The following is a 41391-nucleotide window of genomic DNA, read 5'->3' as shown; positions in this document are numbered from 1 at the left end:
CCGGGAGCAATTTTAGAAAATACAGATTTCTAAAATCACTCCCGGCTTCCTCTTGGAGAATATGATAGGATAAGGTAGTTGTGTTACAAATTGAAAATACAACCATAGGTATGCATTGAGTATGCCCACCGATACAACTGTCTTTTCCGTACGCTTGCCAGTGGATGCGCTGGAGCGTCTGGAGGCGGCCGTTGATGTACTCGGAGCCAAGAGCCGCAATCAGATCATCCAGCGCCTCGTCTATCGTCTGATCGGTTATCTCGATCCTGACCCCGCTGTTGTGGATCTCTGGCAGAGGCACTTGCGGCAGGTTCAGGGTGGATACACCAACCTCAATCAGCTTGCGAAATCGGCCAAGCGCGGCACGGTGATCTGGACGGATGATGACCGGCGCGATGTTGAAAACCTCCATCGCGCGATCATCCAGCACCGACAAGACATGAAGGCGATGATCACAGCGGCCCGCCGAAACCGTGAGCCTGAATCCGCCATTCGCCGAATCTTGCGCGACGACGATTTGACACCTGAAGAATGAATGCCGCTGCCCGTGATCTGACAGCAGGAGACTTCCTGGAGCTTGCCTTCCGCGAGGCTCAGAAAGGTGTCGATCGTTCCAAGCAGATCACTCAGCAACTGCAGACCGCCAAGCGCATGAAGTTCATGATCTCGCGGGCGTCGTCCATCAAGGCTCGGCTAGGTGCTGTGGTTGGAAAGCCTGAGGCGGTTGTGAAACACGTCCGCAAAGGTGGGGTGAAAAACGCACATGAGCTGCGCCGCCAGATCAATTATCTGACCGTCCGAGCAGAGGGTGTATTGGACATCCGAGACAATGGCGTGACCCCGCTCGATGCAGATCAGGTCAGTGATTTGATCGAGACTTGGGCCGAGGATTTCAACGGGAAAACCAACTACGGTTACACCCGTCACATGATCGTTTCTTTTCCCGAAGGCACCTATCCGGACGCCGCTCATGAGGCCGGTTTGGAGTTCGCTGACCGCCTATTTGGCAGCGGTGATTTTGGGGATACCTGGGACTACCTGACAGTGTTCCATAACGACACTGACAACCCCCACGTCCACATCGTTGTGAACAATCGAGGCGTTGAACACGGGCAGTGGTTGGCTATGGGTATGAGCAGCGAAATGAACATCGACGTTCAGCGCTCCATCCAGGTTGAGGTTGCTGAGGAATACGGAATTGAGCTGACCGCGACGACCCGCCTTGAGCGCGGATTGCGGCAGGAAGTCGAAACCGATATGTGGAAAGTTCAGGCCGGAATGTCGGTTGTTGAAACCACTCCGGAAGTCGAAGTTACGGCCCGCGACATGGCCGCCGACGTGATGACTCTCTCCATCGCAAGAATGTCGGATCTGTTTGATGAGCGCGCCAACGCCGTCAAAGACCGGATCGAAGAGTTTGCCATCCAACTCGTTGAAGGAGAGGAACCTATGGTATCGAGAATGGAACATCTGTTGGATCAAGCCCATCATTTTGATGATTATGGTGAGCCGGGAGACCCGTCTTATGTGTCCCCCGAAGTCATGAGCAACTTGCGGCGACACATCGAATTAGGCGGTTCTGAGGAAACAATAGCACCCGAGCTGAAGGCTCAGGTTGTTGCCCATATCAGCGACGTTCGGGACAACGAACAGAGCCATCCGTATCTGTCTGCCCTTGCTGATATTGTCGATGACAAGGCGTTCCAGGCGTCCGCAGATTATGCCCCGGCAGCACGCCGCTACGAGGTCTATATGCAGGACACCTTGGGCGAGGGGGCCTATGAGGATTTCCAGTCTCAGACCAAAGAATTGCTGCAATCCATCGACAAGATGGAAGGGCTGGCCCGTGAGGTTGATGACCCTCATCTGCGTGTCGCTATGGACATTCAGATTGGCGAGCTGAAGGGCGACGTTGCGGATATGCGCACCAACGATCCGGACCTTCAAGCCTTCATCATCGAGGACCGGCGCTATTCAACGATGATGGGAATGGGCACCGCTGAAATGGATACCCTCGACTATCCGGAGGCCGAACAGTGGGCGGCGATCCGCAAGGAAGTCACCGAAACGGCCAGCAGCTATGGCCTCGATGGTGAGGCGTTTGTTGCGCGCTTTGGCGACCACCAGAACGTCACTTTGGGCACAACAATGGGATGGCGCAGCGACGACATATCGACCGCCGCGGCCCACTTCCAGGCTCAAGGATTGTCGGACAGCCACGACCGCGCTGAGGCCGTTGTTGACGAGCTGCACCAGCTTGCTTCTTCCAGGATCATCGCAATCTCAGAAGAACTCTCAGAGGTTCACGCACACGCAACACACCCGCTCTTGCAAGGGCGCGGTGACGATGACGGACACAGCCTTTAAGGAGTTCACCCTGTCTGCCTGATGAGCGCGCCAACGCCCCAGGCAGAACCATCACAGAGTTATCCATCAACTCGCAAAGGAAAAACTATGGTTTCGCGTACAGACTATCTTTTGAACGAAGTTGAACACTTCGCACCCTATTCCCAATTTGATCAATCCGCCCCGCGCGAGGATCGCGTTTCAGAGCAGATCGACATCATAAAGAAAGAACAGCGGGCGATGGGCTTTGATCGTGCAGCCATCGTTTCAAAGAGCTTCAACATCGAGGACCAGGCCAACCGCCGTGTTGACGAACATACGGTGCAACAAGATTTGGTCGAAGAACTGAAAATCGAATTAGAGGCTGCGGAGCGGTCAGGGGAACCGGTTGATCTGAACGATATGCAGGCTTTGGTTTCTCAGCACATGAACGATGCTCAGGAATACGACCTGTATCACCCCTACTATTCGTCCCTTGCTGATCTGTCCGGCGACAAAGGTTTTCAGGATTCCGACGACTACCAGTCGCCCGGTGATCGCTATGTTCAGTATATGCAATCCGCTCTGGGTCAGGCCGGTTTCGAGAACTACGAACAGCAGACCAAGGACATTGTGAACTCCATCGAGAACATGGAGGCTCTTGCACGTGAGGTCGAAGATCCGCATCTGCGTGCCGCAATGGACGTGCAGATCGGAGAGCTGAAGGGCGATGTTGCCGAGCTACGCCCATACGACACCGACCTGCAGGCGTACACTGTTGCTGACGACAGTTACACCACATCCATGAAGGCGGCCGAGTTGGACAACTTGGACCCGTCCGAGGCCGAAAAGTGGCTGGCTGTGCGTGATGACATTGTGGCGACCGCCAACAGCTTCGGTCTCGACGGAAACAAGTTCCTGGCCCGCTATAACGATCATGACAGCGTTTCAGTCGGCACCACGGCGACTTGGCGAGACGCGGACATTTCCACCGCTGCCGCCCATTTTAATAGCCAAGGCGTTCCGGACAGCTACGAGCGCGCCGAGGCCGTTGTCGGTGAGCTGCATCAAGTTTCATCCAGCAAGATTGCAGCCGTGGTCCAAGAGATTGCCCATACCCGCGAACAGGCCACCCACGTCCATGAGTATGATGGACACAGTCTGTAATTGCCGAGCAGAAGGTATTTATTGATGCAACAGGGCTAAATTCAGGCTCGGCGCAAAACAGGGCGGGATGGAATCTTCCGTACAGGATTTTTGGAAAACGACCCTTCGCTGCCGTTGACGTGTGCGACCGCAACGCGGGACTAATCCGCCTTATGCGCGCGCGGCTACTGCTGATGCAACATTCCTTTGCGAGTGCAGAAGACTTTACGCAGCGAAGCCCTGCGCTTCCCGTTTTGGGTCATTCAACATTGCTCGGGCGGTGAAGTTCAGAGCGACCTTTCGCTGCATCGCGGGCGGACGCGCAAGTGCGGGATACGGCGCGATTTATCCACGCAGAAACTTTGCGCTGCGAGAGGGAACTCAACGGTTCAACCATTTGCCCGAACTCTACTGTGCTGAATAGACGTTCATATGAGCGGCTGTGCCAAGACAGAGGAAAGGCCCAATATTCATCCCCGAGCATTCGCTGAACTGTCTATGGGCTGGTACGAGCCTCCGAACTCGTCAAAGACGCTAGCGGTATGCAGCCCAAGAGTCGGAGGTGGTGGCAGGCTGTCATTTACGTCGATGGATCGATGAATCGGCGGAGCTGCCATGGTAACTTCCGTGCCCATGGTGGTCGCAACGCGGACACGCTTCAGTCCAGCGTGATCGGCAAGCGCTGCTACAGAATTGACGGAGCCATATGCGATATCCGCGTTGGCCAGTCTTGTGGTGAATGATTCCCGCGAGAGCGCGCGCGAAACGCTGCCGATTATGTCATGCAACGCCTCAACATTTTCAACCCGCGCATTGTTGCTGATGAACCTTTCGTCGGTGGCCAAGCCCGGTCGCTCCAGTACCTTGTCGCAAAACCGTGCCCATTCGCGTTCGTTCTGGATGGCGATGATGACCTGGGATCCGTCGTTCACCTTGAAGGCTGCGTAGGGCTGGATCGTAGGGTGCATCAGGCCAACCCGCTTGGGGGCCTTGCCGCCGTATTCGTACTGCATCAGCGGCACGTTCATCCATTCCGACGCCACCCCGAAGAGCGATACGCTGACGCCATAGCCTTCGCCGGTGCGTTCGCGATAGAGGAGCGCCTCGACGATCGCCGCGTGCGCTGTCATCCCTGCCCCAATGTCGCAAATCGAAACGCCGATGCGGCCAAGGTCCTCCGGTGCACCTGACACATCCACCAGACCACTTTCGGCTTGAACAAGAAAGTCATAGGCCTTGAGCGCGCTGGCCGGACCATCGTCGCCATAACCGGAGATGTCGCAGGTGATGAGCCGCGGGTTTTTCTTGCGCATTTCCTCCGATCCGAACCCCGCGCGGGCCATCGCGCCCGGCGCGAGATTCTGGACAAAGACATCAGCCTTCGCCAGCAGGCAGTGCATCAGGTCGGCGTCCCTTTCTGATTTCAGGTCCAGAACCACCGACTCCTTCCCGTGGTTGGTCCAGACGAAATACGAACTGTCGCCGTGGACTGAGGCATCATAGCCCCGTGCGAAATCGCCTCCGGCGCGTTCGATCTTGATCACCCGCGCGCCCATATCGATGAGGCGCGATGTGCACAGAGGTGCCGCCAACGCCTGTTCGACAGACACCACCAGCAGGTCGGAAAACGGGTTTGCCATGCTACTCTCTCCGGGTCGACGTCAGGCCGCGCCAAGGCTCTTGGTGACCTCGCGAAGGTCTTCGGCGACCTCCAGAGCGAGGATGTCAGCAGTCACCCGGTCGGTTCGCTCAATACCAAGCGCCCCGGTCGCCAGCGTGCGGAACTTTGCCGCAATTTCCTCCGGGGTCATTCGGTTGTTCGGGTCGCCCTTGGCGTAAATCTGTTCCCCTGAGAAGACCCGACCATCGCGGGTTTTGACATCCACGAGGGCGGCAACAGTATTGGGGTATTTCTCTGCCAGTTCCATGCTGGCCTCGATCTTGATGCGGGGCATCAGATCGCTAATATCCGGGTCGGCAAGAGTTTCGTCCGAGAAGCGTTCGAGCGTGACTGCACCGTCCTTGAGACCCAGAGACACGGCGAAAGGCGTGCTGAGACGCGCTGCAAGGGGGCTCTTTGGCGCATAGTTCATGCCCTGTCCTGGCATGGTCTCGGACTGTACGATGCTGACCTCAGCGATGTCTTCCGTTTGCAGGTCGTTCTCGGCGACCAGGTCGAGCGTTTTTGTCACTGCCGTATGGCTGCATTGGATTGTCGGAAGCGATTTCAGACCGCCGATGCTGACCTCGTAGTATTCTCCCAACCGGTCGAGAAGAGGTTCGGGGTTTGGCTCTTCCGAGAAGGCGTTGAAGAAGCCAGACGGATATTCAAGGATTCCAAGCGGGCCGGTCGCACCGCCTTTGACCAGTTGGGCAAACAGCACAGCTTTCATCGCTGCCATGGCAGGATGCAGACTTTTTGAGAAATCGCCATTCTCGACGCCGTAGCGAAGCCCGCCAGCTGCATCAGCCGCGAGTCCCATGGTCATCTCGATGCCAACAGCATCCAACTTCAGCAGCTTCGCTGCGGCGGCGGCTGCGCCGATGCCCCCGAAGGTCGCGGTGGGATGCCAGAACTTGTAGTGGGTCGGCATAGTGCAACGCCCGATGCGCCCGGCCACATCGAAGCCCAGGACAAAGGCCTCGATGATCTCCTTGCCGCTCGATTGCAGTTCCTCGCCCAGGGCAAAGGTCGTGGCGACCAGAGACGATCCGAGGTGGGAAATCGACGGCATATGCGTGTCGTCGAAGTCAATCGTATGTGCCATGGCGCCATTGGTCAGCGCGGCTGTAACAGCGCTGGTTTTTCCCGCCTCGCCAAAGACGGTGGAATATCCACCCGCTTTTTGAGCCGCGGCGAACCCCGTCACCCAGGAAACCTCTTCCCTGGCCTGAACGCGACCGCCCAAAGCACAGCCAAGGGTATCGAGTATGAAGAGTTTCGCCTGTTCGACGACCTCGGTCGGCAAGTCATCGAAGCTTGTGCGAGCAACGAACTCTGCGAGCTGACGAGTCAGGTCCACCTTGTTTGTTGATTGTGCCATAAAATTCTCCGGTTCGCGCATATCTTGGTAGGGTGTCTGTTCAAACCAGAACTCGCATCTGCGTTGGCATTGAAAAACTAAAATGCATGGATAGGTGCTATATCAGGTTTTTATGATGCAGCTTGCTTGGTGCAGGTGTCTGGGTCGTTCTGGCCCCGCAACCATTCATCAAGGGAGGCAGGCTCCGCTGCCTCCACGGCATTCCAAAGATCGGATGCGGAGTCTTCGCCCAGCAAAGCCTGAGCTTTGGCCTTGATCTTCTGCTCGCGTAACGCGAGCCCTCCCATGCGATCAATGTCGTGGGTGATTTCAACGCTTCGGCCATCATTGGTCGTGATCCGGGCCGTTGCTTGCGTTTCCGCCAATCCGTCAACGCCTTTCACCACCACGCGGTCGCGCAGGGCAACGAGGTCTGGGGCGCGGCAGGCGGCGTCAGAATAGGTGGTCAAGGCAGCCGTGTCCTGGCCCACGAGAACCATCGCGGAACACTGGCGGTAGCTGAACTTCGCCTCAAGCCCCGTCTGGGGTTCAAGGATATTGCAGACCTTCAGATAACGCGGTGGCACTGAAAGCGTGACACTTGCAACCTCGTCCGGTTTTACGCCCAGACTGTCACGCGCTTCGATCAAGGCCTCAAGCGACGCGTGTGCACCGTGACAACAAGCATGGAACTTATGCAGCACCCCTTCGAACATCCAAGACTGGCCAAGGCCGTCCAGTATCTCGTCCGGAGCCCGCATTTCTGCGGCGTGCGTAATCGCGAAACCCTGGTCGGCCTCCAGTGTGTCGGGACGGGACTCAAATCCTGCCTGGGCGAGAAGCGCGGCCTCGACACCATTGGACGCGGCCATGCCGGCATGAAACGGTTTGCCCATTGTCCCGAATTGTGCCCGCAAACCCGAGGCGCGCGTTGCGACCAACCCGAGGGCGTTTCCTGCGCCCCGCACGTCCAGTCCAAGCAATCGGGCCGAGGCCAGTGCCGCGCCGAAGGCACCTGCGGTTGCGGTGGAATGTAACCCGACGAAATGGTGGTGGCGCCCGAGCCAGGCGCCGATGCGGGTTGCGGCCTCCATACCGACAAGCGATGCTTCCAGAAACGTCTTGCCACTCGCTCCGGTCTTTTGCGCCAAAGCAAAACTCGCAGGAAAGACGACGACGCTGGGATGCCCGAGATAGGCGAAATGGGTATCGTCATAGTCAAGTGCGTGACTGATCGTGCCATTGGCCATTGCGGCTGCCCGCGCTGGCAGCTTCTGCGCCGTTCCGACAACCGTAGCTTCAGCGACACCACCTTCGGTCGCGACATAGTCCCTGACGATCCGGCTGACCGGCTCGTCCTGCCCGGCGATCGAAACAGCCAGCCAGTCGAACAGTGATATGCGTGTCATGCGCAGCGCGGCCTCAGATCGGCCCTCATCTAGAGAACCCGTCGCAAACGCTGTGATGGCCTCAGTGATTGGAGCGGAGTTCAAGGTGTCAGATTTGCTCATCGGCGGTTCATTTCTGTAAATCTCGTGTGGCCTCTTGCAAAACCACATTTACTCTTTTCCATTGACGGAAATAAAAATATGCGAAAGTAAGTATATCCACGATAACGAAATTCGAAGGCGTCGACGTGGATATCAAGCAGCTCAAGACTTTCATTTGCGTTGCGGAAACCGGATCACTCAGCGCGGCCTCGGACCGATTGCGCCTGGCGCAACCGGCCCTGTCGCGTCACATTAAGCTGTTGGAGCATGAGATCGGCGTTCAGCTTTTCGCGCGCCATGTCAGGGGTATGACACTCACCGAACCGGGGGAAAAACTCCTTGGGCGTGTTTCCGGCCTGATCCGCCAGTTGGAGCAATCGGTCGACGACATCCGCTCGAATGATGAAGTGGTCAAAGGCAACGTTGCGATCGGTTTAATGCCCAGCGTGAACACCGTTTTCGCCGTGCGTCTCGTAGAACGAGTGCGGCGCGAGCTGCCCAAGGTCACACTCCGGATCGTCGAAGGTTATTCAGGCCACCTGATCGAATGGCTTCAGCGAGGCGATCTGGACATTTCGTTTCTTTACGGACCTGCGGCTGACCTGCACCTGCGCTGTAAGGAGTTGCTTTACGAGGATATCGCGCTGATCAGCCCTCCGGATTCGTTGCCCGACCTCGGCCCGCAGATCCGGATCGCCGAAGTGGAGCATCTGCCGCTTGTTTTGCCCAGCCGTCCCCATGCTATTCGGATGCTGGTTGACAATGCCGCTTCTAAGGCAGGCGTTTCTCTGAACATCGCGCTGCGCGGTGACGCGTTCTGGGTGTTGAAGTCACTCGTCGCTGACGGGTCTTATCATGCTTTCATCCCGCTGTCGGCGGTTTCCGAAGAGGTCAAATCGGGAGTGCTCGAAGCCCGGACTTTTGTTTCCCCTCCCATCCGCCGGCAACTCGTTCTGGCAATGCCGCCGGACAGGTCAAACACCAGAGCCACGGACGCGGTGATCAAGGTTCTTGCCAGCGAAATCGCCACGATGATTGAAGAGGGCGTATGGAAGGCTGATCCGGAATCGGATCTTGTCGAAGACATTTGACGTGCGGCCGCCCGCCATAGAATTTCTGCATGGCATCACTGCCAACATTTTAATTGTTTGATCGCATTGAGCCGCTGATCTTATCGAAAACGGCAATGGATCACCTCATGACAACTTCCTCATTTTCGACACTCGAGATAACAACGCCGCGTGACCACGTGCTGCAGGTCACACTGAACCGGCCGGCATCTGCGAACGCCTTCAATACGCAGATGGCTCGTGATCTGGTCCAGTTCTACGAGGACCTGGCGCTCGATCCCGGGGATACAAGGTGCGTGGTCATGACGGGCGCGGGCGAAAAGGCGTTCTGCGCGGGGGCCGACCTGAAGGAACGCGACGGGATGTCTGATCATGACTGGGGCCTTCAGCATCTGGTCTATGAACGCATGATCCGTGCCATTCTGGGCTGCCCGGTGCCGATCATCGCCGCCGTGAACGGTGCGGCCTATGCCGGAGGCTGCGAAATCGCGGCGGCTGCGGATTTCATCTATGCCGCCGACAACGCCCGCTTTGCCCAGACCGAAACCCGGATCGGTATCATCCCCGGTGCCGGCGGCACGCAGACCTTGGCACGGGCCATCGGCGAACGGCGTGCCAAGGAGGTGATCCTGTCGGCCCGCCCGTTCAGCGCCGCCGAGGCGCTGGACTGGGGCCTTGCCAATGCCGTCTTCCCGATCGGGGAACTGCTGGAGGCTGCGCTTGACACCGCCGAGGCGATGGCGCGCAACGCGCCGATCGCTGTCCGACAGGCCAAGCAGGCAATCTATCGCGGTGCGCAGATGTCACTGGCCGATGGGCTGGCCTTCGAGATCGAAACCTATAACCGCACGATCAACACCGAGGACCGGCGCGAGGGCGTGCGGGCGTTCAACGAAAAGCGCCAACCGCAGTTCAAAGGGCAATGAAACGCATGACTTTTCCTGACAAGGTGGACTTGCGCGAAGTTGGCCTTCGCGACGGGTTGCAGATGGTTGGCCGGATCCTTCCGACCCAAACCAAGCTCGACTGGTGCCGAGACCAGGTGGCTTGCGGGTTTTCGGAGATCGAGGTGACCTCTTTCGTTCCGCCATCCTCCATTCCCCAATTTGCGGATGCGGCCGAAGTTCTGAAGGGAGTAAAGGCCATCGGAGGTTTTACCGCGGCGGTGCTTGTGCCGAACCTCAAGGGTGGTATCCGCGCCCTTGGGCGCGGGGCGGACAAGATCACCTTCGTTCTGTCGGCCAGCGAAGCGCACAACATGTCCAATGTCCGGCGCCCGACCGATGCGTCGGTGACAGAGTTCGAGGACCTCGTGACGGAACGCGATGCGCGCGGGTTGAAGGGCAAGGTTGCCCTGTCGGCGGTTATCGCGACCGCATTTGGGTGCAGCATCCAAGGCGAGGTGCCAGAAGACCGCGTTCTGGCTTTGTCAGAAAGACTGGCCGCCGCCGGGGCGGACGAGTTGAACATCGCCGACACGGTCGGTTACGGCAATCCGCTCCAGGTGCGCAGGATGTTTTCCGCCATTTCGAACTTGGTCGGCCCGCTTCCACTAGCCGCCCACTTCCACGATACCAGGGGCATGGGGCTTACCAATGTCATGGCTGCCGCCGAGGTTGGCGTTCGGCGCTTCGATTCAGCGCTTGGGGGGCTCGGTGGATGCCCTTTCGCCCCCGGCGCGACGGGGAACATCGCGACAGAAGACTGCGCCTATCTGCTGGAAAGCATCGGCTTGAGCACTGGAATTGATTTCGTGCGGCTGTTGAAGCTGCGCGCGAGGCTTGAGGAATGGCTGCCGGATGAACGCATCGAAGGCCGGTTGAAACAGGCGGGCTTGGCTAAAACCTTTCTGTCAGCCGCCTAACACTGCGTTGCAAATTCGTTATAGCACCCATATTCGCGTTATAATTTTGTCACCCCCACAGCATTTGCAAAGCTGCCCTTGCAAAGGCGTCCTTCCGCGTTGGGGGCGCTCGAAACTTGGGAGGACAAAATGATCATCGCAAAACTGTCAAAATATGCTGCCGTATCAGCGCTCGTCTTGGGCCTTTCCAGCGTTGGCGCAATGGCCGAAACGCTGAAAATGGTCAGTTCCTGGGCATCGAACCAGGCGACCTATCGCGTCAATGTCGAAACCTTCGTAGCCAAGGTGGCCGAACATACCGGCGGTAATACCGACATCAATGTTGTCGGGCCCGAAGCGATCAGCCCACTGGAACTGGTCGAACCACTTCAGACCGGCATCATCGACATGATCTTCACACACCCGGCCTATCACGCGGGGACTACGAAGATCGGCATGGCCGCCGACGGGATCGCCGTCGATCCGGCGACCTGGCGTGAAAGCGGCATTTTCGACGCCTTTGACGCCTATTACCAGACCCTGGGCATCAAGGTGATCGGGATCATGCCGCTGGGCCAGCGTGGTTTCCGCTTCGTGACCAATCAGGACGTTGAAGGGCGCGAGAATTCCTTTGAAGGTATGAAGGTGCGGGCCAATGCCTCATACATCGCGATCATTGAGAAGCTGGGCGGCAGCCCTGTTCCTCTGGGTGGTGGCGAGATCTACTCTTCGCTTCAGAATGGCGTGATCGACGCTGCTCCCTGGAGCGCTACTGGGCTGGTCGATTTCAAGCTCTACGAGGTTGCCAGCCATGTTCTGCAGCCTGATTTCGGATCGCTGTCGAATTGGATGTTCATGAACCTCGACAAATGGAATTCGCTCGACGCCGACACGCAGGCGGCAATCACCCGCGCCGCGGCCGAGACGGAACTCTACGCGCTCGAAGAAATGACGCGCATCGCCGACATGGAGCTGGGCCAGCTTCAGGAAAAGGGCATGGCGATCACCAACATGAACGCCAGCGAGGCCGAAAATATCTCAGCCTGGATGTCGGAAGCCATGTGGGGCTTGGCGATGGACACCGATGCAGATGTGGCGGCAGGCATTCGTGAACTGGCGGTCAAAGCTGGGCTTTCCCAATAAATGCTGACGCTGAAGCGGATCGAAAAAGGAGTTGCGGGGGGGATGGCGTTCCTCTCAGCGCTTCTTCTTGCGGGGATCGTCGGTCTGTTCGTGATGGAGATTTTCATGCGCTACGCCATGAACGCTCCGACGAAATGGAGCAACGACGTCATCAGCTTCATCATGCCCGCGATGATCTTTCTCGCGCTGCCCGAAGTGACCCGCCGCAACCAGCATATCGCGATCACATTCCTTGTCGAAGCGGTGGGCGATGACGTGGCGGTAAAATGGGGCCGAGTTCTGGCTTTGGCTTCGGCAGTTGTCGCGGCGCTGGCGGCGTGGATCGTTGCCTCGTCGGCCTTGAAGCAGTTTTCGACGGGCATCCTGACCAACACGGTTATTCAAGTGCCCAAATGGGCCTTGCTGTCGCCGATAGCATTCAGTTTCGGCGTTGTTGCGCTGATCTTCCTAACAACTGCCCTGATCGGGAGGGATGAGGCATGAGCTGGGCCGAAACCCTTATGATCCTGCTGGGGCTTCTGCTCGGCTCCTTTGCGACGGGACTACCGGTATTCATTGCGTTCTTCGCGATTTGCATTGGCGCGGTCTTCATGCTGTTTGGCTCGAACGGGTTCGGGCTGGTCGCGAACTCGATCCTGACGGCAACGTCCATAGTGTCCCTCAGCACCGTGGCCATGTTCGTTCTGATGGGTGATCTGCTGTTTCGCTCCGGGTCGACGGAAGTGCTTTTCGACGCGGCGAACCGCATCTTTGGCAGGCTGCGGGGACGGCTTTATTTCCTCGTGATCGCGCTTTCCACGATCTTCGGCGCTTTGTCGGGCTCCATCGTCGCGGTGACAGCCATGCTCGGGCGTTCGGTTCTGCCTTCTATGAACCAGCGCGGCTACGACGAAGGCTTGTCGATCACCACGATCCTGTCAGGCGCAAGCCTCGCCCCCATCATTCCGCCATCCATCGTCGTCATCATCCTGGGATCCCTGGTGAATGTCTCGATTGCCGGGCTACTTGTCGCTGGGTTGCTGCCGGGGCTGCTGATTGCCGCCCTGACCGGTCTTTATGTCTGGGTGCGGATCAAGCGCAACCCAAGCCTCGCCCCGGAAGACGACGCCAACGGAGGCGAAGATGGCGACAGCCTGGGGTGGCTGCTTTTGAAATGCGTGCCGTTCCTCATGGTCATATTCTCCGTCATTGGGTTTATCCTGCTTGGTGTTGCCACGCCATCGGAAGCCGCGGCCAGCGGGGTCGTCGGTGCCCTGATCACAACCGCGCTTTATCGAAAGCTCAGCCTCAAGTTCCTGACCGACAGCCTTGTCGAGGCGGCGCTTCTGACCGGTTCGATCATGGCGATCTTTGCCGCCTCCAGCCTGTTTGCTCAGATACTGTCCTTTACCGGCGCATCGCAAGGCTTCCTGAAATTCTTCTTGGCGCAGGACCTCACTGGCCTGACGGCCTTCCTGGCGACCATGCTCATCACGCTCGTGGCCTGCATGTTCATCGACGTGATCGCCTATATGCTGGTCAGTGTGCCGATCTACGCGCCGATCGCCGACGCGTTTGGGTTCGACCCGATCTGGTTCTGGGCAATCTACCTAATAAACGTCACCCTTGGTTCGGTGACGCCCCCGTTTGGCTACGCGCTGTTTGCGCTCAAGGCTGCTTCCCCAGACCTCCCGATGGGCAAGACCTACCGCGCGGCGTGGAGCGTCGTAGCCATCTTCGCGATAGCGATCACGTTGCTCTATCTTGTTCCGGGCATCGTCACACTTATCCCATCCATGCTGTGAGAAACCTCATGACCGAATACACCAGCTATGATCTTATTGAATGGGGCCAGCCCTTCGAAAAACGCCGAAATGCATTGCCGGAGCCCAGCGGGGCCGAGGTTATGGTGCGCGTTACGGCGGCAGGTCTCTGTCACTCGGACCTGCATGTCCAGAAAGGCTATATGGACCTTGGCGAAGAGGGCAAGCTGACCTTTGCCGACCGCGGCGCGCAACTGCCGATGACATTTGGCCACGAGATCGCCGGCATTGTCGAAGCCGTGGGCCAAGAGGTGACGACGGTCACCCCGGGACAGCAGGTTCTCGTCTTTCCCTGGATCGGATGCGGCACATGCGAGGCCTGTCTGGACGACCGGGAGAGCGATTGCCCGAATATGCGGATCATCGGGCTGAAGCAAAAGGGCGGCTTTGCCACCCATTGCCTGGTGGAGAACGAGAAGTTCCTTGTCGATATCGAGGGCCTTGATGCGGCCGCTGTCGTGCCCCACGCGTGCTCGGGCATCACCGTCTACAACGCGCTGGAGAAGATGGGCGCGCTGCGGGAGGGTGAGTGGATGGCGATCCTGGGATGCGGGGGGCTTGGCATGAATGCCATCGCCATCGCGCGGGCCATGGGGATCGATAACATTATCGCCGTCGATATCGACGACGCCAAGCTCGATGCGGCGCTGGAGATAGGCGCAATGAAGATCATGAACAGCACGCGTGAAGATGGGGTTGCGGAGTTGCAGAGCCTAGCAGATGGCCGCCTGATGGGGGTGCTTGATACATTCGGCGGCCCCTCTACGGGCCAGCTCGCCGTGCGCGCTCTGGCCAAGGCGGGGCGCTATATTGTCGTCGGGCAGTGCGGCGGGGATTTCAAGATGCCTCAAGTCTGGCTGCCGCAAAAGGCCATGACCGTGCGCGGCAGCCATGTGGGCAATTCGCCGCAATTGCACACGCTGATCGAAATGGTCCGCGCAGGCAAGATCAAGCAGATGCCGATCGAGCGGCGTCCGCTTTCGCAAATTAACCAGGCAGTCGAGGATCTGGAACATGGCCGGGTCACAGGCCGCATCGTGTTCCAGCCCGACCAGGACGACGAGTGACATCATGAAAACCTATCAGCATTACATCAACGGCGCCTGGGTTGAACCAGCGAGCGGCGAATATTTTGACACTGACAACCCCTACACGGGCGAGGTCTGGGCGCAGATCGCCAAGGGAAACACCGAAGATGTGGCGCGCGCCGTTGCAGCTGCCAAGACCGCCTTCGAGACGGGGCCGTGGGCCGAGATGCGCCCGACGGCCCGGGGAAAGCTTCTGGTCAAGCTGGCGGAGACCATCGAGCGCGAGGCCGAGCGCCTTGGCGAACTGGAGGTGCGTGACAACGGCAAACTGATTGCCGAAATGGGCACCCAGACCCGCTATCTGGCCGAGTGGTACCGCTATTATGGCGGTCTGGCCGACAAGGTCGAAGGCGCGGTTCTGCCCTCGGACCGGCCGGGTATCTTCAACTACACGAAGCACGAGCCCTTGGGCGTGGTCGCGCTGATCACGCCCTGGAACTCGCCGCTCCTGCTGCTGGCCTGGAAGCTCGCTCCAGCACTGGCGGCTGGCAATACAGCCGTGGTCAAACCGTCCGAGTTCACCTCGGCTTCGACCCTCGAATTCATGGACCTGGTCAAGGAGGCTGGTTTCCCCGATGGCGTGGTGAACTGCGTGACCGGGTTCGGCCTCGATACCGGCGCGCCATTGGTGGAGCACCCGGACGTCGCCAAGGTTGCCTTCACCGGATCTGACCTCGCGGGACAGAAGATCTATGAGGCGGCGGCGAAAAAGATCATGCCGGTCACGCTGGAACTGGGCGGCAAATCGCCCAACATTGTTTTCGAGGATGCCGATTTCGAAGCCGCCGTGATGGGCGCGATCTCGGGCATCTTTGCCGCAACCGGTCAGACCTGCATTGCCGGGTCGAGGCTTCTGGTGCAACGCTCAATTCACGACAGGTTCGTCAAGCGTCTGGTCGAGGTGGCTGGTGAAGCCAAAATCGGCGACCCGATGTCAATGGACACTCATGTCGGCCCGGTGACCACGCCGCCGCAATACGAAAAGATTCTCCACTACATCAACGTCGCTCGAGAAGACGGGGCAACCTGCGTTCTGGGCGGCAAACCCTATACCGGCAATGGCGCGAAAGGGGACCGTTTTGTCGAGCCGACGATTTTCACCGGCGTCTCCAACGAAATGCGGATTGCACAGGAAGAGGTCTTCGGCCCAATCCTGTCGGTGATCCCCTTCGACACCGAGGAAGACGCGATCCGTATCGGCAACGATATCCTCTTCGGGTTGGCTGCCGGGGTTTGGACCTCGGACATCGGCAGGGCCTTCCGGATGTCGGACAAGCTCAAGGCAGGTACTGTCTGGGTAAATACATATCGCGCTGTCAGCTTCATGACGCCCTTCGGTGGCTTCAAACGCTCCGGTCAGGGGCGGGAAAGCGGGCAAGAGGCGATCAAGGAATTCATGCAGGTGAAATCTGTCTGGATTGCGCAACAGACCACGGCTGCGAACCCTTTCATCATGAGATGACAGCGAGCTTTGGCCGCTCTTCAAACCAACATTCAATACGGAATCCAGTAAATGCACGAAAGCATTCTGAGCAAACGCTACACCATCAAGGCAATCCCGAACGAGGACCGCCGTCCAATCGAGCTGAGTTCGACAATGAAGCCGCACCCCTTGTCCTACATGGAACTGCCCTTCGACCCGGAATACTCGCTCTACTGCAATCGCATGACCCCGGAACGGCTGAACCACGTTACCGATGACGAGCAGTATTGGGCTGTCCGACAGAAGGTCATTCTGCGCAATACCGGGGAATTCCCTGTGGAAATCTCGGGGCCGGATGCCGAGATATTCGCGAACCGGGTGTTTGCACGTGACGTGAGCCGGGTAAAGGTCGGCCGATGTTCTTACAATTTCGCCCTCTACCATCATGGTGGCATGATCACTGACGGTGTCATGCTGCGCCTTGCGGAAGACAGATTCTGGATGGCTCAGGCCGATGGCGAGCTTTACACTTGGTACATGGCCCACGCGCATGAGTTCGACGTGACGATTTCGGATCCGAGTGTCTGGGTCTCACAGGTACAAGGCCCCCGATCGATGGACGTGCTGCGTGACGCCATTGACGGTCATTTCCCCGATCCATGGCGCTATTTCGACATCGCGACCGTGTCGATTGCAGGGGAAGAGGTCATCATCACCCGCACCGGATTTTCCAATGAGCTTGGGTGGGAATTCTACCTACGGCCGGAAAACGATGCCGAGAAGGTCGGCAACCGCATTTGGGAGGCGGGTCAAAGGCACGGGATGATCCTGACCGGCACGCCAGTATTCCGTGCGCGCCGTATCGAAGCAGGGCTGATGAGCCAGGCGGAGTTCGACAGCACAACTACACCCTTTGACGCCGGTCTCGGACATTTTGTTCAGATGGACAAGCCGGATTTCAACGGCAAGGCAGCCTTGGAAAAGGCCGATAAACGATCGCGAACCTTCGGAATGCGGGTGTGCGGCGGAATCGCGGAACGCGGGCGGACTATCTCGGTTGGTGGCAAATCCGTCGGCACGGTATGTTCCTCGACATGGTCGCCTTACCAGGAATGCGGTGTCGCGCTGGTGCGGATGGATGACCCGAATATGGGACCGGGTACAGAAGTGGGGGTGATCGGCACGGACGGCGCCACGTACAGAGCGCAGTTGTGCAGCCTGCCGATGTATGATGCCGAGGGTGCAATCGTGCGAGGCAGAAACACAACGATACCCGAAGGCCCTGAACCATGGCGGGGTTGACCCTGCCACAACGAAAAACCGCGCTGTCCCGAAGGCCGTTCGACTTCAGTCGGCCTGGCGGGACAGACCTTCACTCATGGAATTGATGACGGATTTGTGTTTGCGACTTGGTTGCCGTCACACCCCCTGCGCCATTATCCAAGTCTTGAACACTTCCGTTGCAGGTGACGCGGTAGGCTTTGCTGGCAGAACGATGCAGTAGGCGAAGTTGGAAATGGCAATGTCTGACAGCCACACAAGCCGACCGCTTTCTATCTCTGGCTCCGCAAACTCGTCCTGCATCCCCAATCCATTTCCGGCGATGACCGCCTGAAGGCGGCTGTTGGCGTCCGGCAGCGAAAGTGCGTTCTTTCTCGGCGCGAATGTCAGTCCCGCGAGATCATGCCAGTCGCGCCAGGCGGCCATGCCGGATGCGTCCGGCAAAAGCGGGATTTCCTGAAAAGCGTTTTCAAGACCAAGTGCTTCGACACGGGCAGCAGTGTCCGGGCTAGCCAACGGCCGGGTGTTGGAGTTGAGCAGAACCTCAACTTCCATGTTTTCGACCGACGGGTCGCACCAGAAGATCGATAGATCGAGGGCGGGGTTTTGCAGATCGGCCTTGGTATTGATCGGCTCGATCTTTAGCGAAATATCAGGGTTGGCGCGGGTGAAGTCGGACAACCTAGGGCCGAGCCACCGCGCGATGAACCAGCTATGGGCGCCGACGCACAGCGGTTCTTCAACGGTTGATCTGATTTCGTATATCACGGCCTCGAGGCGGCCCAGGTGCCGTGTCGCTGCGTCTTTCAGGCGCGTGCCTTCCACTGTCAGGCGGATATGGGTGTGGCGGCGCTCGAACAGGCGCACGCCCAATTCATCCTCAAGCTTCGCGATCTGATAGCTCACCGCGCCCTTGGACATGTTCAAGGCTTCGCCCGCCGCTGTGAAGCTCATTAGCTCGGAAACGGTACGGAAGACGTTGAGGCTGTCAAAGGATCGAAATCGCATAGTTCTGTTTAATTGAGCTGAACACAGAGATCAAGAAATTGGGTTTGCCGCAGGATGGTTTGGGCATCTAGTCTCACTGCAGGGAGAGACATCATGACACCACGCGATCCGATAGCGCATTTGCCGACCCATGAGGTCATCAACATGCCCCCCCACATGGGCGATCAGAACCTGTGGGCAGATGACCGCGCACTGAGACACTGGGCTTCGCATATGGGCGGGGCGGGTCATACCGGGCATTTCACGCATGTCGGCCATCTGACCGGGCTGGACGAGACCTTCCAGAAAGCCAATCAGGCCAATCGTCATGGGCCCGAACTGCAGGCCTTTGACCGCTACGGCATGCGCATCAACGCAGTCGCGTTTCACCCGGCCTACCACGACCTGATGGACCTGGCGATTTCCAACCAGGTCCACAATTTCGCGTGGCATCATGAGGGCAATGCCGGTCATCTGGGCCAGTCGGTTCTGACCTATATGTTCAGCCAACCCGAAGGCGGCGTGATGTGCCCGATGGCGATGGCCTATTCCGTCGTGCCGTCCCTGCGCATGGCGCCCGCAGTTGCAGAGGAATGGATGCCGCGCATCCTGTCCACCGAGTATGACCGGCGCGACATCCCCGCGAACGAAAAAACCGGCGCAATGATCGGAATGTTCATGACCGAGAAGCAGGGCGGATCGGATGTGCGCGCCAATTCGACAGTGGCCCGGCCTGACGGTGACGGCTACCTGCTGACCGGGCACAAATTCTTCTGCTCGGCCCCCATGTGCGACGCGTTTCTCGTACTGGCCAATACTGAAGGCATGGGCATTTCCTGCTTCCTCATGCCCCGCTGGCGGCCCGACGGAACCCGCAACAACCTGTTTATCCAGCGGATGAAAGACAAACTGGGTAACAAGTCCAACGCCTCGACCGAGATGGAGTTTCAGGACACTTACGGCGTGATGGTGGGCGAGGAAGGCCGTGGCATTCGCACGATCATCGAGATGGTGACGGGCAACCGGCTTTATTGCGCCATGTCCTCGGCGGGGATCATGCGGCAGGCGCTGGTGCAAGCGCTGCATCACACCTCGCATCGATCGGCCTTCCAGAAACGCCTGATCCAGCAACCGCTTATGCAAAATGTTCTGGCCGACATGGCTGTTGAGGTCGAGGCCGCGCTGGCGCTCGGGCTACGGGTGGCGCAGGCGATGGACCGCATGGATGACCCGGCCGAGGCGGCGCTGGCCCGCATTGGCACAGCGGTGGCGAAATACTGGAACACCAAGCGATGCCCGAGCCTTGTGGTCGAGGCGCTCGAATGCCACGGGGGTCCAGGCTATGTCGAGGAAAGCATCATGCCTCGGCTGTATCGCGAAGCGCCGCTTAACTCGATCTGGGAAGGGTCGGGCAACGTGATGGGGCTCGACGTGCTACGGGCCATGGGGCGCGAGGCCGAGGCGATCCCCGCCGTGATGGCGGAACTAGAGAAGGCGCGCGGAAACCATCCCAATCTTGACCGGGCAATCGACGAGCTGCGCGATGAACTGGCCGACCCGGAGGGGCTGGAGGGCCGGATGCGCATGGTGACCGAGATGATGGCCCTGACCCTGCAGGGGGCGCTTTTGACCCGCCACGGCGATAGCGCCGTTGCCGATGCCTTTTGCGCCAGCCGCCTTGCCCCAAGATATCGCGGCGCGTTCGGAACCCTCCCCAAGGGGCTCGACCTCGACGCCATCATCAGCCGCGCACTGCCCGGCTGATCCACCCACCCAAGAACGAAAGGAGCCATGGATATGGCCGGAATGGTATTGCCCATGATCTCTAGCTGTGCGCGCTCGCCGTGGTTCAAGGCGACGCGCGAGATCACCACCGCCTATGGCGACCACGAAGGGCGGCTGACGCCCGTAACCTTTGATCGGCCCATCGTCGAAGAGTACCGGGTGTTGCGCACCAAGGCAGGCATTTTCGATGTACCGGAGGTCCCGCTGGAAATTCGAGGGCCGGATGCAGCGGCGTTCCTTGACTATGTGTTCACGCGGCCTGTCAGCACCATGGCCGTTGACCGGGGGCGTTATGGCCTGATGTGCCACGATGGAGGCGGCATTGCCTGTGATGGTGTTGTGTTCCGGCTGGCGGAAGACTGGTTCTGGTATGTCCATGCGGACCGCGACGTGTTCACATGGCTTCAGGCCCTGAAATTCGGCCATGACGTCGAAATCCGCGATCCGGGAGCCTGGGCGATCCAGATCCAGGGGCCGAACAGCCTAGAGATACTGGACGCCTGCGTCGATGGCAGGGCCCCGGACGGGTTCAAATATTACCATGCGCGTCAGGTCACTATGGGCGGTCAGCCGGTCCTGATCAGCCGGACGGGCTGGACCGCCGAACTTGGCTTCGAGGTCTACAACTTGGAGCCGCATGTCGATGGCATTGCGCTTTGGTCTCACCTGATGGCGGCAGGCCGGCCGCATGGGATGGAGATCCTGTCGACCTACGCCATGAACCCACGGCGGATCGAGGCGGGGATCATGAATTACGGCACCGACATGGGGTGGGACACAACGCCGTTTGATCTGGGGCTAGGCGAGTTTGTCGACTTCGATCATGACTTCGTCGGGCGGGACGCCTTACAAAGCGCCGAACGGAATCCTCGGTTCTCTGGCTTTATGACCGAGGCGAGAGACATCAAATGGGGATCGCCTGTCCAGGCGGATGGCCAGGTGGTCGGCCGTGTGAAGGCATTCGAGCCGTCGCCAACCCTCGGCATGGGGATCGGCTATGTCCTCTTCGACACGCCCGAGGCCATGGCGGCCAATACCTTCACCGTGACGGGCCGAGACGGGACTGAACATCCGCTGGCCCTGCATGCACTGCCATTCTTTGACCCTGACAAACGCATCCCCCGAGGCCTTGAGGTCATGGAGTTCAAAGGATGAAAGACACCGTCTCCAGCGCTCGCCGCGAAAACCTGAAACGCCTCCTGAAACCGCGCCACATCGCTTTTGTCGGCGGCAAGGCGGTCGAGGGCTGCATCAACGCCACCCGTAAATCCGGCTTTGCCGGGGACATCTGGGTCGTGCATCCGAAATACGAGGAACTGGCAGGCATCGCATGCGTTCCAAGCCTTGCCGATCTGCCCGAACCGCCGGATGCCGCCCTGATTGCCGTATCGCGGGAACGCACCGTTGACGTGGTGGCCGAGCTCAACGCTATGGGGGCTGGTGGCGCTGTTTCCATCGTCGGCGAATTTGCTGAAACGGGAGAGGCCGGGGCCGCGCTACAGGCCCGGCTGATCGAGGCGGCCGGAGATCTCGCGCTTGTCGGCCCGAATTGCCTTGGGCTGATGAACATGTTCGATCGCGCAGCTGTCTGGGGTGGCGACAACGTGTTCGAACCAGTCAATGGTAACGGCGTCGCGCTGATCAGCCAGTCGGGCTATGTCGCCTATTCGATCACCAATGTCGAAGAGGCTTTGCCGCTGGGCTACGCCATCAGCATGGGCAATCAGGCGGTGCTGAACGTCGCCGATTTCATCGAAGCCCTGCTGGATGATCCGCGGGTCCGCGCCATCGGCCTTTATCTGGAAGGGATCGTCGATGTCGCCGCGCTGAGCCGAGCCGCCTTGCGCGCGATCGACAAGGGCGTTCCGCTCGTGGCTTTGAAGGCTGGCGGTACGCAGGAGAGTTCCGAACTGACCCGCAGCCATTCGGGAACGCTCGCAGTTGCAAACGAGCTGTGGAGCGCGCTGTTTCGCCGCCTCGGCATTGTCGAGGCTGGGTCGCCCAAGGGCCTGATCGAGACGCTGAAGCTTCTCGGATCGCCCAAGCTGCCAAAAGGTAACCGAGTGGTTGCCGCGGCAAATTCCGGCGGCTATGCCGCGATGATCGGCGAAAAGGGCCGCGCCGCAGGGCTAGAGTTTCCCGCGCCTGACGACGCAGCGCAGAAAGCTCTGCGCCATGATGTGCCCGATCTGGTGTCGCTCCTGAACCCGCTCGACTGGAACCTGCCCTGGGCCAGCATGGCGCGGTCCGAGACCTCGGATGTCGGGCTTGGGTATTTGATGACCGATGAGGTCGACCTCTTGGTCTATTTCATAGACTGGCCCCGGCAGAAGGATGTCGCGAACGTGTGGTGGCCAACGCTCGAAGGTCTGACCCGCCTGAATGCGCGGATCGCCCAACCGGTCTTGGTCGCCAGCGTCCTCCCCGACGGGCTGCCCCCGGATTTGCGCCTCCAACTGACCCACGCAGGCCTGATCTGTCTTCAGGGGCTGGACGACGCATTGGCGGCGATCGCAGCGGCAGGCAGATACCACAGCTTGCGCCGTGCAGTTTTGGCGGACCCTAAAAACCGGGAACTGTCTGCTCCCCCACCTGAGCCCAAGTCGGTCATCCAACTTGACGAGGCAGAGGGCAAGGCAGCATTGGCAAGCTGCGGGCTGACGATCCCTAAGGGCGCGACGGGTTCGGCTGGGCATGTGATTGCTCAGGCCGACACACTCGGGTTTCCTCTCGCGGTCAAGCTTCTCAGCGCCGATCTGGCCCACAAGAACCACGCGGGTGCAGTGCATCTGAACATGGGAAGCAAACCCGCGCTGGAAGAGGCGATTGAAGCGATCAAAACGTCTGTCAGGGCCTACAATCCGGCCCTGTCTACCGACCGTTTTCTGATCGAGCGCATGGTGGCGCAACCCCGAGCAGAATTCATCGTCGGCGTCAGCTACAAGCCGGGATTGGGGCATGCTTTGGTCATTGGTCGCGGCGGGACGGCGGTGGAAGAGCTGAAGGACTATGCCACATTGCTGCTTCCAGCGGGGCGGGCACAAATCGAGGACGCGCTTGCCGGCCTGAAGATCAGCGGCAAGCTAAGGCTTTCCGATACCGAGCGAACCGTGCTTGTGACGCAGATAGAGGCAATCGCTGCATTTGCGGAACAGCACAGAAGCCGTCTGGTCGAGCTCGACGTGAATCCGATCATACTTGACACCGAGGGGCGCGCGACAGCGGTAGACGCGTTGCTGCGGCTTGCACGGGAGTAATCGATCAGGTTCCAGCCTGTTCTTTGAGCCAAACCAGCATCGAGCGCGCACCGGGTGACAGCACTTCGCCCGGAAACACAACGTGGTACCCCGCGCCCTCCAGCTTGGCGTCGGAAAGCGGCACCAGTGTTCCGGCTTCCACCTCTGGCGCGACCAGATCATCCCAAAGGGCGATCCCCTGGCCATCCACGACCGCCTGAACGCGGCTGTTTGAGTCCGGGATGGTCAGGCTGGACCGGCTGGGCGCGTAGGGCAGCCCTGCGGCTTTGTGCCAGGCCCGCCAACCCGCGTCACCGGAGCTGTCACCCAAGAGCGGAAGCTGCCTGACCGCCTCGGCCAGACCAAGCCGCCTAACCTGCTCTGCGACTGCGCGGTTTGCGGTTGGAACGGCAGACAGGGACAGAAGAAGTTCGCTTTTGTGACCCTCCCAGCCGCCAATTCCCCAGAGGATAGCCATGTCCACTCTGACAGATCTCAACATTTCCACCGAGTTAATCGGCTCGATCCGCAGGCTGATACCGGGATTGGCCTCGAAGAAGCGAGTGAGCCTTGGCGAAAGCCAGCGAGACGAGAAGTAGGTCAGTGCGCCAACGGTCACGGCACCCGAGGCTGTGCCACGCAGGTCTTCGATTTCACGATCGATCTGGCTCAGGGCCGTTTGGGACACATGCCACAATCTGCGCCCTTCCTCCGTCAGTTCCAGTTTTGCGTGTGCGCGCTCGAACAGGCGAAAGCCGAGCTCGGCTTCAAGTTTGCCCACTTGGTAACTGATCGACCCTTTCGACTGATGGACCTCGTCCGCCGCCTTGGTCATCGACAGATTGCGGGCAACGGCATCAAAGATCTTGAGGGTATCATAACAACGAAAGCGCATGATTATTGTCTAATTTTTTCGAACGACTTGTGCAAATCATTAGATTTGCTCGGAGCCCATGTGGTCGAATACCATAAACTTAATGCGTGGCACCCATCTGTCCTTGTCGAAGATCACCCGCAGGCGTCTAACAACTCTAAACGGTGAACAACATGACAATCGACCTCTCCCACTATCGTTTCGTCGCCAAGGCTTTGCTGAACAAGGGCGCGCGCCCGCGCGAGCTTGCCCGGACCATGCCTGCCCATCCGCTGAGCTACATGGAACTGCCCTTTGATCCCGAATACACGCTCTACAATTCGCGCCTGACGCCAGAGAAACTCGACACGGCCACGGATGACGAAATGTATTGGGCCGTGCGCACCAACGTCATCTTTCGTCACACCGGCGAGTTGCCGATCGAGATCAGCGGGCCAGATGCGGAAAAGCTTCTGAACAAGTTGTTTACTCGGAGCGTCAGCATGGTGAAGCCGGGCCGCTGCTCCTATCAATTCGCCTGCTATCACGATGGCGGCATGATCACCGATGGCGTGCTGCTGCGGCTGTCGCAGGACAGGTTCTGGATGGCGCAAGCCGATGGCGACCTCTTCAGCTGGTACAAGGCCCATGCCGAGGGGCTGGACGTGAAGATCCACGACCCCAACGTCTGGGTCAGCCAGATCCAGGGGCCGCGTTCGCTGGAACTTCTGGCCGCTGTGCTGGACGGGCCAATGCCCGATCCTTTCCGTTATTTCGATTGTGCTGAGGTCTCCATTGCGGGCCAGACCTGCTGGATCAGCCGCTCGGGTTTCACCAACGAGCTGGGATGGGAGGTCTATACGCTGCCCGACACCGACATCCCGGCCATCGGCGACCGGATCATGGAGGTCGGCGCGGCGTTCGGCATCCTGCTGACCGGAACGCCGGTGTTCCGCGCACGGCGGATCGAGGCCGGGTTGCTCAATGCCGGGTCCGATTTCGGAGCGGAGACGACGCCGTTCGAGGCAGGGCTTGGCGGTTTTGTCGAATTTGACGACCGTGATTTTGTTGGCCGCAAGGCGCTGGAGGCCGCTAGCAAATCCAGTCGCACCTGGGGCATGCGGGTACCCGGCGGTGTAGCACAGCTTGGCCGTGTCATGACCGTTGATGGCAAGGTGGTCGGCCGCGTCTGCTCCTCGGGCTATTCGCCGTATCAAGGCTGTGGTGTTTGCATCGTGCGCATGGACGACCCCGCACAGGGTCCGGGCACAAAGGTAGACGTGCTCTGTGCTGATGGGTCCACTCAAAGCGGTGAGCTCTGCACCCTGCCAATGTACGACGCCGACCGTCTGATCCCGCGCGGCAAATTGGTGGATATCCCGACCAAACGGGTCGCGGCGGAATGACCTTCATGCCCAGCGTTTCAACTGAACGCACTAGGAGTTGCGAACCAGAGGCGGCCTCGGCCGTCTCCACGCACTTTGCATTTCTACTATTGAGGTCGTTCTCCTCGTTGGATCTTTGCGCTGCGCTGGACGTGTTGAATGAAGCCAACCAGTTTGACCAGACGCCCAGATATTCGTGGTCTTTGTTCAGTGAAGACGGAAACGCTGTGTTGGCGTCTAACGGATTGTCCATGAATGTAGATGGCCCGATGATGCCGGTGAGCCGAAAAAGCACAGTAATCGTTCTGGGAGGTAAAGAATATGTAGGCGCATCTACTTTGCCAGTGCTGGCATGGTTGCGAAGTGTGTCCCGGAAAGGTGCGCGCATAGGCGCAATTGGGAGCGCTGTATTCACATTGGCAAAGGCTGGTGTGCGTTTGAACGGGCCAGTTTCTGCACATTGGGCGTATAGGGGGGCAATTGCCGAACATTGCCCAGATTTGGAGTTAAAGCAGAACATCTTCTGTATTGGCGAAAAAAGCCTAACCTGTGCCGGTGGGGCGTCGACCCTCGACATGATGTTGCAACTGATCGCATTGACCAGTGACGGCAGAATAGCCAATTGGGTCGCAGACCGGCTTGTTTGCAGTTCCTTCAGGACTGGACAAGAGGACCAAGGGGCCACCGAGTTCGTGCACATGCGAGAGCGCAACTCCAAGCTGGCAAAGGCAATCAGGGTAATGCAATCGCGCTTGGAAGAGCCTGTTTCAGCGCAGGAGATAGCTGTCTTAACCGGCGTCTCGATGCGTCAGCTTGAGCGCATCTTCAAGGCTCATATGGCGACCAGCCCTAAAGCATTCTATGTGAAGCTGAGGCTGGAACATGCACGGCGATTGCTTCAACAAACAGAATTGCCTCTGATCGAAATTGCGATTGCGAGCGGTTTTCAGAGCCAGTCCCATTTCTCCCGCCTTTACCGGAAGCAGTTTGGAGTTTCACCGCTTCTGGATGTGGGAATCCGGCGAATAGATGATCCTCTCCCAGATGGCGACTGCTCAGAAGGAGCAAGAAAATGTACAATTTGAACCTCACCACCTCGCACTTTCCGGTACAGAATGATGCGGAAATCCGCGACATCACGGTTGGCGGGTTGCTACGAGAGGTGGCAGCCAGCCACCCGGATGCCGTGGCGATGGTGGATGTCGCAGACAGCGGTGACTGCGGCCAGTCATGGACCTATGCGGAGATACTGGCGCAGGCCGAGAGCCTTGCGAATGCCCTCGCCACGCGGTTCGAAGCTGGTGACAGGGTCGTCGTCTGGGCACCCAATATCCCCGAATGGATCTTCATGGAATATGCCTGCGGGCTGGCCGGGTTGGTCCTGGTCACGGCCAACCCGTCCTTTCAGGCCTCAGAACTCAAATATGTGCTGGAGCAATCCGGTGCTGTTGCTCTGTTCATGGTTGATGAGTTTAGGGGCAACCCGATGGCTGAGATTGCGCGCGAGGCGACGAAAGGTAACACGCGCTTGCGCGAGGTCGTCAATCTGGAAGACGAAGATGCGCTCTATGCACATGGAGAACGGTCCGCCATCCTGCCAGATGTCCAGCCGGATGATGCCGCGCAGATCCAGTACACCTCGGGAACAACAGGATTTCCCAAGGGCGCGGTGCTCAGCCACAAGAACCTTGTGAACAACGCGCGGCTGTTCTGCGCGCGCAAGCAGGTTGGGCCGCACTCGGTCTGGGCCAACTTCATGCCGCTCTTTCACACGGCGGGCTGCGCGACGGGGGCTTTGGGGTGCCTTCAGGCCTCTGCCAAGATGCTGTTGAACAAGCGGTTCGACGCGGATGTCTTTGCGCGATTGATCGAGGAACAGGGCGTCACAACCTGTTTCGCCGTTCCCACCATGCTGTTCAACCTGCTGGAGGCGCTTGATCGGACCCCGCGCGACATGTCCTCGCTTGAGGTCATCACGACGGGCGGCGCGCCGGTGCCACCCGATCTAGTCCGCCGGGTGCGGGACCGTCTGGGCTGTCACCTGCTCAGCGCTTTTGGGCAGACGGAGCACAGCCCGATGATCTGCCTGAACCCTGTCGAGGCCACGCTTGAACAGATCGTAGAGACGGCAGGCCAACCACTGCCACAGACAGAGGTTTCGATCCGTTCACCTGAAGACAATCGGGTGCTCTCAATAGGTGAAGTCGGCGAGATTTGCGCGCGGTCCTACGCCGTGATGATCGGCTATAACGACAACCCGGAGGCCACTGCCGCCGCCATCGATAGCGAAGGTTGGCTGCATACCGGCGATCTGGGCACGATGGATGCCCAGGGGTTCGTGCGGGTGACTGGCCGTGTGAAGGACATGATCATACGCGGCGGCGAAAACCATTTCCCGGCCGAGATCGAAGCGGTGTTGGTGACCCACAGGCATGTGGCACAAGTCGCCGTGGCTGGCCTGCCGGACGAGAAATGGGGAGAGGTGATCGCGGCATTCATCTTGTCCGACCAATCGCTCGACGTGGCCGATTTGCGCACCCACTGCCGGGCGCATCTGTCCGCGCAGAAAACGCCATCGGTCTGGGTGCGCGTGCCGGACTTCCCGCTGACAGGTTCCGGCAAAGTGCAGAAATTCGCCATTCGTGAGAAGTTCCTCGCAGGTAGCTACGGAGAGGTTCTGCAATGAGTGTTCGCATTGAAAAGGACGGCCCCGTCTGGACAGTCATCCATTCCCGCCAAGAGGCCCGTAATGCCATGGACCCCGAAAGCGCCCAGGCACTCTTTGAGGCGTTCCAGTCGTTTGACGCGGACGATACCGCCAGCGTTGCCGTGTTCTGGGGCGAAGGCGGTGCCTTTTGCGCCGGGTGGGATTTGAAGCATGCAGCCTCCCTTGCCGGGGCCGAGGCGCTTGATCCGTTCGACTTTCCCGATGAGGGTGAGCCACCGATGGCGGCCATGGGACCCAGCCGGTTGGAGCTCAGCAAACCGGTGATCGCTGCCGTGGCAGGGCCTGCCGTGGCTGGCGGCATGGAACTGGCGCTTTGGTGCGATATCCGGGTGATGGAAGAGACCGCCTTCATGGGGGTCTATTGCCGTCGTTGGGGCATTCCACTGATCGACGGTGGGACAGTGCGCTTGCCCCGTCTGGTCGGCGAAGGTCGCGCGATGGACCTGATCCTCACCGGCCGCCGTGTGGATGCAGAAGAGGCTCTGCAAATTGGCCTGTGCGAATACGTCGTGACTGAAGGCGACGCGCGAACCAAAGCCGAAGCCCTGGCCCATGACATCGCCCGCTTTCCCCAAAGCTGTATGCGCGCAGATCGGCGGTCCGTGCGGGCCCAGCACGGGCTCTCGATGCGCGAGGCGCTACAGCAGGAATGGCGTGGCAGCAAGACTGAGGTCACCAAAGGTGTCGAAGGTGCCACCCGCTTCACCAGCGGAAAAGGCCGCGGGGGCGATTTCAGCGATGTATGAGCTAAGCCTCACCACCTCCCATGTCCCGGCCCAGTCCGACATGGAGACGCGCGACATCACCATCGGCGCATTGCTGCGCGAGGTTGCTGCGGCGCGCCCGGATGCCGAGGCTTTGGTCGAAATTCGACAGGACGGATCAGAAGGGCGGCGCTGGACCTATGCCGAACTGCTGGCCGACGCCGAGCAGTTAGCCCATGCACTGTCGAACCGTTTTGCGCCCGGCGAACGGGTGGTGATCTGGTCGCCCAACAGCCCAGAATGGGTCCTAATGGAATATGCTTGCGCGTTGTCCGGACTGGTTCTGGTGACTGCAAACCCGGCCTTTCAGGCGCGGGAATTGGCCTATGTGCTGGAGCAATCCGGCGCGGTCGCCCTGTTCCTTGTCGAGGAGTTTCGCGGCAATCCGATGGCCCGGATAGGTGCTGAGGTCGCGGCGTGCATCACGTCGGTGCGCGAAGTCACAGACATGGAAAGCGCCGCGCTTTACGCGGAAGGGGCCCGCCCGCCTGCTTTGCCCGAAGTCACCCCGGGCGACGCGGCGATGATCCAGTATACATCCGGCACGACCGGCTTTCCCAAAGGGGCGGTGCTGAGCCATCGCGGGCTGGTCAACAATGCGCGCTTCTACGCTTCCCGCTGCGGGGCGACCCAGGCAACCACTTGGGTCAACATCATGCCGATGTTCCACACTTCGGGTTGCGGCATGGTCACGTTGGGCTGCCTGCAGGCGGGGTGCCGGATGGTGCTGGTCAGCCTTTTTGACCCGGACATCGTGCTGGATCAGTCGGAAGCGAACGGCGCGGACATCATCCTTGGCGTGCCGACCATGGTGGTGTCCTTGCTCGATGCACAAGAGGCGCGTCCGCGCGACCTGTCGGCCCTGAAGCTCGTCAGCTGCGGCGGCTCGATGGTGGCGCCGGAGCTGGTGCGCCGGGTGCAGACCCTGATGGGGGCCGGATTTTCGACGCTCTATGGCCAGACTGAACACTGCCCGGTGATCACGCAACACCACTTGTCGGACAGTATCGACGACATCTGCAACACGGCTGGCCAGGCAGTGGCGCAGACCGAGGTTTCGATCCGTAGCATCGATACCAATAGCGCAGTCTCCGTCGGCCAGGTCGGGGAAATCTGTGCCCGCGGCCCATGTGTCATGTTGGAATACAACGACAACCCCAAGGCCACGTCCGAGACTGTCGACGCGTTGGGTTGGCTGCACACCGGCGATCTGGGCCGGATGGATGCGCGCGGCTACGTCACCGTGACGGGACGGGTCAAGGAAATGATCATCCGCGGCGGCGAGAACCATTTCCCGGCCGAGATCGAGAACTGCCTGTTGGAACACGCTGATGTGGCCGAGGTCGCCGTGGTCGGCTTGCCGGACCCGAAATGGGGCGAGGTCATCGGCGCGTTCATCCGCGGCACAGGACCACTCGAAAAAGGCGCGCTGCATGCTCATTGCCGCGCAAACATTTCCCCGCAGAAAACCCCGAATGTTTGGGTGCAGGTCGAGGACTTCCCCCTGACCGGCTCGGGCAAAATCCAGAAATTCGTTCTCCGCGATCGTTTCATCGCCGAGGAATATGCTGAACTCTGACTGACAGGAACCACCATGCAGGACGCATCCAAACACTATATCAACGGCCAATGGGTCGCCTCGGTCGACGGGCGCGAAATGGCGGTTGAGAACCCGTCCACGGAAGAGAAGATCGCCACGATCACTTTGGGTGGCGTCGCTGATGCTGACGCGGCCGTCGCCGCAGCCAAGGCAGCCTTTCCGGCCTGGGCGGCAACAGACCCCGAGGAACGGATCGCCGCACTGGAGCGGTTGATGGAAGTCTACAAGTCTCGGGCTGAAGACATGGCGCAGGCCATCAGCACGGAAATGGGTGCACCTATCGCACTGGCAAAGACGGCACAGGTCGGCGCCGGGGCCGGGCATCTTAAGAACACCATTCGGGCGGCCAAGGCTTTTGCCTTTGAACGTCCTTTGGGGGATCACGCTCCCGGCGACATGATCCTATACGAGCCGGTGGGTATCTGTGCCTTGATCACTCCATGGAACTGGCCGATGAACCAGGTGATGCTGAAGGTCGCCCCTGCATTGGCGGCGGGCTGCACGGTGGTTCTGAAACCCTCGGAACTGTCTCCACTCAGTGCCATTCTGCTGGCCGAGATGATCGATGCAGCGGGCTTCCCACCAGGCGTGTTCAATCTTGTGAACGGTGATGGTGCCGGTGTTGGCGCGCATCTCACCGCGCACCCGGACGTGGACATGGTCAGCTTCACCGGGTCAACCCGAGCTGGTGTCGCGATCAGCAAGGCCGCGGCAGACACCGTGAAACGCGTCAGCCTCGAACTGGGGGGCAAGGGGGCCAACATCATCTTCGCCGATGCAGATGAAAAGGCCGTTGCGCGCGGCGTGCGGCACTGCTTCAACAACTCGGGTCAGTCCTGCAACGCGCCGACCCGGATGCTGGTGGAGCGCTCGATCTACGAGCAGGCCGTTGAAACCGCCCGAGCCGTAGCCGAGAAAACGGAGGTCGGACCGGCGGACATCGAAGGCCGCCAGATCGGGCCGGTTGTGTCTGAAAGTCAACTCAACAAAATCCAATACCTGATCAAGCGCGGCATCGACGAACAGGCCACGTTGATCGCGGGTGGTCTTGGCCGCCCCGACGGGCTGAGCGGGGGTCACTTCGTGCGCCCCACGATCTTTGCTGATGTCACGCCGGAAATGACGATCTGGAAGGAAGAAATCTTCGGGCCTGTTCTTTGCATCACACCCTTCGATAGCGAGGAAGAGGCCCTCGCCTTGGCGAACGATACGCCCTATGGCCTGACGAACTACGTCCAGACTACGGACAAGTCCCGCGCACGCCGGGTCGCGCGTCAGCTGCGGTCTGGTATGGTCGAGATGAACGGCAAGTTCGGCGTTGCCGGGTCGCCTTTCGGTGGCATGAAGCAGTCGGGCAATGGCCGAGAAGGCGGTGTCTGGGGTCTTGAGGAGTTTCTGGAGGTCAAGGCTGTCAGCGATTGGGGTTAGGTATGGCAAAGATTCTGTACGAGAAAGATGGCCGGATCGGGCGGATCACCCTGAACCGACCTGAGGTGATGAATGCCATCGACGATGACCTGCCGCGCGAACTGGCGGCGGCGGTGGCAGAGGCCGACCATGACCGAGACATCCACGTGATGGTCCTGTCTGGCGCAGGAAAGGCCTTTTGCGCAGGCTATGACCTGGCCCACTACGCCGAGGGCAATGGTCCCAACAAGGTGGTACAGGACATGCCCTGGGACCCGATGCAGGATTTCCAGTTCATGTGGGCCAACACGCAAGCCTTCATGTCGCTGTTCCGGGCGATGAAGCCGGTGATCTGCAAGGTTCACGGCTTTGCCGTCGCGGGGGGATCGGACATCGCGCTCTGTGCCGATCTGACCGTCATGGGCGACACTGCTCAAATCGGCTACATGCCCACCCGCGTTTGGGGCTGCCCGACGACCGCAATGTGGGTGCACAGGCTGGGGCCGGAAAAGGCCAAGCGGATGATGTTCACGGGTGACAAGATCAGCGGGGTTGAGGCCGCTGAAATGGGGTTGGTGCTGAAATCCGTGCCTGATGACCAACTGGATGATGAGGTCGAGGCACTGGCAACGCGCATGGCGACCGTTCCCGTCAACCAACTGGCCATGCAGAAGATGGTGATCAACTCCGCAGTAGAGGAAAAGGTCAACCAAACACAGCGCCTTGCCACCGTGTTTGACGGCATCACCCGCCATTCACCCGAGGGCATGAACTTCAAAGCCCGCGTGGAGCAAGTCGGCTGGAAACAGGCGGTGCAGGAACGGGACACCGGGACTTTTGACTGGACCCGCAATAAGCCCTTCGACTGACAAAGCCCGCGAACTACCTGGAACCAACCGTTCGCGTTGGCGTGCCAAATTACGACAAAGCCCCGCCACCCGAGTATAGGATAGGGAAAAACCGCTGCGCTCCGAACGAATGGCTGCCCTTCTCGTCGCGCGGAAGCACCCTGACCAATGCATGCGCGGCAGTTCTTCCGCTGCGAGCGCGCGAAGCGCAAAATCGACACTTCTGGTATGGGCTCCCAGCCGCCATTCGCCGTTCAATGCACGAATGCGTGCTGTCGGGAAATGCTATCATTCGCGTCGTCGTCAGCGAACAGGCCAAACGCGGACAAAGCTACCGTTGAACTATTCTGCTCGAACGACGGCTTCAGGAACTTGGCGTCACCCGCGAGCAAGAGAAGAGCAGCAAAGTTTCGTGGCCTTAACAACAATTGCCATCGCTATGCACAATAGTTTCGAAGAGGCGGTTCAAAATGGCAGCAGGGGATCAATTAGCTTGAAAGACGATTTCAGCCAGTCTGTTTTGGCAGCTCTATCGTTACTCCACTCTCACCCCTGAATACACTGATCAACTGCGGAAGAGAGCGTACCAAATGATCACTCAGAACGCGCACACGGGCATTGTCGCGAAGTTCCGCATGGCGCAACAGCCAAAGATCCTGACGTGGAACGAATTCGGGATCTGTTATCCTCACCAACTCGGGGTCCTGGTCGCAAAGGACACAAGGCAAAAGAACCAGACCAATGCCCGCGCGACAGGCCAACTGCTGCGTTCGCATGTCACCTATCCGCATGACTGTAGGATGGTTTGGGAAGGGGGTGCTTTTCTTCCAGGACTCTGAAGAGCCACTGGGACTAAAGCTGATCCAACCCAAGTCATCAAATGGCTTGCCGTTTCGAATTTTCTGAGCAAGTGCCTTGGAAAGATAAATCGCGCGGGCGGTTTCAGTCAGTTTGCGACCAACGAGGTGGTCGTCCGGGCTTTGTCCGAACCGCAATGCAAGGTCGGCATCACGTCTGTCCAGGTCGGACAGCGATGCGCTCGTTATCACACGCAGATCGATACCAGGATGTCTTCGCCTGAATTCGTCCAGAATCTCCAGCATCGGTTTGACCGCCAGAACATCCCCCATCGACAGGGTGAGCGGTCCGGAAATCTCGCGGCTTTGCCCGAAAGTGCGGCGATCCAAGTTGGCAATCTCATCCTCAATGGTTGCAGCTGTCGAAAGCACTTCCTGTCCAGTTTGAGAAAGCTCGATTTTGCTACCTTTTCGCTGATAAAGTGGTGCACCCGCCAACGCGCTCATCGCCTCCAACCGGCGCGCGACGGTAGAATGGCTGATTCCGAGAGCCGCGCCAGCAGCCCGAGTAGAGCCACTTCGCACAAACAGCAGAAAAAGTTTCAAATCGCCCCAGTCCATCTGTCTCATATGTGCACCAATATGTCTCAATTCAGGAAATTGCGTACCGATAGTGAGACTACTAGCTTTGGCCTGTTCGAGCAACTCTGCCCGAGATCATGCCCCAAACGCCGTCTGTGAGGCCGTGCCTGGGGTGAGAAAAGAAACACATAGGAGAACCGAAATGGCATATATTCTTGTTGACATTCTTCCCTTCAGGGAAGGCAAAACCATCGAAGATGCGCTATCCTATTTTGAGAAAGTCCGCCCGGCGATGGAACGTCATGGTTTGCGGCGCGTTGATGCCCCGCTTCGGGCGCTCAAGTCGCTGCGAGGGGCGCAACAGGCTGACCTCATCAACTTGTTCGAGACCGACGATCCCGAAACCTCGATGCAGGGCATGGCGGGAGATGCAGAGTATCAATCTCATATTGCACTGCGCGACTCGATATTCGACCTAGAGAGCGCGTCGATCATTCTGACCACGAAGCGCGCCTGAGCTATCAGGCGCCTTGAAACCGGACGAGCAAGCAGTCCTTGTCCGGAAGAAACCAACTACCTTCAAGGAAATACCATGAAACTCAAGTCAAGTATTCTGGCTTTGGCCGGAACGATGGCGCTCGCCTCGACGCCAGTTGCTGCGATGTCCGAAGGCGCAAAACTGCCGATCCCTGCAGTGTCGGAGGAACTGACGCTCGCTCCACAGAGTGTCGATGTTCTGTCTTCTTCGATGTCATATATCGAGACAGGTTCCGGGGATCCGGTCCTGTTTGTGCATGGAAACCCGACCTCAAGTTATCTTTGGCGCAATGTCATGCCACATGTGGCCGAAACGCATCGCGCAATCGCAGTGGATCTGATCGGTATGGGGACATCTGGCAAACCGGACATCGACTATTCCTTCGCAGATCACGCTCGGTTCCTCGATGCATTTGTTGCCAAGATGGGCCTTACAGATATTACGCTCGTGGGGCATGACTGGGGTGCCGCACTGGCGTGGGATTTTGCTCGGCGCAATCCCGATCTCGTAGTCAGATTAGCCTTTATGGAAGGCGTTCTTCCACCCGCGATGCCGCAGCCCAGCTATGAGGCAATGGGCGAGGAGATGGGCGGCATGTTCCGCGCACTTCAGGATGAAGAACAGGGATACGAGATGGTCATGGAGGGCAACTTCTTCGTGGAAGGCATCCTGCCCATGATGGTCAACCGCACCTTGGGCGAGCGGGCAATGCAGGCCTATGGCGCACCCTATGCAACTGTCGAAAGCCGTCTTCCAACCTGGATGTGGCCGCGCGAAGTACCGATTGGGGGAGAGGAGCCGACAGAGAACGTTCAACTGATGGCCGACATTCAATCCTTCATGGGCGAAACGGATATGCCTGTCTTGCTGACCTACGCGGAGCCGGGCGTTCTGGTGCCGCCACAAGCCGTTCCTTTCTACAGCAACCTGATCGGTGATCTGGAGACAGTGTTTATCGGTCAGGGCTTGCACTTCATCCAGGAAGACCAGCCGGTCGCGATTGGACGCGCCATCGCGGACTGGCTGCGTCGCAACTGAGAATGTCGGGGAGCGGGTGCATTCTTCGCTCTCCATCCGCCACTACATAAACCCACACATGAGACTGAGATGACCAAGTTTTTCCACTTGCCTGCCAGCTGCTCTTCAGCGGTTCACGCGGCACTTACAATCACGCAAACCCCATTTGAGCTCGAAGTCGTCGATCTCGGCAACAAGTCACAGGCGTTTGAAGAGGCCAACCCGCTTGGAAAAGTGCCAGCACTCTTGGACGACGGCGGGCCTGCCTTCGAAGGCGGAGCCATCAACCTATGGCTCGCAGCAAGGAACCCTGAGGCAGGCTTGATGCCAGAGCTTTCTACTTATGAAGGGCGTGAAGCGTTGAAATGGTTGTTCTTCTGCTACGCAACGATTCATCCGATTTGGATCAGGCTGTTCTTTCCGCAGCGTATTGCGGGGGAAGGTGATCTTGCAGCGGTTTCCAAGCTGGCTGAGACTGATTTGATGGATAATTATGCCTTACTGGACGCGGCCCTTCGGGATCAGGATTTTCTCGCTGGCGATACGATGAGCCTGGCCGATTTATATGTGGCGTCGACACTGCACTGGGAGGCCAAGATCGACGGTAAGATCACACAAATTTTCCCTGCGCTTGCTGCCTTGAAGCAACGCGTTTTGGGTGTTCCCGGCGTGAGCAGGGCCTTTGCCGGAGAAATCACTTAGGCGACCTAACCCAAGCCAAAAACCGCAGGGCGCACAACGGACATTCATGCGACCTGCGGCATTTGTCAAAACGGGCTCTTTTCCCCTCTTCGCCGCGATCTGCACGAACGGCTGCAATCCGATTTAGACCCCATCAGGTATTTAAGGCCGTCGAGACGAGCGTCTGAATAACCTGGGAAACCGAGCCATGAACTGCAAGGAGCTAATTTGAGGTGGCCTTTCTTGTGCAGTTCAAAATTGCGTGGCTGATCACCGTGTTTTCACACGCGGATTGCTGAAACAGCACCCCCGTCAAGCGGAGGCACTACCTTCTGGCCGTTTGGCTCTCATTTTCTCCATCGCCATATCTTTCGCTGACCGGCTTTTCCGCTTTGCGACCGTGCGCTGTGCATCAAATGCCGCCTGAAGTTCCTGATCTTTTTCCGAAACCTCTCTCTTCGGGGCAGGGGCCGGTTTCGCCTCAGCCAGAGCCTTCGCTGTGTCCTTGGCCTGTTCGTCAGCGAGATCCCGATGTGTGCCTTTAATTTTCGGTACATCACCCCCAAGGAACTGCATGAAATACGGATCTTCGAAGTATCGGATCTTGTTTGCAATCACTGGCATCTTGCCTTCACGGATCAGCACAACCTCATTTTCTGGCAGTCGGCCTACATGTTCCGGACGCAGCAGACGAATGCCTTCTTCTCGCTCTGATATGCTGCCCATTTCCATTTTGCCGAGCGCCCGAGACTTCGACTTGCTCATTACTGTTTTGTCACCGATGGACCTGGACACATGTTCGCGTACCTCTGAATCTTCAGACGCCGCAAACATTTGCGTGCCAGCGTTTGCCAGCATCGCCCGAACGCCTTCATGCCCATAGATGCCCTGCAGGCGCGACAGCGTTTGCGAAATCACCACGAGCCGGCCGCCGAACGATCGCATGGTGTCATAGGCTTCAACGACACGGTCAAGGTGGCCGAGGCGCTGAAACTCATCGAGCAGGATCAGAACCTTGAACGGCTCATCTTCGCCCGGCTCAACGGTTTCGATGGTGTTCACCAGATCGAGGAAGAACAGGCGAATGAGCGTCCGGAACTCTTTGACCTTCTTCCCTGGCACAGAAAAGTAGATCGAGGTGGGGCGCCGACGCAGATCTTCAAAGCTGATGTCATTGCCCTGCGTGGCTCTTGCCACAGACGGGTTGCGCCAGAGCTGAAGGCCGGAGTTCAACATAACCGAAATCGTTGACCGCAAGATTTTGGATTCTTCGGCTGCAAGATTCAGGAACTCATCTGCAGCTCGCGCATATCCAACTTCTTCAGCCATTTTCTCATAGTCCTTTTGCTTGGTCGTTTTGACCAGGCGTAGGACTTCGGAAATGTATGGCCGCTTTCTTTTGGTCGCCAACATCGCCATTGCGCAAAACATGCCTTCGACGCCACCCATAAAGCCCTGTGCGGACGAGCTGGGCGTGTCGAACATCTGGGTTGCAACCTGAATCACTTCTTCCCACCGCCGGTCCAGATTGTCGGCACGTGCTGCGCGGCGCAGAGGGTTGTAGCTGTGGCTTTTGTCGGGGTTCTCGGGATCGAACACAAAAACCTCATCGCCCATTGCTGCCCGACGCGCACCCGTGGTCTGGAAAATCTCGCCCTTGATGTCCAGGACGACGCAAGAACCATTGAAACGCAGGACGTTCGGGATCACAAAGCCGCTGGTTTTGCCCGAACCTGACGGGGCAATGAACATCGCGTGTGGCTTTTGGACACCGGGGCCGGGCTTATAGTAGATCGCGTTCTTGTCCTTTGGCTCACCAAATTTGGCAAACACGATTTCACTGTCCAGTGGATCTTTGAGCCTCAAGACTGAAGCGTAGCCCTCCTGGACAAGCTGAGGGGCTTTTGCAAAAGTCGCATCCCCGTATTTCGTTGAGGGTCCACGCAGCGCAGCCGCCACGAATGCAAAGGTCAAAACCCCCACCGCGACCACCGCCACCAGACCCATGATCTGCTGCGTTTCTGCAGGCTGTGCCATGAACTTCTCTGGGATCGCCCAGATATCCAGCCCGCGAAAGCCCCTAGTGTTGATGTATTCGAGCGCCAGCCCGATCACCAACACCGCGCAAGCCGAGGTCGCGATAAAGCCCATAGTACCGGCTATCGCTACCTTCTTGCCTTTGGGTAGATCCTGAAACTCAGCCATCCGTCAGCTCACGTTTGAAGAAGCACACGATGCCAAACTCGGCAGGTACGACGCCGACCATTTCCCAACCGTCTTGCCCGAGCTTCGCAAACTTCTCGCCTGCATTTTCCTCTACCCGCATCAAGACATTACGATACACAAATTTTTTCATTCTATTTCTCCCTCAGATAAATTGATCAGCGGCCATCAGGGGTGGGAAGATCACTCCGTTGACCTTCCGTTCGTCCCCGATTTTCTTCATGTGAACGATCATGTGAATGGTGGCCCGGATGTCATCGACCACTTCTGACTTTTGAACGGTCGGAGATCCGCGACGCACCATCTTGCTCATACGTCCAATGGCATCAACGGGCGAGTTGGCGTGCATGGTGCAGACAGATCCGTCATGGCCGGTGTTCACCAGTTCCAGGAACATATTTGCGTCGTCGCCCCGAATTTCACCGCAGACGAGGCGGTCAGGCCGTAACCTCAGCGCCGATTCCAGCAGCTTTGTTGGTGATCGAGGGCCATCTTCTTCTGAACGGTCAGCAAGCAGATCGACAGAATTGGGTTGCTCGATGTCCAGCTCGGCCACTTCTTCAATCGTCACGATCCGTTCGCCCGGATCGACGCGCTTCAGCATTGCATTGAGAACAGTGGTTTTGCCAGACGAGGTGCCACCGGCAATGATCACGTTCCATTTGCTTAGCATCGCAAGGTCGGCCAGCTCGTCAAAGTTCATTGTTCCGGCAGCGAGAGCAGCCCGAGCCTTTTCAAGCGCGCTGTGATCGTTGTTTTCTGCCAACGCCGCTTCTTTGCTGGCAAAGCTGAACGCGCCGAGGTCAACGGTTTTCACGCGGAGCAGGCGGATCGCCACGGACCCGACGCCCGTTGTCGCAGGCGGAATGACAACCTGCACCCGTGCTTTGCCCTCCTTTGTCGGCACATTTGCCGTCGCAATTGGCTTCTTTTCTCCGAAAGTCACGTCGTTGAACCCAGCCACACACCGCCCGATATTCTCAACATCATCCTTGGTCAGAGTGATGCCTGTCCTGGTCATGTGGGTTGTGCCCATTTCCTCAACCCAGACCGCGCCGTCTGGGTTCACGGAAATCTCGCTCAGTTTTTCGTCATGCAACAGATGCTCGATCTTGCCTGTATAGTATTCCAGAAGGCTATTACCGTTCCGCCCGCTCATATTCTTGTCCTTGGTAGAGCACTTTTTGGAACAGTGGAGGTTGCCTTCGCTGCCTCTCGGCTTTGCCTCGAACGCAAACGCACCCACACAAGATTCATTAATTCCAAAAAAGTGCTGAATTTGCTTCAAAAAAGGCCGCTACCGCACTCGATCATGCTGGCAGCGGCCGGAAAGACCGCTGAGGCGGTCGTTTCAATGTCTCGCGCTCAGAAGCTATCGAACACAACGTCGCGCTGAAGGATCGCGTTGATACGACTGCCCTGATCGACAAAGATTGTCGGAGTAATGCGCAGGTATTCATCAAGCGCTGCCGCCGTGGCGTTCTGCAGGTTTGAACCCACTTGCGTTGCCAGATCCGTGCGAACCGAGTTGTTGCTATCGCTGTCAGACACTAGAGCCACAGGGGCAATACCGATGATGGACAACAATGCAGCCGTGCCGAAACGCTTCCCAAAGTGTGTGTTCACCCTGCCGGTCGCGCCGGTGCGGCCTTGACCGTCGGTACCAACTGAGCCGATCTGAGCAGACAGGCCATCAGGTGTGATGACACGGCTCCAAACAATCATGATGCGCGTTTGCGCCAATGTCGTATCTGCCCGATATTCGCCATAGAGCTTCGATCCACGCGGCAGCAGCAAACGAGTACCGTCCATCGAATAGACACCGCGCGTGATTGTTGCCACCACGCTACCCGGAAGTTCCGAGCTTACGGCCCCGCCAAACACGGCAGTCAAAACCGTGCCCTGAGTAAGCGTGCGCGACGGATCGTCAATGATCGAGGCCCCCACGATGGGGGGATATTCTTCGACCAGATTGTTTTGCCATGTCGTGTTTTGGTTTTCCTGATAGCCGCGTTGTTCTTCAGGCAGGCGGGTGTCGTCTGGCCGGACTTGAACCGGCTGCGGGGCAGGGGGGTAGGGCTGGAATATCACCGGCTGCGATCCACCATTGATCGGCTGGTAGTTTTGACCGGGTACTTCTTGCGCCATCGCGCTTGACGCCAACGTGACCAGGGCGAGAGTGATTGCTGTTCTGTTCATCGTAAGCTCCATTAGTTTCTGCCGTATGGGTTTTCATGGTGTTGTCACGTTAACCGTCGTTCGGTTGCTCATGCTTGGATTTGGACATAGGTGACATCGATGAATTCATCGTCGATCAGCTACAAGC

At 58.6% G+C, this 41391-nt stretch carries 35 protein-coding genes; 25 read left to right on the top strand and 10 right to left on the bottom strand.

Annotation, left to right across the window (positions count from 1 at the left end; all coding sequences use genetic code 11):
- Positions 1-121: 121 nt before the first annotated feature.
- From ACR0ER_RS22835 to ACR0ER_RS22825, 3 genes are all read left to right on the top strand, one after another.
- The gene (locus tag ACR0ER_RS22835) at positions 122-535 is read left to right on the top strand and encodes a hypothetical protein (protein WP_480770855.1); all 414 of its coding nucleotides are present in this window, start codon (positions 122-124) and stop codon (positions 533-535) included.
- Entirely contained in the window at positions 532-2367 is a 1836-nt protein-coding gene (locus ACR0ER_RS22830) for a relaxase/mobilization nuclease domain-containing protein (protein WP_480770854.1), read from the top strand. The genes ACR0ER_RS22835 and ACR0ER_RS22830 overlap by 4 nt, the downstream gene beginning before the upstream one ends.
- An 87-nt stretch (positions 2368-2454) precedes the next feature.
- The gene (locus tag ACR0ER_RS22825; RefSeq protein ID WP_480770853.1) at positions 2455-3492 is read left to right on the top strand and encodes a hypothetical protein; all 1038 of its coding nucleotides are present in this window, start codon (positions 2455-2457) and stop codon (positions 3490-3492) included.
- A gap of 449 nt (positions 3493-3941) precedes the next feature.
- Here the strand turns inward: ACR0ER_RS22825 and ACR0ER_RS22820 are convergent, their stop codons facing one another.
- The 3 genes from ACR0ER_RS22820 to ACR0ER_RS22810 all read right to left on the bottom strand — a co-directional run bounded on the left by ACR0ER_RS22820 (position 3942) and on the right by ACR0ER_RS22810 (position 8005).
- The gene (locus ACR0ER_RS22820; RefSeq protein WP_170415554.1) at positions 3942-5111 is read right to left on the bottom strand and encodes a CaiB/BaiF CoA transferase family protein; all 1170 of its coding nucleotides are present in this window, start codon (positions 5109-5111) and stop codon (positions 3942-3944) included.
- A gap of 21 nt (positions 5112-5132) precedes the next feature.
- Positions 5133-6515, bottom strand: coding sequence for an MmgE/PrpD family protein (locus ACR0ER_RS22815; protein WP_170415552.1), 1383 nt, complete (start codon positions 6513-6515; stop codon positions 5133-5135).
- A 110-nt stretch (positions 6516-6625) separates the two neighbouring features.
- Positions 6626-8005, bottom strand: coding sequence for an MmgE/PrpD family protein (locus ACR0ER_RS22810; protein WP_480770852.1), 1380 nt, complete (start codon positions 8003-8005; stop codon positions 6626-6628).
- Positions 8006-8130: 125 nt separating this feature from the next.
- On the opposite strand from ACR0ER_RS22810, the gene ACR0ER_RS22805 reads away from it, so the two are divergent.
- From ACR0ER_RS22805 to ACR0ER_RS22765, 9 genes are all read left to right on the top strand, one after another.
- Positions 8131-9075 carry a LysR family transcriptional regulator gene (locus ACR0ER_RS22805; RefSeq protein WP_170649847.1) on the top strand — a complete coding sequence of 315 codons (945 nt, stop codon included), beginning with the start codon at positions 8131-8133 and terminating at the stop codon, positions 9073-9075.
- A gap of 107 nt (positions 9076-9182) precedes the next feature.
- The gene (locus ACR0ER_RS22800; protein ID WP_170415546.1) at positions 9183-9980 is read left to right on the top strand and encodes an enoyl-CoA hydratase-related protein; all 798 of its coding nucleotides are present in this window, start codon (positions 9183-9185) and stop codon (positions 9978-9980) included.
- Positions 9981-9985: 5 nt separating this feature from the next.
- On the top strand, positions 9986-10918 hold the full coding sequence (locus ACR0ER_RS22795) for a hydroxymethylglutaryl-CoA lyase (protein WP_170415544.1): 933 nt from the start codon (positions 9986-9988) through the stop codon (positions 10916-10918).
- Between the two features lie 129 nt (positions 10919-11047).
- Positions 11048-12040: a TRAP transporter substrate-binding protein DctP gene (locus ACR0ER_RS22790; RefSeq protein WP_170415542.1), complete on the top strand. Its 993-nt coding sequence runs from the start codon at positions 11048-11050 to the stop codon at positions 12038-12040.
- A 42-nt stretch (positions 12041-12082) separates the two neighbouring features.
- Complete coding sequence (locus ACR0ER_RS22785; RefSeq protein ID WP_170415540.1) at positions 12083-12523, top strand: TRAP transporter small permease subunit; 441 nt, start codon at positions 12083-12085, stop codon at positions 12521-12523.
- Positions 12520-13824 carry a TRAP transporter large permease gene (locus ACR0ER_RS22780; protein ID WP_170415538.1) on the top strand — a complete coding sequence of 435 codons (1305 nt, stop codon included), beginning with the start codon at positions 12520-12522 and terminating at the stop codon, positions 13822-13824. Before ACR0ER_RS22785 ends, ACR0ER_RS22780 begins: the two co-directional genes overlap by 4 nt.
- Positions 13825-13832: 8 nt before the next feature.
- Positions 13833-14909, top strand: a complete 1077-nt coding sequence (locus ACR0ER_RS22775; protein WP_170415536.1) for an alcohol dehydrogenase — start codon at positions 13833-13835, stop codon at positions 14907-14909.
- A 4-nt stretch (positions 14910-14913) separates the two neighbouring features.
- Positions 14914-16392: an aldehyde dehydrogenase gene (locus tag ACR0ER_RS22770; protein WP_170709428.1), complete on the top strand. Its 1479-nt coding sequence runs from the start codon at positions 14914-14916 to the stop codon at positions 16390-16392.
- A 51-nt stretch (positions 16393-16443) separates the two neighbouring features.
- Positions 16444-17655 carry an aminomethyl transferase family protein gene (locus ACR0ER_RS22765; RefSeq protein WP_170649845.1) on the top strand — a complete coding sequence of 404 codons (1212 nt, stop codon included), beginning with the start codon at positions 16444-16446 and terminating at the stop codon, positions 17653-17655.
- A gap of 117 nt (positions 17656-17772) precedes the next feature.
- On the opposite strand, the gene ACR0ER_RS22760 is transcribed toward ACR0ER_RS22765, so the two are convergent.
- Complete coding sequence (locus ACR0ER_RS22760; protein WP_170415531.1) at positions 17773-18642, bottom strand: LysR family transcriptional regulator; 870 nt, start codon at positions 18640-18642, stop codon at positions 17773-17775.
- Positions 18643-18735: 93 nt separating this feature from the next.
- Between ACR0ER_RS22760 and ACR0ER_RS22755 the strand changes: the two genes are divergently transcribed.
- The 3 genes from ACR0ER_RS22755 to ACR0ER_RS22745 are packed head-to-tail and all read left to right on the top strand — an operon-like array spanning position 18736 to position 23663.
- A complete protein-coding gene (locus ACR0ER_RS22755) occupies positions 18736-20385 on the top strand; it encodes an acyl-CoA dehydrogenase family protein (RefSeq protein ID WP_170415529.1) in 1650 nt (549 codons plus the stop codon).
- Positions 20386-20418: 33 nt separating this feature from the next.
- Positions 20419-21561, top strand: coding sequence for an aminomethyl transferase family protein (locus tag ACR0ER_RS22750; RefSeq protein WP_170649843.1), 1143 nt, complete (start codon positions 20419-20421; stop codon positions 21559-21561).
- A complete protein-coding gene (locus ACR0ER_RS22745; protein WP_170649842.1) occupies positions 21558-23663 on the top strand; it encodes an acetate--CoA ligase family protein in 2106 nt (701 codons plus the stop codon). The genes ACR0ER_RS22750 and ACR0ER_RS22745 overlap by 4 nt, the downstream gene beginning before the upstream one ends.
- A gap of 4 nt (positions 23664-23667) precedes the next feature.
- Here ACR0ER_RS22745 and ACR0ER_RS22740 read toward each other — a convergent pair whose 3' ends face one another.
- Complete coding sequence (locus tag ACR0ER_RS22740) at positions 23668-24537, bottom strand: LysR substrate-binding domain-containing protein (protein WP_170415523.1); 870 nt, start codon at positions 24535-24537, stop codon at positions 23668-23670.
- A 152-nt stretch (positions 24538-24689) separates the two neighbouring features.
- On the opposite strand from ACR0ER_RS22740, the gene ACR0ER_RS22735 reads away from it, so the two are divergent.
- From ACR0ER_RS22735 to ACR0ER_RS22705, 7 genes are read left to right on the top strand one after another with little or no spacing between them, the layout of a single operon-like run.
- Positions 24690-25901 carry an aminomethyl transferase family protein gene (locus tag ACR0ER_RS22735; RefSeq protein ID WP_170649840.1) on the top strand — a complete coding sequence of 404 codons (1212 nt, stop codon included), beginning with the start codon at positions 24690-24692 and terminating at the stop codon, positions 25899-25901.
- The gene (locus tag ACR0ER_RS22730) at positions 25898-26965 is read left to right on the top strand and encodes a helix-turn-helix domain-containing protein (RefSeq protein WP_170709419.1); all 1068 of its coding nucleotides are present in this window, start codon (positions 25898-25900) and stop codon (positions 26963-26965) included. Before ACR0ER_RS22735 ends, ACR0ER_RS22730 begins: the two co-directional genes overlap by 4 nt.
- Complete coding sequence (locus ACR0ER_RS22725) at positions 26953-28566, top strand: AMP-binding protein (protein WP_170649838.1); 1614 nt, start codon at positions 26953-26955, stop codon at positions 28564-28566. Before ACR0ER_RS22730 ends, ACR0ER_RS22725 begins: the two co-directional genes overlap by 13 nt.
- Positions 28563-29354 carry a crotonase/enoyl-CoA hydratase family protein gene (locus ACR0ER_RS22720; RefSeq protein ID WP_170415516.1) on the top strand — a complete coding sequence of 264 codons (792 nt, stop codon included), beginning with the start codon at positions 28563-28565 and terminating at the stop codon, positions 29352-29354. Before ACR0ER_RS22725 ends, ACR0ER_RS22720 begins: the two co-directional genes overlap by 4 nt.
- On the top strand, positions 29299-30951 hold the full coding sequence (locus ACR0ER_RS22715; protein WP_480770851.1) for a class I adenylate-forming enzyme family protein: 1653 nt from the start codon (positions 29299-29301) through the stop codon (positions 30949-30951). Before ACR0ER_RS22720 ends, ACR0ER_RS22715 begins: the two co-directional genes overlap by 56 nt.
- A gap of 15 nt (positions 30952-30966) precedes the next feature.
- Positions 30967-32400, top strand: coding sequence for an aldehyde dehydrogenase family protein (locus ACR0ER_RS22710; protein ID WP_170649837.1), 1434 nt, complete (start codon positions 30967-30969; stop codon positions 32398-32400).
- Positions 32401-32402: 2 nt separating this feature from the next.
- Positions 32403-33248: a crotonase/enoyl-CoA hydratase family protein gene (locus ACR0ER_RS22705; RefSeq protein WP_170649836.1), complete on the top strand. Its 846-nt coding sequence runs from the start codon at positions 32403-32405 to the stop codon at positions 33246-33248.
- Between the two features lie 485 nt (positions 33249-33733).
- Here ACR0ER_RS22705 and ACR0ER_RS22700 read toward each other — a convergent pair whose 3' ends face one another.
- The gene (locus ACR0ER_RS22700; protein ID WP_170570592.1) at positions 33734-34729 is read right to left on the bottom strand and encodes a LysR family transcriptional regulator; all 996 of its coding nucleotides are present in this window, start codon (positions 34727-34729) and stop codon (positions 33734-33736) included.
- A 79-nt stretch (positions 34730-34808) separates the two neighbouring features.
- On the opposite strand from ACR0ER_RS22700, the gene ACR0ER_RS22695 reads away from it, so the two are divergent.
- The 3 genes from ACR0ER_RS22695 to ACR0ER_RS22685 all read left to right on the top strand — a co-directional run bounded on the left by ACR0ER_RS22695 (position 34809) and on the right by ACR0ER_RS22685 (position 36863).
- Positions 34809-35123 (top strand): hypothetical protein, encoded by a 315-nt coding sequence (locus ACR0ER_RS22695; RefSeq protein ID WP_170415507.1) that lies wholly within the window; start codon positions 34809-34811, stop codon positions 35121-35123.
- Positions 35124-35198: 75 nt separating this feature from the next.
- Complete coding sequence (locus tag ACR0ER_RS22690) at positions 35199-36182, top strand: haloalkane dehalogenase (protein WP_480770850.1); 984 nt, start codon at positions 35199-35201, stop codon at positions 36180-36182.
- A 69-nt stretch (positions 36183-36251) separates the two neighbouring features.
- Positions 36252-36863, top strand: a complete 612-nt coding sequence (locus tag ACR0ER_RS22685) for a glutathione S-transferase family protein (protein ID WP_170415503.1) — start codon at positions 36252-36254, stop codon at positions 36861-36863.
- Between the two features lie 291 nt (positions 36864-37154).
- Here the strand turns inward: ACR0ER_RS22685 and ACR0ER_RS22680 are convergent, their stop codons facing one another.
- The 4 genes from ACR0ER_RS22680 to ACR0ER_RS22665 all read right to left on the bottom strand — a co-directional run bounded on the left by ACR0ER_RS22680 (position 37155) and on the right by ACR0ER_RS22665 (position 41264).
- The gene (locus ACR0ER_RS22680) at positions 37155-39047 is read right to left on the bottom strand and encodes a type IV secretory system conjugative DNA transfer family protein (RefSeq protein WP_170649835.1); all 1893 of its coding nucleotides are present in this window, start codon (positions 39045-39047) and stop codon (positions 37155-37157) included.
- On the bottom strand, positions 39040-39198 hold the full coding sequence (locus ACR0ER_RS22675; protein WP_170649834.1) for a DUF4177 domain-containing protein: 159 nt from the start codon (positions 39196-39198) through the stop codon (positions 39040-39042). Before ACR0ER_RS22675 ends, ACR0ER_RS22680 begins: the two co-directional genes overlap by 8 nt.
- A gap of 12 nt (positions 39199-39210) precedes the next feature.
- On the bottom strand, positions 39211-40224 hold the full coding sequence (locus tag ACR0ER_RS22670; RefSeq protein WP_480770849.1) for an ATPase, T2SS/T4P/T4SS family: 1014 nt from the start codon (positions 40222-40224) through the stop codon (positions 39211-39213).
- A gap of 206 nt (positions 40225-40430) precedes the next feature.
- Positions 40431-41264: a TraB/TrbI/VirB10 family type IV secretion system protein gene (locus ACR0ER_RS22665; RefSeq protein WP_170649832.1), complete on the bottom strand. Its 834-nt coding sequence runs from the start codon at positions 41262-41264 to the stop codon at positions 40431-40433.
- Positions 41265-41391 lie beyond the last annotated feature (127 nt).

The sequence above is a fragment of the Ruegeria sp. CH8 genome (assembly GCF_056536985.1).
Note: the sequence above shows the minus strand (reverse complement) of the source record. Positions and strands in the feature narration are given on the sequence as shown.

Coding starts and splice junctions, on each gene's coding strand:
- ACR0ER_RS22675 (WP_170649834.1), bottom strand. CDS start 39,198: ATGAAAAAATTTGTGTATCGTAATGTCTTGATGCGGGTAGAGGAAAAT.
- ACR0ER_RS22770 (WP_170709428.1), top strand. CDS start 14,914: ATGAAAACCTATCAGCATTACATCAACGGCGCCTGGGTTGAACCAGCG.
- ACR0ER_RS22755 (WP_170415529.1), top strand. CDS start 18,736: ATGACACCACGCGATCCGATAGCGCATTTGCCGACCCATGAGGTCATC.
- ACR0ER_RS22835 (WP_480770855.1), top strand. CDS start 122: ATGCCCACCGATACAACTGTCTTTTCCGTACGCTTGCCAGTGGATGCG.
- ACR0ER_RS22705 (WP_170649836.1), top strand. CDS start 32,403: ATGGCAAAGATTCTGTACGAGAAAGATGGCCGGATCGGGCGGATCACC.
- ACR0ER_RS22740 (WP_170415523.1), bottom strand. CDS start 24,537: ATGCGCTTTCGTTGTTATGATACCCTCAAGATCTTTGATGCCGTTGCC.
- ACR0ER_RS22680 (WP_170649835.1), bottom strand. CDS start 39,047: ATGGCTGAGTTTCAGGATCTACCCAAAGGCAAGAAGGTAGCGATAGCC.
- ACR0ER_RS22750 (WP_170649843.1), top strand. CDS start 20,419: ATGGCCGGAATGGTATTGCCCATGATCTCTAGCTGTGCGCGCTCGCCG.
- ACR0ER_RS22790 (WP_170415542.1), top strand. CDS start 11,048: ATGATCATCGCAAAACTGTCAAAATATGCTGCCGTATCAGCGCTCGTC.
- ACR0ER_RS22735 (WP_170649840.1), top strand. CDS start 24,690: ATGACAATCGACCTCTCCCACTATCGTTTCGTCGCCAAGGCTTTGCTG.
- ACR0ER_RS22670 (WP_480770849.1), bottom strand. CDS start 40,224: ATGAGCGGGCGGAACGGTAATAGCCTTCTGGAATACTATACAGGCAAG.
- ACR0ER_RS22780 (WP_170415538.1), top strand. CDS start 12,520: ATGAGCTGGGCCGAAACCCTTATGATCCTGCTGGGGCTTCTGCTCGGC.
- ACR0ER_RS22785 (WP_170415540.1), top strand. CDS start 12,083: ATGGCGTTCCTCTCAGCGCTTCTTCTTGCGGGGATCGTCGGTCTGTTC.
- ACR0ER_RS22695 (WP_170415507.1), top strand. CDS start 34,809: ATGGCATATATTCTTGTTGACATTCTTCCCTTCAGGGAAGGCAAAACC.
- ACR0ER_RS22760 (WP_170415531.1), bottom strand. CDS start 18,642: ATGCGATTTCGATCCTTTGACAGCCTCAACGTCTTCCGTACCGTTTCC.
- ACR0ER_RS22765 (WP_170649845.1), top strand. CDS start 16,444: ATGCACGAAAGCATTCTGAGCAAACGCTACACCATCAAGGCAATCCCG.
- ACR0ER_RS22810 (WP_480770852.1), bottom strand. CDS start 8,005: ATGAGCAAATCTGACACCTTGAACTCCGCTCCAATCACTGAGGCCATC.
- ACR0ER_RS22820 (WP_170415554.1), bottom strand. CDS start 5,111: ATGGCAAACCCGTTTTCCGACCTGCTGGTGGTGTCTGTCGAACAGGCG.
- ACR0ER_RS22720 (WP_170415516.1), top strand. CDS start 28,563: ATGAGTGTTCGCATTGAAAAGGACGGCCCCGTCTGGACAGTCATCCAT.
- ACR0ER_RS22725 (WP_170649838.1), top strand. CDS start 26,953: ATGTACAATTTGAACCTCACCACCTCGCACTTTCCGGTACAGAATGAT.
- ACR0ER_RS22775 (WP_170415536.1), top strand. CDS start 13,833: ATGACCGAATACACCAGCTATGATCTTATTGAATGGGGCCAGCCCTTC.
- ACR0ER_RS22690 (WP_480770850.1), top strand. CDS start 35,199: ATGAAACTCAAGTCAAGTATTCTGGCTTTGGCCGGAACGATGGCGCTC.
- ACR0ER_RS22795 (WP_170415544.1), top strand. CDS start 9,986: ATGACTTTTCCTGACAAGGTGGACTTGCGCGAAGTTGGCCTTCGCGAC.
- ACR0ER_RS22730 (WP_170709419.1), top strand. CDS start 25,898: ATGACCTTCATGCCCAGCGTTTCAACTGAACGCACTAGGAGTTGCGAA.
- ACR0ER_RS22815 (WP_170415552.1), bottom strand. CDS start 6,515: ATGGCACAATCAACAAACAAGGTGGACCTGACTCGTCAGCTCGCAGAG.
- ACR0ER_RS22825 (WP_480770853.1), top strand. CDS start 2,455: ATGGTTTCGCGTACAGACTATCTTTTGAACGAAGTTGAACACTTCGCA.
- ACR0ER_RS22685 (WP_170415503.1), top strand. CDS start 36,252: ATGACCAAGTTTTTCCACTTGCCTGCCAGCTGCTCTTCAGCGGTTCAC.
- ACR0ER_RS22665 (WP_170649832.1), bottom strand. CDS start 41,264: ATGAACAGAACAGCAATCACTCTCGCCCTGGTCACGTTGGCGTCAAGC.
- ACR0ER_RS22830 (WP_480770854.1), top strand. CDS start 532: ATGAATGCCGCTGCCCGTGATCTGACAGCAGGAGACTTCCTGGAGCTT.
- ACR0ER_RS22710 (WP_170649837.1), top strand. CDS start 30,967: ATGCAGGACGCATCCAAACACTATATCAACGGCCAATGGGTCGCCTCG.
- ACR0ER_RS22745 (WP_170649842.1), top strand. CDS start 21,558: ATGAAAGACACCGTCTCCAGCGCTCGCCGCGAAAACCTGAAACGCCTC.
- ACR0ER_RS22800 (WP_170415546.1), top strand. CDS start 9,183: ATGACAACTTCCTCATTTTCGACACTCGAGATAACAACGCCGCGTGAC.